General features: G+C 55.1%; 50 protein-coding genes (2 of these 50 cut by a window edge). 20 read left to right on the top strand and 30 right to left on the bottom strand.

The window, feature by feature from the left end; translation table 11 throughout:
- Together AC07ED_RS06910 and hemB are read right to left on the bottom strand one after the other, a co-directional pair.
- Positions 1-19 carry the beginning of a lipid-binding SYLF domain-containing protein gene (locus tag AC07ED_RS06910; RefSeq protein ID WP_067544918.1) on the bottom strand. 536 nt of this gene lie to the left of the window's left edge, so only the first 19 of its 555 coding nucleotides appear in the window; its start codon is at positions 17-19; its stop codon lies off the left edge, out of view.
- A gap of 101 nt (positions 20-120) precedes the next feature.
- Positions 121-1,119: a porphobilinogen synthase gene (hemB, locus tag AC07ED_RS06905; RefSeq protein WP_105235117.1), complete on the bottom strand. Its 999-nt coding sequence runs from the start codon at positions 1,117-1,119 to the stop codon at positions 121-123.
- Between the two features lie 113 nt (positions 1,120-1,232).
- Between hemB and AC07ED_RS06900 the strand changes: the two genes are divergently transcribed.
- Positions 1,233-1,757, top strand: a complete 525-nt coding sequence (locus AC07ED_RS06900; RefSeq protein ID WP_067544924.1) for a component of SufBCD complex — start codon at positions 1,233-1,235, stop codon at positions 1,755-1,757.
- Positions 1,758-1,792: 35 nt separating this feature from the next.
- On the top strand, positions 1,793-5,245 hold the full coding sequence (mfd, locus tag AC07ED_RS06895) for a transcription-repair coupling factor (RefSeq protein ID WP_105235116.1): 3,453 nt from the start codon (positions 1,793-1,795) through the stop codon (positions 5,243-5,245).
- A gap of 18 nt (positions 5,246-5,263) precedes the next feature.
- Here mfd and AC07ED_RS06890 read toward each other — a convergent pair whose 3' ends face one another.
- Both AC07ED_RS06890 and AC07ED_RS06885 read right to left on the bottom strand, forming a co-directional pair.
- Complete coding sequence (locus AC07ED_RS06890) at positions 5,264-5,908, bottom strand: DsbA family oxidoreductase (RefSeq protein WP_105235115.1); 645 nt, start codon at positions 5,906-5,908, stop codon at positions 5,264-5,266.
- Positions 5,895-7,418, bottom strand: coding sequence for a class I adenylate-forming enzyme family protein (locus tag AC07ED_RS06885; protein ID WP_105235114.1), 1,524 nt, complete (start codon positions 7,416-7,418; stop codon positions 5,895-5,897). Before AC07ED_RS06885 ends, AC07ED_RS06890 begins: the two co-directional genes overlap by 14 nt.
- Positions 7,419-7,483: 65 nt before the next feature.
- Between AC07ED_RS06885 and AC07ED_RS06880 the strand changes: the two genes are divergently transcribed.
- Positions 7,484-8,107: a helix-turn-helix domain-containing protein gene (locus tag AC07ED_RS06880; RefSeq protein WP_067544937.1), complete on the top strand. Its 624-nt coding sequence runs from the start codon at positions 7,484-7,486 to the stop codon at positions 8,105-8,107.
- A gap of 143 nt (positions 8,108-8,250) precedes the next feature.
- Here the strand turns inward: AC07ED_RS06880 and AC07ED_RS06875 are convergent, their stop codons facing one another.
- On the bottom strand, positions 8,251-10,068 hold the full coding sequence (locus AC07ED_RS06875) for an extracellular solute-binding protein (RefSeq protein WP_105235113.1): 1,818 nt from the start codon (positions 10,066-10,068) through the stop codon (positions 8,251-8,253).
- Between the two features lie 343 nt (positions 10,069-10,411).
- Between AC07ED_RS06875 and AC07ED_RS06870 the strand changes: the two genes are divergently transcribed.
- The gene (locus AC07ED_RS06870; RefSeq protein ID WP_105235112.1) at positions 10,412-11,185 is read left to right on the top strand and encodes a 3-hydroxybutyrate dehydrogenase; all 774 of its coding nucleotides are present in this window, start codon (positions 10,412-10,414) and stop codon (positions 11,183-11,185) included.
- A gap of 115 nt (positions 11,186-11,300) precedes the next feature.
- A complete protein-coding gene (locus AC07ED_RS06865) occupies positions 11,301-12,335 on the top strand; it encodes a patatin-like phospholipase family protein (protein WP_105235111.1) in 1,035 nt (344 codons plus the stop codon).
- Here AC07ED_RS06865 and AC07ED_RS06860 read toward each other — a convergent pair.
- The 4 genes from AC07ED_RS06860 to AC07ED_RS06845 all read right to left on the bottom strand — a co-directional run bounded on the left by AC07ED_RS06860 (position 12,332) and on the right by AC07ED_RS06845 (position 15,793).
- The gene (locus AC07ED_RS06860) at positions 12,332-13,030 is read right to left on the bottom strand and encodes a DUF502 domain-containing protein (protein WP_105236352.1); all 699 of its coding nucleotides are present in this window, start codon (positions 13,028-13,030) and stop codon (positions 12,332-12,334) included. The two genes, AC07ED_RS06865 and AC07ED_RS06860, sit on opposite strands and share 4 nt — an antisense overlap.
- A 124-nt stretch (positions 13,031-13,154) precedes the next feature.
- The gene (locus AC07ED_RS06855) at positions 13,155-14,072 is read right to left on the bottom strand and encodes a pseudouridine-5'-phosphate glycosidase (RefSeq protein WP_105235110.1); all 918 of its coding nucleotides are present in this window, start codon (positions 14,070-14,072) and stop codon (positions 13,155-13,157) included.
- A complete protein-coding gene (locus tag AC07ED_RS06850) occupies positions 14,069-14,962 on the bottom strand; it encodes a PfkB family carbohydrate kinase (protein WP_105235109.1) in 894 nt (297 codons plus the stop codon). Before AC07ED_RS06850 ends, AC07ED_RS06855 begins: the two co-directional genes overlap by 4 nt.
- Before the next feature lie 36 nt (positions 14,963-14,998).
- Positions 14,999-15,793, bottom strand: a complete 795-nt coding sequence (locus AC07ED_RS06845; protein WP_105235108.1) for a DUF4198 domain-containing protein — start codon at positions 15,791-15,793, stop codon at positions 14,999-15,001.
- Between AC07ED_RS06845 and AC07ED_RS06840 the strand changes: the two genes are divergently transcribed.
- The 3 genes from AC07ED_RS06840 to tsf all read left to right on the top strand — a co-directional run bounded on the left by AC07ED_RS06840 (position 15,792) and on the right by tsf (position 18,838).
- Positions 15,792-16,943 carry a HupE/UreJ family protein gene (locus tag AC07ED_RS06840; protein WP_105235107.1) on the top strand — a complete coding sequence of 384 codons (1,152 nt, stop codon included), beginning with the start codon at positions 15,792-15,794 and terminating at the stop codon, positions 16,941-16,943. The genes AC07ED_RS06845 and AC07ED_RS06840 overlap by 2 nt on opposite strands.
- A 161-nt stretch (positions 16,944-17,104) precedes the next feature.
- Positions 17,105-17,887, top strand: coding sequence for a 30S ribosomal protein S2 (gene rpsB, locus AC07ED_RS06835; protein WP_067544959.1), 783 nt, complete (start codon positions 17,105-17,107; stop codon positions 17,885-17,887).
- 78 nt (positions 17,888-17,965) lie between these two features.
- Positions 17,966-18,838 carry a translation elongation factor Ts gene (tsf, locus tag AC07ED_RS06830; RefSeq protein ID WP_105235106.1) on the top strand — a complete coding sequence of 291 codons (873 nt, stop codon included), beginning with the start codon at positions 17,966-17,968 and terminating at the stop codon, positions 18,836-18,838.
- A gap of 383 nt (positions 18,839-19,221) precedes the next feature.
- Here the strand turns inward: tsf and AC07ED_RS06825 are convergent, their stop codons facing one another.
- Entirely contained in the window at positions 19,222-19,974 is a 753-nt protein-coding gene (locus AC07ED_RS06825) for a LuxR family transcriptional regulator (protein WP_105235105.1), read from the bottom strand.
- A 318-nt stretch (positions 19,975-20,292) separates the two neighbouring features.
- Between AC07ED_RS06825 and AC07ED_RS06820 the strand changes: the two genes are divergently transcribed.
- Both AC07ED_RS06820 and AC07ED_RS06815 read left to right on the top strand, forming a co-directional pair.
- The gene (locus tag AC07ED_RS06820; protein WP_105235104.1) at positions 20,293-21,957 is read left to right on the top strand and encodes a GMC family oxidoreductase; all 1,665 of its coding nucleotides are present in this window, start codon (positions 20,293-20,295) and stop codon (positions 21,955-21,957) included.
- Between the two features lie 24 nt (positions 21,958-21,981).
- Positions 21,982-24,495, top strand: a complete 2,514-nt coding sequence (locus AC07ED_RS06815) for a CoA transferase (protein WP_105235103.1) — start codon at positions 21,982-21,984, stop codon at positions 24,493-24,495.
- On the opposite strand, the gene AC07ED_RS06810 is transcribed toward AC07ED_RS06815, so the two are convergent.
- The 9 genes from AC07ED_RS06810 to AC07ED_RS06770 all read right to left on the bottom strand — a co-directional run bounded on the left by AC07ED_RS06810 (position 24,492) and on the right by AC07ED_RS06770 (position 34,022).
- Positions 24,492-25,409 (bottom strand): LysR family transcriptional regulator, encoded by a 918-nt coding sequence (locus AC07ED_RS06810; RefSeq protein ID WP_105235102.1) that lies wholly within the window; start codon positions 25,407-25,409, stop codon positions 24,492-24,494. The genes AC07ED_RS06815 and AC07ED_RS06810 overlap by 4 nt on opposite strands.
- Before the next feature lie 26 nt (positions 25,410-25,435).
- Positions 25,436-26,623 (bottom strand): ectoine hydrolase DoeA, encoded by a 1,188-nt coding sequence (doeA, locus tag AC07ED_RS06805; protein ID WP_105235101.1) that lies wholly within the window; start codon positions 26,621-26,623, stop codon positions 25,436-25,438.
- A gap of 68 nt (positions 26,624-26,691) precedes the next feature.
- Entirely contained in the window at positions 26,692-27,378 is a 687-nt protein-coding gene (gene phoB / locus AC07ED_RS06800) for a phosphate regulon transcriptional regulator PhoB (RefSeq protein WP_067544982.1), read from the bottom strand.
- Entirely contained in the window at positions 27,378-28,088 is a 711-nt protein-coding gene (phoU, locus tag AC07ED_RS06795) for a phosphate signaling complex protein PhoU (RefSeq protein ID WP_067544985.1), read from the bottom strand. Before phoU ends, phoB begins: the two co-directional genes overlap by 1 nt.
- 12 nt (positions 28,089-28,100) lie before the next feature.
- On the bottom strand, positions 28,101-28,862 hold the full coding sequence (gene pstB, locus AC07ED_RS06790; protein ID WP_435404538.1) for a phosphate ABC transporter ATP-binding protein PstB: 762 nt from the start codon (positions 28,860-28,862) through the stop codon (positions 28,101-28,103).
- Between the two features lie 50 nt (positions 28,863-28,912).
- Positions 28,913-30,241, bottom strand: coding sequence for a phosphate ABC transporter permease PstA (gene pstA, locus AC07ED_RS06785; protein WP_105235100.1), 1,329 nt, complete (start codon positions 30,239-30,241; stop codon positions 28,913-28,915).
- Positions 30,238-31,710, bottom strand: coding sequence for a phosphate ABC transporter permease subunit PstC (gene pstC, locus AC07ED_RS06780; protein WP_105235099.1), 1,473 nt, complete (start codon positions 31,708-31,710; stop codon positions 30,238-30,240). Before pstC ends, pstA begins: the two co-directional genes overlap by 4 nt.
- A 90-nt stretch (positions 31,711-31,800) precedes the next feature.
- Complete coding sequence (locus tag AC07ED_RS06775; protein WP_105235098.1) at positions 31,801-32,838, bottom strand: substrate-binding domain-containing protein; 1,038 nt, start codon at positions 32,836-32,838, stop codon at positions 31,801-31,803.
- 137 nt (positions 32,839-32,975) lie between these two features.
- Positions 32,976-34,022: an ATP-binding protein gene (locus AC07ED_RS06770; protein WP_105235097.1), complete on the bottom strand. Its 1,047-nt coding sequence runs from the start codon at positions 34,020-34,022 to the stop codon at positions 32,976-32,978.
- Between the two features lie 150 nt (positions 34,023-34,172).
- On the opposite strand from AC07ED_RS06770, the gene AC07ED_RS06765 reads away from it, so the two are divergent.
- Complete coding sequence (locus AC07ED_RS06765) at positions 34,173-34,553, top strand: hypothetical protein (RefSeq protein WP_105235096.1); 381 nt, start codon at positions 34,173-34,175, stop codon at positions 34,551-34,553.
- Here the strand turns inward: AC07ED_RS06765 and AC07ED_RS06760 are convergent.
- The 3 genes from AC07ED_RS06760 to AC07ED_RS06750 are packed head-to-tail and all read right to left on the bottom strand — an operon-like array spanning position 34,540 to position 36,590.
- The gene (locus tag AC07ED_RS06760; protein WP_105235095.1) at positions 34,540-35,067 is read right to left on the bottom strand and encodes a gamma carbonic anhydrase family protein; all 528 of its coding nucleotides are present in this window, start codon (positions 35,065-35,067) and stop codon (positions 34,540-34,542) included. The genes AC07ED_RS06765 and AC07ED_RS06760 overlap by 14 nt on opposite strands.
- Positions 35,064-35,699, bottom strand: a complete 636-nt coding sequence (gene gmk / locus AC07ED_RS06755) for a guanylate kinase (RefSeq protein ID WP_167668783.1) — start codon at positions 35,697-35,699, stop codon at positions 35,064-35,066. The genes AC07ED_RS06760 and gmk overlap by 4 nt, the downstream gene beginning before the upstream one ends.
- 12 nt (positions 35,700-35,711) lie before the next feature.
- The gene (locus AC07ED_RS06750) at positions 35,712-36,590 is read right to left on the bottom strand and encodes a YicC/YloC family endoribonuclease (RefSeq protein WP_105235093.1); all 879 of its coding nucleotides are present in this window, start codon (positions 36,588-36,590) and stop codon (positions 35,712-35,714) included.
- A gap of 163 nt (positions 36,591-36,753) precedes the next feature.
- On the opposite strand from AC07ED_RS06750, the gene AC07ED_RS06745 reads away from it, so the two are divergent.
- Complete coding sequence (locus AC07ED_RS06745; RefSeq protein ID WP_158664510.1) at positions 36,754-37,368, top strand: PAS domain-containing protein; 615 nt, start codon at positions 36,754-36,756, stop codon at positions 37,366-37,368.
- Here AC07ED_RS06745 and AC07ED_RS06740 read toward each other — a convergent pair.
- The gene (locus tag AC07ED_RS06740; protein WP_105235091.1) at positions 37,365-38,735 is read right to left on the bottom strand and encodes a class II 3-deoxy-7-phosphoheptulonate synthase; all 1,371 of its coding nucleotides are present in this window, start codon (positions 38,733-38,735) and stop codon (positions 37,365-37,367) included. The genes AC07ED_RS06745 and AC07ED_RS06740 overlap by 4 nt on opposite strands.
- A 219-nt stretch (positions 38,736-38,954) precedes the next feature.
- On the opposite strand from AC07ED_RS06740, the gene AC07ED_RS06735 reads away from it, so the two are divergent.
- The 7 genes from AC07ED_RS06735 (at position 38,955) to AC07ED_RS06705 (ending at position 47,795) form a co-directional block, all read left to right on the top strand.
- Entirely contained in the window at positions 38,955-39,950 is a 996-nt protein-coding gene (locus AC07ED_RS06735; protein ID WP_105236351.1) for a GlxA family transcriptional regulator, read from the top strand.
- 160 nt (positions 39,951-40,110) lie between these two features.
- On the top strand, positions 40,111-41,286 hold the full coding sequence (locus tag AC07ED_RS06730; protein WP_105235090.1) for an ABC transporter substrate-binding protein: 1,176 nt from the start codon (positions 40,111-40,113) through the stop codon (positions 41,284-41,286).
- Between the two features lie 92 nt (positions 41,287-41,378).
- On the top strand, positions 41,379-42,161 hold the full coding sequence (locus AC07ED_RS06725) for an ABC transporter ATP-binding protein (protein ID WP_105235089.1): 783 nt from the start codon (positions 41,379-41,381) through the stop codon (positions 42,159-42,161).
- On the top strand, positions 42,158-42,871 hold the full coding sequence (locus tag AC07ED_RS06720; protein WP_105235088.1) for an ABC transporter ATP-binding protein: 714 nt from the start codon (positions 42,158-42,160) through the stop codon (positions 42,869-42,871). Before AC07ED_RS06725 ends, AC07ED_RS06720 begins: the two co-directional genes overlap by 4 nt.
- Position 42,872: 1 nt before the next feature.
- The gene (locus tag AC07ED_RS06715) at positions 42,873-43,883 is read left to right on the top strand and encodes a branched-chain amino acid ABC transporter permease (protein ID WP_105235087.1); all 1,011 of its coding nucleotides are present in this window, start codon (positions 42,873-42,875) and stop codon (positions 43,881-43,883) included.
- Entirely contained in the window at positions 43,880-45,202 is a 1,323-nt protein-coding gene (locus tag AC07ED_RS06710; RefSeq protein WP_105235086.1) for a branched-chain amino acid ABC transporter permease, read from the top strand. The genes AC07ED_RS06715 and AC07ED_RS06710 overlap by 4 nt, the downstream gene beginning before the upstream one ends.
- Before the next feature lie 136 nt (positions 45,203-45,338).
- Positions 45,339-47,795: a penicillin acylase family protein gene (locus AC07ED_RS06705; protein ID WP_105236350.1), complete on the top strand. Its 2,457-nt coding sequence runs from the start codon at positions 45,339-45,341 to the stop codon at positions 47,793-47,795.
- Here the strand turns inward: AC07ED_RS06705 and hflX are convergent, their stop codons facing one another.
- From hflX to trkA, 4 genes are all read right to left on the bottom strand, one after another.
- On the bottom strand, positions 47,796-49,094 hold the full coding sequence (gene hflX, locus AC07ED_RS06700; RefSeq protein WP_245918152.1) for a GTPase HflX: 1,299 nt from the start codon (positions 49,092-49,094) through the stop codon (positions 47,796-47,798). It lies immediately after the preceding gene.
- Positions 49,078-49,311 carry an RNA chaperone Hfq gene (gene hfq, locus AC07ED_RS06695; RefSeq protein ID WP_067545032.1) on the bottom strand — a complete coding sequence of 78 codons (234 nt, stop codon included), beginning with the start codon at positions 49,309-49,311 and terminating at the stop codon, positions 49,078-49,080. Before hfq ends, hflX begins: the two co-directional genes overlap by 17 nt.
- Before the next feature lie 110 nt (positions 49,312-49,421).
- Positions 49,422-50,942 (bottom strand): TrkH family potassium uptake protein, encoded by a 1,521-nt coding sequence (locus AC07ED_RS06690; protein WP_105235084.1) that lies wholly within the window; start codon positions 50,940-50,942, stop codon positions 49,422-49,424.
- Positions 50,942-52,318 carry a Trk system potassium transporter TrkA gene (gene trkA, locus AC07ED_RS06685; RefSeq protein ID WP_105235083.1) on the bottom strand — a complete coding sequence of 459 codons (1,377 nt, stop codon included), beginning with the start codon at positions 52,316-52,318 and terminating at the stop codon, positions 50,942-50,944. Before trkA ends, AC07ED_RS06690 begins: the two co-directional genes overlap by 1 nt.
- 192 nt (positions 52,319-52,510) lie before the next feature.
- Here trkA and AC07ED_RS06680 point away from each other — a divergent pair, with 192 nt between their 5' ends.
- Entirely contained in the window at positions 52,511-53,140 is a 630-nt protein-coding gene (locus tag AC07ED_RS06680; protein ID WP_105235082.1) for a TetR/AcrR family transcriptional regulator, read from the top strand.
- Positions 53,141-53,146: 6 nt separating this feature from the next.
- Here AC07ED_RS06680 and ntrX read toward each other — a convergent pair whose 3' ends face one another.
- The 3 genes from ntrX to AC07ED_RS06665 form a co-directional block, all read right to left on the bottom strand.
- Positions 53,147-54,544 carry a nitrogen assimilation response regulator NtrX gene (ntrX, locus tag AC07ED_RS06675; protein WP_105235081.1) on the bottom strand — a complete coding sequence of 466 codons (1,398 nt, stop codon included), beginning with the start codon at positions 54,542-54,544 and terminating at the stop codon, positions 53,147-53,149.
- Between the two features lie 15 nt (positions 54,545-54,559).
- Positions 54,560-56,815 (bottom strand): sensor histidine kinase NtrY-like, encoded by a 2,256-nt coding sequence (locus AC07ED_RS06670; RefSeq protein ID WP_105235080.1) that lies wholly within the window; start codon positions 56,813-56,815, stop codon positions 54,560-54,562.
- 93 nt (positions 56,816-56,908) lie between these two features.
- A protein-coding gene (locus tag AC07ED_RS06665; protein ID WP_105235079.1) for a response regulator crosses the window boundary here: on the bottom strand, positions 56,909-57,671 show its 3' portion. Its footprint extends 602 nt past the window's final position; 763 of the gene's 1,365 nt are visible here — the last part of the coding sequence; its start codon lies beyond the right edge, outside the window — the gene reads right to left on this strand; the stop codon is at positions 56,909-56,911.

Below are 57,671 nucleotides of genomic sequence, written 5' to 3'. Positions count from 1 at the left end.
GGCGGGTAAGAAGGGTCATTGCTCGTGCCTCTATCTGGGGGCGGCTTTTGCCGCTCTATCACGCGAACTATAGGCGCGATTTTCGCGCCTGTCATCCACTACATAAGGTGTGCGCGGGTGTTAGCCGTTTAAGAGCCGCGCCGCTTCGGGGGCGAAATACGTCAGGATGCCGTCGCAGCCCGCGCGTTTGAAGCACAAGAGGCTTTCGAGCATGACTTTTTCCCCGTCGAGCCAACCGTTTTGAACGGCTGCTTGGATCATCGCGTATTCGCCTGAAACTTGATAGGCATAGGTCGGCACGCCAAAGCTGTCTTTCACGCGACGACAGATATCGAGGTAGGGCATTCCCGGTTTCACCATGACCATATCCGCGCCTTCCATCAGGTCGCGTTCGACAAGGCGAAGCGCTTCATCGCTGTTGCCCGGATCCATCTGATAGGTCTTTTTATCGCCCTTTAGCGCGCCCGATGCACCAACGGCGTCACGGAACGGACCATAGAAACCCGACGCGTATTTGGCGGTGTAGGACAGGATCGCAACGTTCTGATGGCCCTCGCTCTCTAGCGCTGATCGCATAGCGCCGATACGGCCATCCATCATGTCGGAGGGGCCGAGGATATCTGCACCAGCTTCAGCCTGAGCCAATGCCATTTTCACCAATGCCTCGACCGTTTCGTCATTGATGATTTCGCCATCCACCACATAACCGTCGTGCCCATTGATGTTATAGGGGTCGAGCGCGATGTCCGTCATGATTGCCATTTCGGGAACGGCATCTTTGATCGCGCGGATTGCTGTGTTTGTCAGGTTGTCGGGTGACCACGCCATCGCGCAATCTTCGGTCCGATGTTCCATCGAGGTGTAGGGAAACAGGCACATCGCGGGGATACCCAAGTCGTGCGCTTCTTTGGCGGCTCTGACCACACGGTCGATCGTTTTACGGGTCACACCTGGCATCGACGCGATTGAGGTTTCATCGTCGCGGCCTTCCATGAGGAAGACGGGCCAGATGAAATCGTCAGTTGTCAGCGTGTTTTCGCGAACCAAAGCGCGAATGGCAGGGGATTTACGAACGCGGCGCAAACGAGCGGCAGGGTATTGGGCGACGGTGGGTTTCATAGCGGGCCTTTCATGTCACACACGATGGGTGCCACGGAAATTTCATGACGACAAGTCTAGGCTTTGCCGCAGGTGAAGTTTAGGTTGGCGGAAAACAAAGATCAGGCACGACAGTGAACTGGACCCAGACGGTATTTGAAGTCATCGATTTGCGCTCTTTCTCGAACCTTTGGTTCTGGATTGCGCTCGCTGTGCTGTGGTCGACGACCAGTCATTGGGTGATTGGTGTTCCCTTTGACCTCATTCAACGTGCCGCCCGCGAGGGTGGAGAGCCGTTTGCAGACCTTCAAGCGATTGTTCGGGTCAATGTGAACCGTCTTCTCTATATCTCTCATCAATCCGGATTATGGCTTACGGGCTTTATGTGCTTTGTGCTGACGGGGCTGTTTTTGTTGGCGTTCGTTTACCATATCGAATTCGCGGAGGCGCTGTTCCTCCTCGGGTTTCCGTTGTCATTGGTTGGACTTTTGTCGATTAATACGGCGATGCTGATTAGGTCCGAAGGGATGGAGCCTGAGGTGCTGTTTCGCCGTTTGCGGCGTCACCGCACCTATGTGCAATTCATCGGTATGTTCTCGATCTTTGTGACTGCGACCTACGGGATGTACCAGAACCTTGGCGGTGCTTACGGGTTCTGAGTTGACTTTACCCCGTGGCGGGGTAGGTCTCGCGCATGAAATCACAATCCCACATTACCGTTTGCGGCGCCCCCGAAGGGTTTGACGCGAAATTGATCCTTGATGAAGTCGGAAAATCTGGCGCTCCCGTGCTCCACATCGCGCGGGACGATCGGCGATTGACCGAAATGCAAGCGGCCTTGGCGTTTTACGCGCCCGAGATGCCTGTAGTCGTGTTTCCTGCGTGGGATTGTTTGCCATACGACCGTGTATCTCCGAACGCTGATATTTGTGCGGCCCGTATGGCGACCTTGGCGGCATTGGCCCATGGGATGCCAAAGCAGTTCGTTCTGCTGACGACGCTCAATGCAGCGACACAACGTGTCCCTGCGCGGGGGCTGCTAAAAGAGGCGTCCTTTACGGCGCGGGTGAATAGCCGCATCGATGAGGCTGCGTTAAAACAGTATTTGGTCCGCATGGGGTTTACCCAATCACCGACTGTGATGGAGCCTGGCGATTATGCGGTTCGGGGCGGGATCATCGATATCTTCCCTCCGGGTGAAGCGGGGCCAGTGCGACTGGACCTCTTTGGTGACGTTCTCGACAGTGCGCGGCGGTTTGATCCAGCGAGCCAGAGGACAACGGAAAAGCTCGATGTGGTGGAACTCGCGCCCGTTTCCGAGGTGATCCTCGATGAGGCGGCGATCACGCGTTTTCGTCAGAACTATCGTATCGAATTTGGCGCGGCTGGCACTGACGATCCGCTGTATGAGGCGATCAGTGCGGGGCGCAAACATGCGGGCGCGGAACATTGGCTCGGGTTCTTCCATGACCACCTTGAGACGTTGTTTGACTACGTCCCAACCGCAACGGTGACGATTGACGATCAGGTCACGCCAACGCGGCTCGCCCGATGGACGATGATCGAAGACGCCTATGACACGCGGATGTTTGCCCTGAAACAAAAGGGGCGGATGGACAGCGTTTATAAGCCAGCGCCGCCCGCCTTGATGTATATGGACGATCCCACATGGGAGGCCGTCATCGCGGATCGTCGCGTGCTGCAATTTACGCCGCTCAAACAATCGACTGGTCTGGGTGTGATCGACGCAGGCGGTCGCATTGGTCGCGATTTCGCACCTGAGCGCCAGCAGGAAAACGTAAACCTTTTCAAAGCTCTGATGCTGCACGTTAAGGCACGGGCGTCTGAAGGGCCTGTAGTTGTAGCATCCTATTCCGAGGGTGCGCGTGAACGTCTGATGGGGCTCTTGGAGGATGAGGGCGCTGGTGAAGTGATCCCCGTGCAGAACTTCTCTCGCGTTGGGAAATCAGGTCTACACCTCGCCATATGGCCCCTTGAAAAAGGATTTGAAACCAAAGGCCTTACGGTCATTTCTGAACAGGATGTTCTAGGCGATCGTCTTATTCGGCAGACCAAGAAAAAGCGTAAAGCCGAGAATTTCCTGACCGAAACGCAGAGCCTCACACCCGGTGATCTTGTCGTACACGTTGATCACGGTGTCGGACGATACAAGGGCCTTGAGGTCGTTCAAGCTTTGGGCGCCGCGCATGAGTGTATTCTTCTGGAATATGCCGAAGGATCGAAGCTGTACCTGCCTGTTGAGAATATCGAACTGCTGTCCAAATTCGGGCACGAAGATGGTCTTTTAGATCGTCTGGGCGGTGGTGCATGGCAGGCGAAGAAAGCCCGCATGAAAGAGCGTATTCGCCAGATGGCGGAACGTTTGATCCGCGTAGCGGCCGAACGTGAGTTGCGCAAAGCGCCTGTTCTGTCACCACCCGATGGCATGTGGGATCAGTTCCTTGCACGTTTCCCCTATGCGGAAACCGAGGATCAGCTTCAGGCAATTTCCGACGTACTTGAGGATCTAGATTCAGGTCGTCCGATGGATCGTCTCATCTGTGGCGACGTGGGCTTTGGCAAGACCGAGGTTGCAATCCGCGCCGCCTTTGTTGCGGCGATGTCGGGTGTTCAGGTGGCGGTGATTGCGCCGACGACATTGCTTGCGCGTCAGCACTATAAGAACTTCGCCGAACGGTTCCGTGGCTTCCCAATCAACGTAGCGCCTCTGTCGCGGTTTGTCAGTGCTGGGAATGCGGCGAAAACTCGTGAGGGCATGGCGAACGGGCAGGTCGATATTGTTGTCGGAACCCATGCGCTGCTGGCGAAAGGCGTGAAATTCAACAACATTGGCTTGCTGATCATCGACGAAGAGCAGCACTTTGGTGTGCAGCATAAAGAACGTCTGAAACAATTGCGCTCTGATATTCACGTTCTCACGCTGACCGCGACGCCGATCCCACGGACGCTGCAATTGTCGCTCTCTGGGGTGCGCGATTTGTCGATCATCGGCACGCCACCCATCGACCGTTTGGCGATCCGAACCTATGTCAGCGAATTCGACACCATTACGATCCGCGAGGCGCTCTTGCGCGAGCATTATCGTGGTGGCCAGTCGTTCTTTGTTGTGCCGCGTTTGTCTGATCTGCCCGAGATGGAGGATTGGCTCAAACGCGAGGTGCCCGAAGTGTCGTTCGTTGTGGCACATGGTCAGATGGCGGCAGGTGAGCTCGATGATCGTATGAACGCGTTCTACGACGGGAAATACGACGTGCTTTTGGCAACAACGATTGTCGAGAGCGGTTTGGATATTCCGACGGCGAACACGATGATTGTGCACCGTGCTGATATGTTTGGTCTTGCGCAGCTCTATCAAATCCGAGGGCGTGTCGGTCGATCGAAGACCCGCGCCTATGCCTATCTGACGACTAAGCCGCGTGCGAAACTGACGCCTCAGGCCGAAAAGCGTCTTCGAGTGTTGGGGAGCCTTGATACCCTTGGGGCTGGATTTACCCTTGCGTCTCAAGACCTTGATATCCGTGGTGCAGGTAACCTCCTCGGTGAGGAGCAGTCGGGCCACATCAATGAGGTCGGGTACGAGTTGTACCAGCAAATGCTGGAAGACGAGATTGCGCGGATCAAGTCTGGCGCGATTGGTCTGTCGGACGACAACGGACAGTGGGCACCGCAGATCAACCTTGGCGTTTCTGTATTGATCCCAGAGACTTATGTGGCTGATCTTGATGTGCGTTTGGGCCTCTATCGTCGCTTGTCTGCCTTGACGAAAAAGGTCGAACTCGAAGGGTTCGCGGCTGAACTGATCGACCGTTTCGGTCCGTTGCCGAAAGAGGTGAACACCCTGATGCTCATCGTGCGGATCAAGGCGATGTGTAAACGCGCGGGTATCAGCCAGCTTGACGGTGGACCTAAGGGTGCTACCATTCGGTTCCACAACGATAAATTCGCATCACCTAAAGGGTTGGTCGAATTTATTCAGGCGCAAAAAGGCATGGCGAAGGTCAAAGACAACAAGATCGTCGTTGGCCGCGAGTGGAAAACTGAAGCAGACAAGATCAAAGGGGCCTTTGCGATTGCCAAAGACCTTGCTGAAAAAGTTGCTGAAGAGAAGAAAAGCAAGCAGGCGTAAACCGTTACGCCTGCCATTTTATGCGTCTGTTGCGATCATCTCTTTGATGTCAGTGATGACTTTCGACCATAGTTCAGTGGGTTGTGCGCCCGCGATAGCGTGTTGGCCGCCGACGATATAGGTCGGCACCGAACGCACACCCATTTCGCGGCTGTGAGCCTCGCGTTTAAGAATGCTTTCCACATCTGAGTCCGACTTCAAAAGTCGTGCAATAACAGCCGCATCTAGCCCGATGCTATCAGCGATATCGCACAAGACTTCGGCGCTACCAATGTCACGACCTTCGGTCCAGTAGGCCTTCAGTAGGGCAGACATAGCTGCCGTTTGGCGGCCTTCGATCCCTGCCCAGAACACGAGACGATGTGCGTCCAAGGTGTTCGGCGTAGTTTTCATGTCATCGAAATTGAACGTCACGCCAGCTTGATCCGCGTGTTTCTGCAGTTCGACATGAGCCGCGACTGCAGCGTCCTTGCTGCCAAAGATCCCTTCGAGGTAAGCGGCGCGATCGACGCCAGCCTTCGGCAAAGCAGGGTTCAGCTGGAACGGATGCCATTCGACGGTAAAGGGATGGTCTGGTGCTTGTTCTAGGGCACGGTCCAGATAGGCCTTGCCAATATAGCACCACGGGCAGGACGGATCGGCGAAAATATCAAGCTTGACCATGAGTGGCCTCCCAGTCGGCGCGCAAGTTGCGGCGCAGTAGTTTGTTGTTTGCGCCACGCGGTAACACAGGGACACGCACAAAGATACGAGGGCACTTATAGCGAGCAATTCGCGAGGCCGCAAAAGCCGCGAGCGCGTCAGTGTCGATTTCTTTGGCGCTGGTGTAAAAAGCGGCGATCACGGTTGTGTCGGCTTTGACGGTGACTTCGCTCGCAGCGACCTCGTGGATGTCGGGGTGCGTGGCGAGGGCTTCTTCGACTTCGACAGGCGAGACGCGATAGCCGCCAGCGTTCATCATGTCGTCCACGCGGCCCTCGTATGTGATGGCGCCATCCTCTGACATTCGACCAACATCGCCCGTGAGGAACCAATCGTCGACAAATCGCGCAGCGGTTTCTTCGGGTTGATCGAGGTAGCCGATCATCAGCCCGAGATCGGATTTGTGAACTGCGATGGTGCCTGCTGTGCCAATAGGAACAGGGCCGTTTTCATCGATCAAAGCGATCCGTCGTCCTGTCTGAGGGAAACCAAGCGTTCCAGTTGGCGCAGGGCGTGACGGGGAACTCGATAGGAAGGTCGAACATTCGGACATGCCGTAGGCTTCGTAGAGTTTGGTGCCTGTTGCTGTGGTCCACGCCTCACGAAGGCTTTCGGGCAGTTTTTCGCCCGCGGAAAACCCGTGCCTGAGGGTCGACATGGCAGGAATCTCAGAGCGCAACATTTGACGATACACACCCGGTGCGGCGGCGATTAGGGTTGCCTGATGTGCTGAGATGAGCGCGGGGAGGTCCGTAGGTTTCGTCCCGTTTGCCGGGATGAGGGCCGTTGCGCCAGCGGCCCAAGGGTCCATGAGCCCCGTACCTAGCGTATAGGTCCAATTGAACGCGCCTGCATGCATCAGGCGGTCTGCCGGACGCAAATCATACCAGCCCGTCCACATCATTTGACGCGCCCAGACTGCGCGGTGGGCGTGAACGACGGCACGAGGTTTTCCAGAGGTGCCAGAGGTGTAGATGATATAGGCGGGGCGATCAGACGGCCCAAAATCAACCGGCGCGGGGGCGAGGCTGTGAAACGCCTCTAGTTCTGACGCCATCAGGACAGGGGCGGTGTGATCGGGGAGGGCGATCCCTTCATCGGCAACGATGAGGGCTGGGTCAATCTCTTTTGCGATCTTGCTGATCTCTGTCGCGGTGAGCTGCGACGAGGTCGGGACGGGAATGAGCCCGACGGCAATGGACGCCAGATAGCAAATCGGGAACTCGGGCGTATTGCCCAAGCGCATCAAAACGCGGTCGCCAACGGTCAATCCTTTGGCCAGAAGTCCAGCCGCGACGCCACGGATTGCGGTTTCTAGGTCGGCAAAGGTCCATTCCTCGGATGTGTTTTCGCTGATCACAGAGAGGGCGACCTTGTCGGGCGTTGCACGGCCAGCCTGCAGGACGTGGTCGGCCATATTGAACGGCTCAGGACAGGCAGTGAAAGGGCTGGTGTCGATTTCGCTAATCATGTGACATCGCTAGAAGGGCTTTGAGGTCATTGCAAGCATATCAATCAAAGCCGTATACAGACGCCATGACAAAAAACGACAATACGAGCCTCATCCGCATTGCCCGCGAAAGCGGCGAAACTGAATCGGCACTGCCTCTCGATTTAGGGGTGCGAGTTCGTGAGTTGCGCAAAGAACGGGATTGGACGCTTGAGCAAGCGGCCCAACAGGCGGGACTTGCGCGGTCGACCTTGTCAAAGATTGAAAACGGGCAAATGTCACCGACCTATGACGCGCTCAAAAAGCTCGCTGTCGGGTTGGGAATTTCCGTGCCTCAGTTGTTCACGCCGCCCAGTCGGACTCAGGTCAATGGCCGCATGGTTATGACCCGTGGTGGCGAAGGTGGTGCGCATATCACAGCGACATATGAACATGAGATGCTGGCGGATCAGCTGACCAAAAAGCAAATGCTGCCGTATCGCGCTCGTGTCCGAGCACGCAGCATGGATGAGTTCGACGGTTGGGTGCGCCACGATGGCGAAGAGTTTTTGTATGTGCTGACGGGCACGGTCAAACTATTCACCGAATTTTACGAGCCTGTTGAGATGAAACGCGGTGATAGCGCCTACTACGATGCGTCAATGGGGCACAACGTTGTGTCTACCAGCCCCGAAGATGCATTGATCCTTTGGGTTACATCGCTCGCCTAATGAAAAGGGCCGGCGAACCGGCCCGAATTTCAGCTTAGAACCACGTTTGAACTGTGCGCGCGCCGCCTGCGATATCTTCGCCGACACCCGCGACCGTGTTGCAGCCAGCGAGAGCCAGAAGCGTCGCAGCGACTAGGACGGCCTTAGTCTTCATGCCACCAGACATCCGGTTGCCAGCCTGGCCAGTCGCCAAAGATGGGCATTTCTGCGGGGTAGTGGAGGTCTTTGTCATGCGCAATCCGTGTGATGTTCCATTGGTATATCGGTAGGACGTATCGCCCCGAAGTGAGGACGCGGTCAAGCGCCCGTACAGCCGCTACAAAATCGTCTTGGCTCTCTGAGGTCAAGAGATGCCCGATTAAGGCGTCTACAGCTTCGGACTTTACCCCCATGAGGTTACGCCCGCCTTGGGTGTCGGCATATTCAGAGCCGTAGTAGGCGTATTGTTCGTTGCCGGGTGAGAGCGACAGACCGCGGCGATAGTAGGTCACGTCGAAATCATAGGTGCCGTTGCGTTCTGCAAACTGGGCGCTGTCGACATTTGTCACTTTGGCCTGAACCCCGACCCGCTGGAGGGCTTGGACATACATATCGGCGATGGCTTCGATTTCGCTGGCGCCTGTTTGGATCAGGATTTCGAATTCAAAGGCCTGACCGTTAGCATCGCGTAGAACACCGTCAGCACCAGGTGTCCAACCAGCTTCGTCGAACATGGCGAGAGCAGCGCGCACCCCACGACGGTTCAACTCACTGCCATCACTTACGGGCAGTTCGTATCCGTCAATCGCACCAGGCAGGAGGCTATCTGCGAATGGTTCTAGGAGCTCACGTACGCGGCCCTCAGCGGGACCATTTTTCATCCCGAGCGGTGAATTCGAGTAGTAGGAGGTAATGCGCGGCTGGCTGCCACCTGTCATCGCCTCGTTGATGAATTCAAAGTTGAACACCTGCAGCATCGCATCACGCACGCGCCAATCGTCGAACGGGGCGCGGCGGGTGTTCATCACAAAGCCTGTCATCCCAGAAGGACGTTCGTGTGTCAGGACGGCCTTTACCACGTCGCCGTCTTGAACGCGGGGGAAGTCGTATTGGGTGTCCCAGCGGGCTTCGTTGAATTCACGGGTGAAGTTGACTTCGCCTGTTTTGAACGCCTCAAACGCTGGGGTTTCGTCGCCGAAGAATTCAATCCGCAGAGTGTCAAAGTTTGCCGTTCCACGGCGGAACGGGACATCCTTGCCCCAATAATCAGGGTTGCGGGTCAATTCGACGTAACGGCCCATCTCATAATCGGTGATCACGTAAGGCGATGATGTGATCGGGATCATGTCTGGCCCATCGTTGGCGAAATCGACGCCTTCGAACTGGGCCTTCTGCAAGATCGGACGCAGACCCGCGAGTAGGGCGAGTTCGCGGTCTTCGGTATTGAAGGTCAGGCGGACGGTGCGGTCACCCGTTGCTTCAATGCTCTCGACCTTTGACCAGAAGCCACGGTAGCGACCGTTGCCGACCGTGCCGAGCGTTTCAAAGGACCATATCACATCCTCAACAGTCACAGGGCTACCGTCCGAGAATGCAGCCTCTGGACGCAAGGTGAATTCGACCCATTCGCGGTTCGGGCCCGTCTCAATACTTTCGGCCAGAAGTCCGTAAAGAGAGAAAGGTTCATCCAAAGACCGCCCCATCAGGCTTTCACCTGCGAGGTAGCTGATCTGCCAAGGCACCTTGCCGCTGTCGGTATAGGGATTGAGGCTGTCAAAGCTGCCGACCTCGGCAGTGATCATAGCGCCACCCTTTGGCGCATCTGGATTGGCATAGGGAAGGGAGATGAAGTCATCCGCCAATGCGGGCTCCCCATACATCGAAATGCCATGCATTGGTTCTGCGAACGCAAAGGTGGAGGCGAACAAAAGCGGAAGCGCGGTCAGCGACTGGCGCAAATTCCTGAAAAACACTGGTCTCATTTCGATAACAATCCCCCGTTGGCCTGTATTGTTTGAATCAAACCGTATCTAGGGTTCTGATCCTTTTCAAACTTTTAGCTTGGATAGTGGCAATGGATTGCTTATAAAGAGGGCACTGCTCGATAGGTTTCTTGCCTGTATGAAACCTGCCTCAATGACTTAACGCCGGCCTTGTGCCGGCGTTTTTTTCTTGGGCTTTCCCGCAAATGTGATCCTGCGTGACCCTCTTGGGAATCGGTTCCCATTTGGGGCGATTCTTTTGCGTTTGGCTGGAAGATTCGTTGAATTATTTTGCAGTTGCAGCATTATGATGCCCAACGAGTAATCGAATAGGGGACTATCTATGTCACTCAAAGGTAAGACCGCCGTCGTCACAGGTTCAAACTCTGGTATCGGTCTGGGCGTTGCGCGCGAACTCGCGAAGGCGGGTGCGGACATTGTTTTGAACTCCTTTACGGACCGTCCGGAGGATCACGACCTTGCGGCCTCTCTGGCGGCGGAGTTCGGGGTGTCCGTGCGATACATACAGGCGGACATGTCCAAAGGCGACGATTGTCGTGCCCTGATCGAAAAAGCAGGCGTCTGCGATATCCTCGTGAACAATGCTGGTATTCAATATGTGTCGCCGATTGATGAGTTCCCAGTTGAAAAATGGGATGCGATCATTGCGATCAATATGAACTCTGCGTTCCACACAACGGCTGCTGCTTTGCCGATGATGCGTCAGGCGGGCTGGGGGCGCGTGGTCAATATCGCTTCTGCGCACGGTTTGACCGCATCACCGTTTAAATCGGCCTATGTTGCTGCGAAACACGGTGTTGTCGGTATGACCAAGGTGATCGCTCTCGAGACCGCGCAAGAAGACATCACATGTAATGCCATTTGCCCAGGCTACGTACTGACGCCGTTGGTCGAACAGCAAATCCCAGCGACGGCGAAGGAATACAACCTGACCGAAGAAGAAGCGGTGGCTCAGGTCATTCTTTCGCGCCAGCCATCTAAACAGTTTGCGACCACGGAACAAATTGGCGGGACGGCTGTGTTCCTGTGTTCGGATGCTGCGGCCCAAATCACTGGCACGACAATTAGCGTCGATGGCGGCTGGACTGCGCTGTAAGTAAACGATTGGCGCCCATCGGGGCGCCAGTTGACCCTCCGACGGGACATTTGTCGGGAAAGTTTCTGTACTAGAGCGGCTTATTTTTTGCTGCTTGCTGCATCATTGGGGAATTATGACCTATAACATCAATCTTGCCCTTCAGGGCGGGGGCGCTCATGGCGCTTTTACGTGGGGTGTGTTGGATCGTTTGCTCGACGAGAGCGACGTTGAGGTCGCGGCAATTTCAGGCACTTCCGCGGGCGCATTAAACGGGGCTGCGTTCAAAGCTGGCTTTGTGAATGGTGGCCGAGAAGGCGCTCGTGAGAGCCTAAATTGGGTGTGGCGTCAGGTTGGGGCCGTCACGGACACAAACCTTGCTAAATGGATTGCGCCCTTTGCGCCTGCGACTGAACTTTATACCCAAGCGTTGACCTATTCCCCTGCTTATTTCTGGTGGGATACTGCGGCGCGGGCATTGTCGCCATATGCCTTTGGCGGTGTGATCAAGAACCCGCTTGACCGCGTTATTCGTGAATTGGAATGGGATGCAGTTTGTGCATCCGACGGCCCCGAACTTCATGTGTGTGCGACGAACGTGAGGACGGGCAAGATCAGAGTGTTCAAGGACGATGAGGTGACGACGAAGGCAATCCTCGCGTCGGCATGTTTGCCCACCTTGTTCGAGGCCGTTGAAATCGATGATCCAAAAACAGGCAAGACAGAAGCCTATTGGGATGGCGGATACACGGGAAACCCCGCTCTTTTCCCACTATTTCCCAATCACTTGCCAGACGACATTGTGATTGTGAACATAAACCCATTGTATCGCGATACGGTGCCGCAAGACAGCCAATCTATTCAGAACCGTATCAATGAGATCAGCTTTAACACCTCGCTCTTGCGCGAGCTGCGGGCGATCAATTTTGTAAAACGGTTGATTGCGGACGGCTCGGTCAAAAAGGGTCGAATGAAAGACGTGAACGTTCATCTGATCGAAGACGATGCCTTGATGACGGAACTTAGCGTTGCGACCAAGATGATCGCGATGCCAATTATACTGTCACGTCTCAAAGAGGCAGGACGTCTGGCGATGGATGACTTTTTGCGCAACCACAAACACACCATCGGAAGGTCGAGCAGTTTCGACCTAGCGGGTATGTTTGATTAAGGTTTTTCCGCTGGCTTCGTGTCTGACGGGATCACTTTTTTATCGTTGGGATACACGAGGCCCGCAGAGATCACCAATTTGGCGGCATCTTCGACCGACATGTCGAGGTAGGTGATATCGGATTCAGGGACGAACAACAGGAACCCTGATGTGGGGTTTGGTGTGGTCGGCAAGAAGACCGTCATGATCTTGTCGTCGCTTTCCACTTTTGTTGCGATTTCACCTTTGGCTTTGATCGAGATGAAGCCGACAGCCCAAATGCCTTTGCGCGGGTATTCGATCATACAGGCGCGGTCAAAGCTGGTTTCAGTTTGGGCAAAAACGGTTTCAGCGAGCTGTTTCGCACCATTGTAGATCGAGCGTACGACGGGCATCCGCGATACAAGCCCTTCGCCCCAGCTGATAAAGCTGCGGCCAATCAAGCCTTTTGCGACCCAGCCGGTGAGGATCGTGACGATAAAGAAAAGCACCACACCGAGGCCACGGACGTTAATCGTGATGTGGTCAGGGCTTAGTGGATTTGGGTCACCGAACCAACGGTTGATCAGTGCTTCTGGATGGTAGGATCCAGGGACAAACGGCCAAACAAAACCATCAACCCAGCCCACGACGGTCCAGATGAGCCATGCGGTCAAACCGATCGGTGCGATCACAACGAGACCCGCAAGGAAATTGTTGCGTAGGCCGCTGATCATGGAGTGGCGACGCTTGGGTGGTTCGATGTGGGAGAATTCGTTCACGATTAAGCCGATCGGTTAAGTCAGTGTGATAAGTAGGGTCTGGGCGAATGCTCTGCAATCGCCCAAACACTCGAATACCTCACTTATGTGTCAGTTCGTGCAGAGCTGCTGCAATTTTGGCCGCCAAACGCGCATTATTTAGCACGAGTGCGATGTTAGCGGTCAGGCTGCGGCCTTCGGTCATTTGATACATCCGATCAAGGAGGAACGGCGTGACCTCTTTGGCGGTGATGCCTTGAGCCTCGGCTTCCTTCAGCGCAGCCTCGATCACTGGTGCGAGTTCGGAGGCAGCAATTTCAGCCTCAACTGGGATTGGGTTGGCGACGAGTTGTCCACCTGGCAGGTCGAGTAGGCCGCGCATTTGGTGGGCGCGGGCAATCTCTTCGGCGCTGTCCATACGAAGCGGAGCAGGAATGCCTGAGGCACGGGACCAAAATGCTGGAAGTTCGTCTTGACCATATGCGATCACGGGGACGCCATAGGTTTCCAAGACCTCAAAGGTTTTCGGCAGGTCGAGGATGGCTTTGGCACCAGCAGCCACGACAGTTACAGGCGTCTGTGCCAGTTCGGGCAAGTCAGCCGAGATGTCAAAGGTCTGATCGGCACCGCGGTGCACGCCACCGATCCCGCCCGTAGCGAAAACGCTGATACCTGCGTGATGCGCAGCGATCATCGTCGCGGCAACTGTCGTCGCACCCGTGCCACCAGACGCGAGGCATGCTGCAATGTCAGCGCGGCTGAGTTTGGCGACGCCGTCCGCTTGGCCAAACATCTCGAGCTGCGCGTCATCAAGGCCGATGCACAGAACCCCGTCGATCACCGCAATTGTAGCGGGCGCGGCGCCGTTCGCGCGGACCTCGGCCTCTACCAGTCGTGCGGTTTCGACGTTTTGTGGATAGGGCATGCCGTGGCTGATGATCGTGCTCTCGAGCGCCACAATCGGCGTGCCGAGCTTCATGGCCTCAGAGACTTCGGGGGAAAAGGACATGGGGATCATCGGGGGAGTTCTCCTGAAACGTAAGTTGCGGCGGCGGAAAGGGCGCGATGTAGCGCTTCTTCACGGTCTGCGCCAGCGTGTTCGGCAGCAATATGCGCGGCCATAAATGTATCGCCAGCCCCCGTCACACGGGTCACGAGCACTTGAGGCGGGGTCTGTGTAAGGACGCTATCGCCAGTGGCCTCGGATGCTGATTTTCCCCCATCAGTTACGAGAACCCGTTTCGCACCGCGTGCGATTAGACCTCTGGCGCCGTCTTCGGAGGTTTCAAAGGTTTGACGGCATAAGAGGCCAGCCTCTTCAAGGTTCACGTAAAGCGTGGCTGATGGATGGCCGAGGAGCGCCAAGAGGCGATCGGCCTTGCCGGGGCTTGCCGGAGCAACACGTAGGTCGGCAGCAGCAAAAAGCGGCGAGACCGCGATATCGCGCAGCAAGTCTACCGTCAGGTTGCCGTCGAGGGCGACAGGCCCAGCGTATGGGTCTTCCGCGGTTCCAAGTGCGCCGTTCGACAACGGTCGAAGAATTTTATCGCCTGCTTGTTCCAAGGAATGCGCATCAGCAATCGCAGCGATCAGGCCGTTCGCACCTTCGACAGCCATGTAGGTGTCGGTCGGCAAATCCTCGGAGCGATAGACGTGATCGGTCAGGATGCCCATCCGCTGACATTCGCCAACCAGTTCTTCGCCTTCGTTATCGCGGCCAATGGCGGTGAGTAGGGTGGGTGTCATCCCAAAACGGGTGAGCGTCATCGCGATATTCATCGCAACGCCGCCAGGAACACGAGTGATGCGGCCCGGCACGTCTGATCCGACGCGCATGACCACTGAGGACCGTCCGATCACGTCCCAGAGGACCGACCCGATGCATAAGATGTCAGCTTTGGTTTTCATACGCCTGTCATGACGCGGCTACGCTGCCGCTGCAAGCTATTCTGGAACCGCAAAGGTGAGGTTGGCCCAGAGCGTTTCGTAAACGGCTTCGGTCTGATCATCGCCGGACGGTTCTCGGATCACAACGGCATCCAGCATATAAGCGTGACCAGCAGTGACGGGCAGGGTTACAATCCCTTGGTCGTTAGTGCGGAGCCGCTCAACCGTCACAGTGCCATCTGGCGCTTTGTCAAAAACTTCAACCTGCTCGTTGGCGCGGACATCGTCGTGGTAGAACAGCTGAGCGGCAAAGCCGTTAGACAGATCATCAGTGTAGGGGTTCATGAGGGCGACGAGTTCGGTCTCTAGCCCTACACGTCTATCCGTTCCCGCTGCATCTGCGACGCCGACGAGTGACTTGGAAAACCGTATGTAGGTTTCTTTGAAGTTGGTGTCGGGGATACCGCGAGCATCATGATCGGCCCGTTCAATCCCCAGATCTTTGTGTTCGACAAAGCGGGCGAACTTTTCCCAGTTTTCGTAATTCAACAGCGTGGGCGTAGACTGATACACGAGAATTTGGAGCCCATCAGTTGGTGCATCCATGGCAAGGGCAGGGCGGTCGCCAGCGCGGCCAGCCACTTCGGTATCGAGGTCAACGCTAATCACGTCAAACCGTTCGAAACGTTGGGGAAGGTAAACCAAATTGGGGCCTTCAAAGTTTTGTCCGTTGACAATATTCGCTTCAATTCTACCCTGACTACTCACCTGATAGGCGAGCGGTTCGAGCCAAAGCTCGTGGGACAGCGCTGGAGTTGCCAGCAAGAGCAGAGCGAGTGAGGCAATACGCATGATCAAATCCTTTTTAGGCCTAGCAAAGGTGATCTTTGCTGGTGTTCTGTCAACTCTCGTTTCGGTGATGATCGTAGCGCCGACTGCCCAAGCGCATGAGGTTCAACCCGCTGTTGCGGACTTGGCCTACGTTGATGGGCGGATCGAACTGACTTTGGAGATGAACCTAGAGGGTGTTCTGGCGGGGATCGACCTCGGTTCCGTTCTTGATACGAACGAAGCGCCAGAGGCGGCACGGTATGATGCTCTGCATGCTTTGTCGGGGGCGGAGCTAGAGAGCGAGTTCACAACCGCGTGGCCAGCGTTTTCGGAAGGCATTGGTCTTTCCGTAGATGGGGCGTCTGTGCCTCTAGAGTTGGCCGCTGTAGTTGCCCCTGAGGTCGAAAATCCAGACGTTCCTCGTCTATCGACAGTGAAGATTTTTGCCGATGTTGGGGTAGGGGCGAATGAGGCCACTTTTGGATGGGCGTCGAATTACGGGACGATTGTTTTGCGTCAGATTGGGGTGGCCGAGCCCTACACGGGATACCTCGTTGGCGGCGAAAATTCTGGACCGATCCCTCTTGGCGGTGGTGGTGCTTTGCCGATTTGGCAAACCTTTGTCAGCTACATTCCAACAGGCTTTGCCCACATCGTGCCGATGGGCTTGGATCACATCCTATTCGTGCTCGGCCTGTTTTTCCTCTCGACCCGCATGAGGCCGCTTCTGTGGCAGGTGTCCGCATTTACAGCGGCACATACGATTACGCTTGCTTTGGCGTCGTTGGGTTATGTTGCTGTGCCCGGATCAATTGTTGAACCGCTGATCGCAGCTTCGATCGCGTATGTGGCGATTGAAAACATCTTTATGAACGGTCAGTTGACGCCGTGGCGACCGTTCTTGATCTTTGGGTTCGGTTTATTGCATGGCCTCGGCTTTGCGTCTGTGCTTGAGGAATTTGGTCTGCCACAGCATGGGTTCGTTGCGGCTCTCATCGGATTTAATATCGGTGTCGAACTGGGCCAGTTGTTCGTCATCGCCGTAGCCTTCCTCGCGGTCGGTCTGTGGTTCGGGAATAAGCCTTGGTATCGCCGTGTGATCGCAGTTCCTGCCTCGGCTGCGATTGCGATGATGGGGATTTGGTGGGTGATTGAGCGCACCATTCTATAACATTTGTAAAACGGGTTGCGTCTTGTGTGGGTGTAGTATAGACGCGCACCACTTCAACTCCGCAGGCGGGGGCGGGTGCTATGGGGAGAAATCCCATACCATCCTCCGGTTGGACGATTGTCTGATCCCCCGCTGAGGCTAAACCGGTAAGGAATAACGACATGGCTCTTCCAGAGTTCACCATGCGTCAGCTGCTTGAAGCTGGCGTTCACTTTGGCCACCAGAAACAGCGCTGGAACCCGAAGATGCAGAAATACATCTACGGTTCGCGCAACGGCATCCACATTTTCGACCTGACTCAGACTGTTCCGATGCTCGACCAAGCTCTGAACGTCATCCGTGACACCGTTGCTAAAGGCGGCCGCGTTCTCTTCGTTGGCACCAAGCGTCAGGCTCAGAAGCCTGTTGCTGAAGCTGCAGAGAAATGCGCTCAGTACTACATGAACCACCGTTGGCTCGGCGGCACTCTGACCAACTGGCAGACCGTTTCGCAGTCGATCAACCGTCTGAAGGCAATCGACGAATCCGCTGAGCGCGGCTTCGAAGGCCTGACCAAGAAAGAGCGTCTGAACGCTGAACGTGAGCAGGCAAAACTGCAAGCGTCGCTCGGCGGTATCCGCGAAATGGGCGGCATTCCGGACCTGATGGTCGTTATCGACGTAAACAAAGAAGACCTGGCTATCCTCGAAGCAAACAAACTGGGTATTCCGGTTGTTGGCATCGTTGACACCAACTCTTCGCCAGATGGCGTTGACTACGTTGTTCCGGGCAACGACGACGCTGCACGCGCTATCGCTCTCTACTGCGATCTGGCTGCACGCGCTGCTCTGGACGGCATGTCCGCTCAGATGGCTAAAGCTGGCTTTGACCTCGGCGCCGTTGAAGAAATGGCTGAAGAAGTTCTGGCTGACGAAGCTGCCGCAGCTGCGGCTGCTGCAAACTAATCGCGGCACTGTCGCAATATCGTTACCGGGCGCTTGCTATCTCGGCGCCCGGACACCCAAATTTGCAGGAGATGTGAAATGGCTATCACCGCAGCTATGGTGAAAGAACTGCGCGAGTCGACCGGCGCAGGCATGATGGACGCTAAAAAAGCGTTGACCGAAACTGATGGCGACATGGAAGCAGCTGTAGACTGGCTCCGTACCAAAGGCCTCGCGAAAGCCGCGAAAAAAGCTGACCGTACTGCTGCTGAAGGCCTCGTTGCTGTTGCAGTAGCTGGCGGCAAAGGCGTTGCGATCGAAGTTAACTCTGAGACCGACTTCGTTGCTAAAAACGCAGAATTCCAAGGCATGGTTACCGCAATCGCGGGTGCTGCTCTGACCGTTTCTGACGTTGATGCGCTCAAAGCAGCCGAAATCAATGGTAAATCCGTTGAGTCGACCGTAACTGACGCAATCGCGAAAATTGGTGAGAACTTGACCCTGCGCCGCATGGCTGTAATCGAAGGCGCTTCGGTTGTGACCTACGTGCACAACGCTGCTGCTGACGGCATGGGCAAAATCGGCGTTCTGGTTGCTCTTTCGGGCGAGAACGAAGCATTCGGTAAGCAAGTTGCAATGCACATCGCTGCTGCGTCGCCTGCTGCACTCAGTGAAGCGGACATGGATCCGGCTCTCGTTGAAAAAGAGCGCTCTGTTCAGATCGAGATCGCACGTGAATCCGGCAAGCCGGATGCAGTGATCGAGAAGATGATCGTTGGCCGTATGGCTAAATTTGTTGCTGAATCGACACTGCTGGGCCAAGCGTTCGTTGTGAACCCTGACCTGACCGTCGAAGCTGCTGCAAAAGAAGCTGGCGTTGAAGTTACTGGCTTCATCCGCATGGCTGTCGGCGAAGGCATCGAAAAAGAAGTTAGCGACTTCGCAGCTGAAGTTGCTGCAATGAACAAATAATTCTGCTTTCGCAGTTTTAGGGAAGGGGCCTGCCAATTTTGGCGGGCCTTTTTCGTTTTAGCGCCTAAGATTAAAACAAAAAGCGGCGCGACATCGGGAGAACGTCGCGCCGCAAAATCATGCAGATATCAGGATGGGATGGACACCCACATGCTTTTTATGGGCTGGACCATCAAGGCAAACCTTAACACCCCAGCAACCGGTTAGACCGGAACGATACGGTTATCCTGACAATTAACAGGGGTTCCGCATCGCTTTGTCCCAGGCCCAAGGCCACCACTCACGGACAATTGTAGGTAACCGTAAAAGTTTAGAGGCGAAAAGTACGGTAATCCTGACCTTTAACTTAGTATCAGTCGTATACTTTACGCGCCTAGGTTGCTTTATGGGTCTATCACAAACATTTGATTGAAAAATGCAGCCTTTAGAACGGCTTGTGCGGTGGTGTCGACGTCTAGGTTGTCGCGTGCAAGGCGCAAATGTTTCTCAACTGTTGCCGCCGTAAGGCCCATAATCTGTGCGATATCTTGGGTCGTTTTTCCGTCACCGACCCACTCGAGAACTTCACGCTGACGTTTTGTCAGAGGTCGCGCATGGGAGTAGGGTAGGGTCATTAACTTGAGATAAGCTACATTGTTAATGAGAATGATTTCGCGGCCATGTTCGGCCCAAATTCGATCCACATCAGCTTGGCTTAGGCCTTTGCGTCCAGTCAGCGCAATGGCGCCTTTGGTCCGAGCGGAAATCGAACTGAAACTGATCGTGTAACCAGCGACAACATCCATCGATCGATTAAACTCTAACGCTGCGATTTCTGCGGCACTCAGTTCGCCTGCAGCGATCCGATCTTGGAGCCAAGACCAGCTACAGGCGCCTTCATTTTCCAGCGCCCAGCGAACCATCGGAGCGTTGAAATACAAACCTTCATCGATGAAGTGCCGCATGTATTCAGGCGACTGATTGGTCAGCAGAACCCAGTCGAGTGGATCGCCCAAAGAATGTTCGGTCCGATACCGCGTGTACCCAAAAATCAAACGATCAAAGCCGTATCCCGCCATGGCTTCAGTCATCAAGCTCCAAAGAACGTCAACGCGCGGAGCGTTCGTGATTTCTTCGAGAAGACGAATAAAGTTCATTATATGGACGTTCTGATGTGATCTTTGTCGCTAAAATAGATACCATTGTAAGATGACCTGTCCAAGACTTACTTCCTGACACATATATGAACATAATACTGATTATGCATTATATATGCTGACGCAAATGACACTTCTAGATTTCGAAAATCATTGTCTCTTTTTCATGCCCTACAGCTCAGTCAAAGGCGCAAGTATCTGATCCTAAATATTTATAAGATTACTTGATATCCTCTCGTGCAAGATTTCATTGGGAGTTGATCCTCTGTTTAGCTACCTTCGTCCCGATCAATTACGCGACGGGAGGCGCTGAATTTCATGAGCACTACGACCTTTGACTATGTCGTTGTTGGCGCTGGGACAGCTGGATGTCTTCTTGCGAACCGTCTTTCTGCTAACCCAAAGAACCGTGTTCTACTCCTCGAAGCTGGTAAAAAAGACAATTACCCGTGGATCCATATTCCTGTTGGCTATCTGTATTGCATCGGTAACCCTCGGACCGATTGGCTGTTCAATACCGAAGCCGAAGCTGGTTTGAACGGTCGGTCGTTGCGGTATCCGCGTGGTAAGACACTCGGCGGATGTTCGTCGATCAACGGTATGATCTACATGCGCGGTCAAGCACGGGACTACGACAATTGGGCGGACCTTACGGGTGATGACGATTGGTCGTGGGAAAACACCCTGCCCGCATTTAAGGCTCATGAAAACCACTACAAATTGGACGACGACGCTGATCCTGCAGACGGCGACAATGGTCGTTTTTCCGATCTGCACGGCCATGGTGGTGAATGGCGTATCGAAAAACAGCGATTGAGATGGGATATCCTTGATAGTTTTGCTGAAGCTGCTGAACAATTTGGTGTGCGCCGCACCGAAGATTTTAACACCGGCGACAATGAAGGTGTTGGATATTTCGAAGTAAATCAACGCTCTGGATGGCGTTGGAATAGTTCCAAGGCGTTTCTGCGGCCAGCGTCTAAGCGACCAAATCTAACCATCTGGACTGAGGCTCAGGTCGAGAAAATCACCTTTGAGACCGATGCAAATGGTCAGTTGAAATGCACTGGTGCGATTGTGAACCGCAAAGGTGCTCAGGTGACTGTCGCTGCTAATAAAGAAGTCGTTTTGTCTGCAGGGGCAATCGGTTCGCCGCAAATTCTGATGTTGTCAGGTGTCGGCCCCGCCGAAGAACTAACCGCGAATGGCATACCTGTTGTTGCCAATGTTCAAGGTGTCGGTCGCAACCTCCAAGATCACCTGCAAATCCGTACCGTGTTCAAGATTGAAGGCGCTAAGACGCTGAATACGCTTGCGAATAGTTTGATTGGTAAGGCGATGTTCGGGCTGGAATATGCGCTAAAACGCACTGGCCCAATGAGCATGTCGCCGTCTCAACTTGGGGCGTTCACGCGATCCGATGCATCCCGTACCCACGCCAACTTGCAGTATCACGTTCAGCCGCTGAGCCTCGATGCGTTTGGTGATCCGTTGCACGATTTTCCAGCCTTCACGGCGAGTGTCTGTAACCTTAACCCGACCTCGACAGGCAGCGTTACGCTTCGATCTGCTAACCCGTTTGACGCGCCAAAGATTGCCCCCAACTACCTCTCAACTGAAGAGGACCGTTTGGTCGCCGCCGAGAGCATTCGTCAGGTCCGCAATATCGTGGCGCAGCCTGCTTTGGCTAAATACCAACCCGTCGAATGGAAACCGGGTCCTCATTTCCAAACGGACGAGGAATTGGCCCGTCTCGCTGGTGACATCGCCAGCACGATTTTCCATCCTGTTGGCACCACCAAAATGGGACGCGCGGACGATGATATGGCGGTTGTTGATAGCCGTTTGCGCGTCAAAGGTATCAAGGGCTTGCGCATTGCAGATGCGGGCGTGATGCCAAAGATCACGTCGGGCAATACGAATTCGCCAACGCTGATGATTGCTGAAAAAGCGGCGGGATATATCCTCGCCGATGCACATTAACACCCCCTTTTCAGGATTTCGGAAATGACCATCCCTTCCCGTGACACGCTCCCTCTCGCTGGAGTCAAAGTCATTGATTTTGGACAATATATTGCGGGCCCCGCGGTTGCGATGATCCTTGGCGATCTGGGGGCTACGGTGGTGCATATCGACCCGCCCGGTGGTCCGATGTGGCAGAGCCCCGCAAACGCGACCCTGAACCGCAACAAGATGATCGTAACGATCGATCTGAAGTCTGCCGAGGGTGTCGAACTGGCCAAAGCGCTGATCGCAGAAGCCGACATCGTGGTCGAAAATTTCCGTCCGGGGAAACTGGCTAAGCTCGGCATTGATTTCGCGGAATTGCGCCAGTCACAGCCTGACCTGATCACCGTCTCGATCCCCGGTTTTGCGTCAGCAGACGAAGAACGTCGTGAGTTGCGTGCTTACGAAAGCGTCATAGCGGCGAGTTCGGGTGTGTTCACGGACATGGGGCTGAACCGTGTTCTGATGGGCGTGAACCCGTCGTTCTCTCCCCTGCCCCTCGCCTCGTCCTACGGTGCGATGATGGCGGCCTCTGCTGCGGTTCTGGCGCTTCAGGCACGGGAACGTACGGGGTTGGGTGATCAGATTGAGGTGCCGTTGGCGAGCGCGGTTATGGAAGGCCTGTGCTACAACTCGATCAAGATCGACGGTTTGCCCGAACGCTATATCACCCAGCGTGAACAAGAGATCACCCGTCGTCGGACCGAGGGCCTGCCGATGAATGTGACCTATGAAGAGCTGCAGGAGCTCCTTGACCCATTCTATCGCAGCTACCTCTGCAAGGACGGTCGGATGTTCTATGTCGTTTGTCCGAGCCATAAAACCCACGCGAAACGGTGTCTGCAGACGCTCGGTATCTATGACGATCTTGTTGCCGAGGGCCTTCAGGAAGAAGACGATACCTACAAGCCCACCAGCGAATGGTCGTCCGACGTGTCGCTGGGTGTTTATCCGCTCCCGAAATTCTGGGCGGACAAGATCGCTGCAAAGATGAAAGAGGTTTTCATCACGCGAACTGCCAAAGAGTGGGAACGCATTTTTGGTCGCAACAAATTCCCTGGTGCACCACAGCGCTGGTTGCAAGAATGGATCAACGACGACCACGCGGAAACGTCGGGTCTCATGATCGACGTTGAGGATCCTGAATACGGAATGATGATCCAACCTGGACCTGTCGTCTGGTTAGAGGAAAGCGGTGAAGCCGCGCTCTATCCGATCCCACGTCGTTGGGTGGATGTAAGCAGTGCCCTTGCGCAGCTAAAGAAACAACGCACCAAACTGCCACGTGTGACCGATCCGAACGATCGGTCTGGCTGGCTCGAAGGTGTCCGAGTTCTCGACCTTTGCAACGTGATCGCGGGACCACATTCGGTGAGCTATCTGGCACGGTTTGGCGCTGAGGTGATCAAGCTTGATCCATCAAAGCCGATGTATGACGCGTGGAACACGGTGATCTTTGGCATGTCGCACATGCGCGGGAAGAAGTCAGTTCTGACAGACATCACGTCCGAACATGGTCGCAAGGTATTTGAGAACCTCGTGCGGTCCGTCGATGTGATCGTTTGGAACGCGCCAGACAACCAGATCAAAGCGATGGGATTGGACGCGGATAACCTCGCGCGGCTGAACCCCGATGCGATCTTCTGCAAGCTTGATTGTTTCAGCGGCGTGCGTCGTGGCCCTCGGACGGATTATGTAGGCTACGATGACCTCGTGCAGGCGACGACGGGTATTATGTTGCGCTTTGGTGGGCTGATGAGCGAACCAGAGGAACACGCGCACGTTGGTACGATTGACGTGATGTGTGGGTTTGGCGGCGCATTGGGCGTCGCGACAGCCCTGTATCAAAAACTGAAGACGGGCAAAACGGGTCGCGGTCGTACATCGCTTTCTGCGAACAGCGGTCTTCTGCAGGTGCCGTTCTGCTATGACTACACAGGACGCGGTTTGTTTGATGAACCCTCGGGGCGTTACGTGAACGGCTACGATGCCTTGTCGCGGTTCTACTACACCGCGTCAGGCGAATATCTGCTGCTTTCAACTTACGAGAAAGACATTGGACGCCTAGAAGCGATCGAGGCTTTCGCGGGGCTATCGGCCCTGCCCCATGAGGAACGCGAAGGGTTCCTTGCCGGGGTGTTTGCGAATGATACCTCAGCGGCGTGGCTAGAGGTCTTGCGGGCGAATGATATTGGCGCGGCGGTCTGTGACAACATCGACGCCTTGCGCGCGGCCTACGTTCGGACGCCTGATGGCACTCCGGGCATTGATCGCGGTAGCTATTCGTTCTCGGTCTATGAGGACCACCCGAGCGGCCATACCGTCACACAGCTCGATCCATTTGCCGTTCGCCCTACTCGTAGCGCTGTGAATATGATGGACCCTGCCGAAAAATACGGGGCCTCAACGCGGTCGGTCTTGATTGAGCTTGGCTATAACGACGCCGACATCGATGTGATGTTGCAAAACGGATCGATCAGCGAAACGTGGAGCAAAGAATATCTGCCGAGTTAAGTTGGCCAAACATCATCAATGGCTTCAAAGGCAAGTTGAACAACTGGATCATCGCGGCGCTGCGCAAGGCAGAGAAAGCTCAGCGATGTATCCAGTCGTTTGCCCGTCAGGATGGTGACGTTGCCGGACTGGGCCTCACGGAGTGCAATGGATTCACGTGCGAGGCTCAGGCCGACCCCCGTGCGCACCATAGCGAGCATGGACGATTCCTGATCGACCTGTGCGACTTGGTTTTGGCGCAGACCCATTCGGTCAAAAACCTTTGTCAGCAAACGGTTATGAACCGATGCGGGTGGTGTCCCGATCCACGGCAACGCAGCCAGTTCGCGCCAATCGTAGTCTTTGGCCGATCCTAAGAGTGCAGGTGGCGCCACCACACAATACGTCAGCGTAGATAGGTGACGCACGTGGAACTGTTCGGCGTCCGCTGGCTGATCCAAGTCACCGAGGTAAAATCCGACATCCAAGGTGTCGTTCCGCAGATAATCTAGAACTTCACCACTAATCCCGTGACGAAGTGAGGTCGAAACCCCTGGCCCAACCTGCAACATCTGCTGCAAAAACGCGCCCAAACGGGTGAATTCAGGGTCGATGATGGTGCCCACGCGCAAGGTGCCCTGTAGGTGGGTCCGCATCGTTTGAAGAAGACGGTTGAAGTCTTGGACAGAACCTAGAACCTGTTCGGCCTTCGTCGCCAATAAGGCTCCGTCTTTCGTGAGTTCTAGCCCCGTCGCGGTTCGTTTGAACAACACGAGGCCGCTCAATTGACCCAGCTTGCGCAGCTGGAAACTCACCGCAGGTTGGGAGAGGTTCAGAATGTCTGCGGCACGTGTGACGTTCCCCTCACGGGCCACGACGACAAGTGCGCGTAGCAGTTTCAGGTCATGGACGGCAAGTCGTTCAACATCGCTCATCGCCGCCCTCCTCTGTGTTGCACCGATTACGACTTGATAACGATACCGCTAGGGGTTTTGCAAAGCAGTTCGTGACCAGTTTCGGTGATAACAATCGGTTCGGTCGTTTCAATACCGCCGTCGTCCAGCCAAAGCGCAGGCATAAAGTGGAACGTCATCCCCGGACGTAGAACCGTTTTATCGCCCGCGCGGAACGACATCGTGCGTTCGCCCCAATCCGGCGGATAGCTAAGGCCGATGGCGTAGCCGCAACGACTGTCTTTGACAAAACCGAGCTTGTTGAGCGTCTGGTTAAAGGCGTTGGCAACGTCTTCGCAGCGGTTGCCCGGTTTCGCTTGTTCGAGGGCAGCTGCAGTGGCTTCAGTCACTGCATGTTCTGCATCGATGAACTTTTGCGGCATGGTGCCAAAGAACAGCGTACGGGATTGCGGGCAGTGATAGCGGCGGTGAACGCCAGCAATTTCAAAGAACGTCGTTTCACCTGTCCGCAGCGGTGTGTCATCCCACGTCAGGTGTGGTGCGGTGGCGTCAAGGCCAGACGGCGCCATGGGAACGATTGCTGGATAGTCACCCCAGTGGCCACCGACGCCCTTGATCGCAGTGTGATAAATCTCAGCAACCAGATGGTGTTTTGGCATCCCGGGTTCGGCGACCTCGGCGATACGTGCGTGCATGGCTTGAACGATGTCGGCGGCACGGCGCATGTAGGTCAGTTCCGTCGGGCTCTTGATCGCACGTTGCCAGTTCACGAGGCCTGTAGTATCGACGAAAGTCGCCTTTGGCAGACCTTTGATTAATGATCCATAGGCTGCAGCGCTGAAATAATAGTTGTCCATTTCGACGCCGACGCGACCTGCGTCCCAGCCATAACCTTCAATTACTCGCGATAGGTCTTCCATCGGATGTTTGTCAGGGTTCTGAACGTAGCTGTCTTCATAGCCAAAGATGTTGTCTTCGTGCATGAAAACAGTGCGCAACGCGCCTGCAGCGTCCATACCGCGACCCCACCAAATGGGTTCGCCCTCCATGCCGAGGATCACGGCCTGATGAACGTAGAACGACCAGCCATCGTACCCCGTGAGCCAAGCCATATTGGATGGGTCGGAGACGATGATCGTATCAACGCCAGCGGCTTCCATCGCCGCGCGGGTTTTCTCAATACGATCCCAGTATTCTGAATCTGCAAACGATGGGCTTGTGCGCGTACTTGGCATAGGGAAACCTTTCGAAGTGGTTTCCCTACGCTACGCGATTAATTAGCGTTTAAAAGCCCAAAAACGCCTTAGCCCAGGGCGTATCCGGCACCGCGAACGGTGCGTACTGGGTCATTACCACCATGGGCGGTAAGCGCTTTTCTTAGTCGCCCAACGTGCACGTCAACGGTGCGAGTATCGACGTAGATATCGCGTCCCCAAACACGGTCCAGAAGTTGATCACGCGACCAAACACGGCCCGGCTTTTCAATGAAGGTCGACAAGAGACGAAACTCTGTCGGGCCGAGTTTCAACTGTTCACCATCACGGGTGACGCGATGGGTTTCACTGTCGAGTTGGATATCTTCAAATACCATAACCTGCCCCGCCATTGTCGGACGGGAGCGGCGGAGCTGCGACCGAACGCGAGCCAGAAGTTCAGTCACTGAATAGGGTTTGGTCACATAGTCGTCGGCACCTGTTTCCAGACCGCGAACCTTGTCGCCTTCCTCTGACCGCGCAGAGAGCATGATGACAGGGATTTCACGTGTCTCAGGGCGTGTTTTCACCTGACGACATACCTCGATACCAGAGACATTCGGAAGCATCCAGTCCAGAACGATCACATCGGGAAGCTCTTCGCTGATCATCAGCAGCGCTTCTTCGCCATTTACTGCGAAAGACACCGTGTAACCTTCTGATTCGAGGTTGTATTTCAGAACCTCACGTTGCGCGGGTTCATCTTCGACGACGAGAACAAGGGGTTGCTGAGCCATTAATCAACCTTGGAAATATACGAGGTACTATCAGCTTTGGGGCGGCTATCTTCGGGCAGTTCGCCGGTCACCAAATAGATGACTTGTTCAGCCATATTGGTCACCAGATCGCCCATGCGTTCGATGTTCTTCGCGATGAAATGCAGGTGCATACATGCTGTGATGTTACGCGGGTCTTCCATCATGAATGTGAGAAATTCGCGGAACATGGCGTTATACATCTGGTCGACGTCGTGGTCGTGTTCACGGACCTGCTCAGCCAGTTTCGCGTCGCGTTGAATGTAGGCATCCAAAACGTCACGCAGCATGCCTTCGACTTCACGGGCCATACGACGTAGGGACGCGTCGGGGCCTGGGATTTCGCGCATCTCGACCAGAACATTGGTGCGTTTCGCCATGTTCTTTGCGTAGTCGCCGATACGCTCGAGGCTGCCTGCCAGTTTGAGCGTGGTCAAAACAGTGCGCAGGTCTTTGGACACGGGTGCACGAAGGGCAATACAACGTGCCGCTTCTTCGTTGATGCGAAGTTCCAGCTCGTCGATGGCCTTATCATTGGCGCGGACTTTCGCCGCCAATTCCACGTCGCGGGTTTCTAACGACTGTGCGCCGTCGAGAATAGCAGCCTCAACTAGGCCACCCATTTTCATAACCAAAGCCTGAATGGCTTCGAGGTCGCGGTCGTAGGCGGATAGGATGTGTTGATCACTCATTATGTGCGCTCCTTAGCCGATGCGGCCGGAAATGTAGCTCTCGGTGCGGGGATCAACCGGATTGGTAAAGATCTGACCCGTCTCGCCGTATTCGACGAGGTTACCGAGGTGGAAGAAGGCGGTCTTTTGGCTCACACGTGCAGCCTGCTGCATCGAGTGGGTCACGATCACGACCGAGAAGTTGGACCGCAGTTCATCTATCAATTCCTCAACCTGCGCTGTCGCAATCGGGTCGAGTGCCGAACAAGGTTCGTCCATTAACAAGACTTCAGGCTGTGTCGCTACAGCACGTGCAATACACAGACGCTGCTGTTGACCACCAGAAAGCCCAGTGCCCGGAGCATCAAGACGATCCTTGACCTCATTCCACAGCGCCGCACGCTTTAACGAACTTTCGACGATCTCATCGAGGTCGGTCTTGTTCTTAGCGAGGCCATGAATACGGGGGCCATAGGCGATATTGTCATAGATCGACTTGGGGAACGGGTTCGGCTTTTGGAACACCATGCCGACCTTTGCGCGCAGCTGCACAGGGTCCACGCGTTTGTCGTAGATGTCTTCGCCGTCCAAGAGGATGTCGCCTTCGACACGGCAAATATCGATGGTGTCGTTCATCCGGTTCAGCGAACGCAAGAACGTGGATTTACCGCAACCCGACGGGCCAATGAATGCAGTCACGGTTTTATCCGCGATATCAACATTCACGTCTTTGATGGCATGCGTGGTTCCGTAGTAGACCTGCACGTTGCGGGCCGAAAATTTGATGTCCTTCATGTCCACCGCTCTATCTATTAGTCGCATATCGTTCATGGTTTTAGACCTTCTTACCACCGGCGTTCAAAACGGCGGCGCAGGATGACCGCGATTACGTTCATGGCGAGAAGGAACACCAACAGAATGATGATACCTCCCCAAGCCCGTTCGTAATAGGCTGGATCAGCGCGTTTGGCCCATTCGTAGATTTGAGCAGGCATTGCGGAGTTCGGGGACAGGAAGCCGTCAATTGGACCTGTCGGGTAATTCGTCGCGATAAAGCCAACCATACCGATCAGCAGAAGCGGTGCAGTTTCACCCAAGGCTTGCGCCAAACCGATGATTGTGCCCGTTAGAATGCCAGGCATAGCGAGAGGCAGAACATGGTGGAATACTGACTGCATTTTCGAGGCCCCTACCCCAAGCGCGGCTTCGCGGATCGAGGGCGGAACAGCTTTGAGTGCTGCGCGGGTCGAGATGATGATTGTCGGCAGGGTCATCAGTGTCAGCACCAGACCGCCGACCAGAGGTGCGGATTTAGGCAGGTGGCCGATCTGGATGAATACGGCGACGCCCAAGATACCGAAAACGATCGACGGAACCGCAGCGAGGTTCGAGATGTTCACCTCGATCAAGTCGGTCCAGCGGCTCTTTGGTGCGAATTCTTCAAGGTAGATCGACGCTGCGACACCAATCGGGAGCGAAAGGAAAAGAACCACAAACATCATGAACAGTGAGCCTAGGATAGAAACGCCCATCCCCGCCTGTTCTGGACGTTCCTCGGACGCATCCGAGCCGATGATGAAATCGATATTGAACCGTTTTTCGACCATGCCAATGTCACGCATCTGATCAACCAGATCGAGGTGAGCGGCATCGAGGTTCTTATCGTTCGCGAGAGACTCGCGGGTCACGCGGCCTTTCAAATAGCCATCGACGCGCGAGGAGGTCAGGAAATCAAAGGAAACCGTATCGCCGATGCGGTCAGGGTTCGCCAAAACGAAATCACGCATTTGCGCAGGCGCCGAGGACGACAGCATGTCGCCAAGTTTGCCAGCGTCCATGTCGGTCTCGATGGTGGCCTCCGACACTTCGATCAAAAGCGCCGCTTCGATCATTTTGCGATACTGCGACGTTTTCATCATCGACGCTTCTGCAGCCTCAATAGCCGCGGCGTCGAGTGTCACAGGAACGGTCACAAACGTCTGGCGGAATGCGCGGCTACCGTTGAATGCAATCGCGGTCACGAGAAGGATCAGGAACGCGCAGCCGATGGCAATCGCCGTGATGCCATACCACTTGAACCGTGCCTCGACAGCATTGCGTTTGCGCGTGCGGGCATCCTGAACGAGCAGCGATGATTTACCCGATGCGGAGTTATTTGCGGACGCGTCGGTCATTCGTACTGCTCCCGATATTTACGGACAATGTAGAGGGCGAGAATGTTCAGCCCGAGGGTGACAACAAAGAGCGTCATCCCCAAAGCAAAGGCGACCAGCGCAGTGGCCGACGCAAAGTCGGTGTCACCTGTCAGCTGGGCAACGATGCGGGTCGTCACAGTAGTCATCGCGTCGAAGGGGTTCAACGACAATTGCGCCGCGGCCCCTGCCCCAAGAACAACAATCATCGTTTCACCGATGGCGCGCGAGGCCGCCAAAAGAACCGCACCTACGATACCAGGCAGAGCGGCAGGCAGGACAACTTGCTTTATCGTTTCCGACTTCGTCGCGCCGAGACCATAAGAGCCATCGCGCATCGCCTGAGGCACAGCGTTGATGATGTCGTCAGAAAGCGACGAAACAAATGGGATCAACATGATGCCCATAACAAGGCCAGCAGTCATTGCAGCGTCTGCGCTGCCCATCCACTGAACGCCCAGAACGCCACCGTCACCAAAGGCGGACTTCAGCAGCGGACCAACGGTCAAAAGAGCAAACAAACCGTAAACGATGGTCGGGATACCAGCCAGAACCTCTAGCGCGGGTTTTGCGACGGCACGAACCCCTTTGGACGCGTATTCAGATAGGTAGATCGCAGCGAAAAGTCCAATTGGGACAGCAACTAGGAGCGCGATGATCGAGATGTAGACGGTGCCCCACATCAGTGGCAGGATGCCGAGATCACTTTCGCCCTGGAAACGGGGGAGCCAGTTTAGACCAAAGAAGAAGTCGGTGGCTGAATACATGCCAAAGAACTTCACCGTGTTGAAGATCAGTGAGAGAACGATGCCGATTGTGGTCAGGATAGCGATCGATGCGGCCGTGATAAGAATGTAGCGCACAAAGGATTCGACCTGATTGCGAGCCCAGAGGTCGGGTCGAATTTTCGTTAGCGCAAAGGCGCCGCCAGCAATGGCCGAAGCTAGAACCACAATGGTTTTGAACAGGGTCCCCGTAGCGTTCATGTCACGCGATGCACGTGCCGCGTCGAGAATTTCAGGGGTGATATCAGAACCTACGACCTTGCCGACTTGGGACAGAAGACCTTTGATGTTGTCCGTCTCAGCATTCAAAGCTGCGACTTCGTTGTCCGTGATCGCGCCTGCGGCAATTGCGGCGTCCAAACCTTCGGAAACATTGGTCACGTTGGACAAAACGAGCCCAAGCGTCGCGCTGTCAGAAGCCTCTACCGATGTAATCATCGGGGCAATCGACATGTTAACGATAATGGGCTGGGCGATCATCCAAACGGCGAGGATTGCAATCGACGGAACCATTGCGCCAATTGCAGTGTTCCAGCCGTAAAATCCGGGGAGAGAATGAAGTTTGCGGGAGTCGCCGCCTGCACTCTGTACTGCACGCTGCCGACCCAAAACAAACGCAACCGATGCGATGATGATGAGGGCAATTAAAATCCAGAGAAACGGCATAGGGACCCCAAATGCGTAAATTCTTGTTTGTGCCTTTAGACACGAAAAAGCGGAGGGACGAAACCCGTCCCCCCGCCTATTTCAGGCCGATTAGTTCGAGCCCATGGTCTCTTCGTTAGCAACCATTGCTTGGGTTGCTGCTAGTTCCGGATCCGAAACCAGACCGTAAGCTGCGAGCGGGCCGTCAGGACCAGCGAGTTCGTCAGATACGAAGAACTGAGCGTATTCTTTCAGGCCCGGGATAGCGCCGATGTGAGCTGCTTTGATGTAGAAGTACAGCGGACGCGATACAGGGTATTCTGCTGCAGCGATCGATGCAGTCGAAGGAACAACGCCGTTCATGGTCGCAACCTGAAGTTTGTCAGTGTTGTTTTCGTAGAACGCCAGACCGAACACACCGATGCCGTTGGTGTCTGCAGCGATACGTGCGAGGGTCTCAGTGTAGTCGCCGTCGATGTCTACAGACAGACCGTCGCCACGGATGGTCATACATGCTTCTTCAGCAGCGTCTTCGTCACCACCGTTGATCTCGAGAATTGCAGCCATCGCGCCAGTGTCTTCACAACCCTGAAGGATTACTTTCTCGTCGAATACTTCGCGGGTGCCGTGCTTGGTGCCCGGGATGAAGGCTTGGATCGGCTGGTCAGCGAATTTTTCGTTTACTTCAGCCCAGTTGGTGTTCGGGTTTGCAACCATTGCACCGTCAACTGGCAGTTCAGCAGCCAGAGCAAGGTACCAGTCAGACGGTGTGAACTCGAAGGAGTTACCGTTGATGTCAGATGCGAACACGATGCCGTCATAGCCGATGCGAACTTGGATGATGTCGGTTACGCCGTTTGCAGCGCAGGTTTCAACTTCCGACGATTTGATAGCGCGCGAAGCGTTTGCGATGTCGATGGTGTTCTCGCCTACGCCTTCACAGAAAGCTTTGAGGCCAGCAGACGAACCGCCCGATTCTACAACGGGGGTCGGGAAATCGGTGTTTTCGCCGAATGCTTCTGCAACGATCGAGGCGTAAGGCAGAACGGTCGACGAACCAGCGATCTGGACGTTGTCACGTGCTACTGCAGCAGTTGCGGATACGGCGGCGATCGCCAGGGTCGAGGCGGTCAGTTTCATGAACGACATTAAATAAACTCCTGTCTGTCAGACATGGGTCACACGCGAGCCGCGTGACCTATGCGCTCCACCTAAGGGCGGCGTGACAACCTTTTGTGACACTTTTGTAAGAGTTTTATGACAGCCTAAGATTTTTGCAGAAAACTTCACTCAACAGGCAAAATAACTGCGAACTCAGTACCCTCATTTACTACGGAATTGATCCGAAGGCGCCCGCGATGTCGGCTGATGATATGTTTTACAATCGCAAGCCCAAGGCCTGTGCCGCCAACTTCGCGGCTACGATGGCTATCAACGCGGTAGAATCGTTCAGTCAGGCGAGCAATGTGATGCGCTGCGATCCCTTCGCCATAATCCCGAACGCGCACCGTGATGCCTTGGCCGCGCAAAAGTGCACTTTCTTGGGCCTCATCAATGATGACGTCGATTTTGCCGCCACGTGCGCCATATTTGATCGCGTTTTCGATGAGATTGCGAAATACCTGACGTAATTGATTTTCATCACCTGGAATGAGCGGAACCGTTGGCGGGAAATGTGTAGTGACTGCGACCGCAGCCTTTTCCGCGACAGGCGCAAGCGCAAGGATCGTCGAATTGAGGATCGCATCAAGGTTAACGGGTTGAACGGGGCGAATGCGTTCATTCTCCTCAACCTTACTCAGCGACAATAGGTCCGAAACAAGCTGTGACATCCGTGTGGCTTCTTGTTCCATGATGGACAGAAACCGATCTTGCGCCTTGGGATCATTCCGCGCTGGCCCACGCAGCGTTTCGATAAACCCCATCAGCGCAGTGAGTGGCGTTTTGAGTTCATGACTGACGTTCGCCACAAAATCGCGCCGCATTTTTCCCGCATCTTCAATATCGGTGAGGTCTTCGAAGGTGATCAGGACAGAGGTCCCCTTACCCGTTTCAATCGGAGCAATGTTCACCCTAAACGTCGTATCCCGCCCGCTGTCGCGCCCGAGGTAGCGTGATTCTTGTTTCGTCTTCGTGCGAAACACCGTCTCAATCGCGTCGAGGATATTGGGTTGCCGTAACCCCGTAATGCAGTGGCGCCCCACGATTTCCTGACCCAACAGGGATCGTGCATGCCCATTGGCAACGGTGATCCGTTCGTCTGGTCCAATGATCAAAGCCACCAGTGGCAGGGCTTGGACGATCTGGGCGGGGGTTGGGATATCTGGCGTCATGCCGCTATTCGTAGCGTTCGTTTGTTTCCCCGCAAGTCTTTTCAACTCCCCCTTAACGGTGATTGCGACATGAGAAATACTCCGTATAATTGTATACGCAGTCGGTGTATCTTACTGCGTGACGAACGACTAAGAGTGGGGAAATCGGGGATGGGAACCCTAAAAGCAACGCGCCTGCGCAGCACTGCGCAGCGATCTGTGATGCTTGTGATTGGACAGAAATCCGAGTGGGCTGATCCAGGTATTGCGGCAGAGGTTGCCGATTATCACTACGTTGATTTTTCCGACTTAGACCGTGTGCTTATGGCGCGTATTGAACCCGACACCGTTGTGTCGTCCCTCTTTGGTCGAGGGTTTGATGCGATTGATATCGCAAAGCAACTTCACCAACTTGGGTTTACGGGGCGCTACCGTGCGCTCACGGGGAACTTGCCCAACCCTGACATGATCCGTCGCGAAGTCGCACAAGTTGCACCGGGTTTGGATTTTGACGTTCTGAACTTCTTAGCGCCCAAAATCACTCTGCATTGATTGCTTTGAGTCCCTTACGATAACGCTCTGCGTTTTTCTGATAGCTCAACGCGGATCTGGTCAGCCCTTCGATCGCGTCGTCGGTCAAGGTTCGGATGATTTTACCCGGTGCGCCCATAACGAGCGAGCCATCGGGGATCACTTTGCCCTCGGTGATCAACGCCCCTGCCCCAATAAGGCAGTTTTTCCCGACGACAGCGCCATTCATCACCATCGCGCCCATCCCGATCAATGTGTTGTCGCCAATGGTGCAGCCGTGAAGCATAACCTTGTGACCGATAGTGCAGTTTTTACCGATGGTGAGCGGATACCCCATATCGGTATGCAGCACGCTGTTTTCTTGGATATTGCTCCCCTCGCCGAGTGTGAGCATTTCGTTGTCACCGCGCAACGTTGAACCAAACCAGACCGAAGATTTTGCGGCCAGCGTCACCTTGCCGATCAAGTTCACATCGTCGGCAACCCAAGCGCTTTCATCAATAATCGGGGCGATTCCGTCGAGTTCGTAAATCATCTGGCTTCAAACTCCTTGTTCAATCCGCGGACAAATTCATTGAGGCCCGGTTGACGATTAGCACGTGACCGTTCCGCCATGAGGATCGTTTTTAGTTCGGCTTCGGCTGCATCCACGTCGCGGTTCACGATCACATAGTCATATTCGGCCCAATGGCTGATTTCATCGCGGCTTTGGGCCATGCGGTTCGCGATCACCTCATCGCTGTCTTGTGCACGTCCACGTAGGCGCGATTCCAGATCAGCGATCGACGGAGGCAGAATGAAGATCGACACAACGTCATTGGCCAAGGCAGAGCGTCTGATTTGTTGACCGCCTTGCCAATCGATGTCGAAAATCGTGTCACGACCAGCCATCATAGCGGTTTCAACAGGACCTTTCGGTGTGCCGTAGTAGTTCCCGAAAACCTCCGCATGTTCGAGCATGTCGCCTGCGTCGACCATCGCTTCAAATTCGGGCTTGGATTTAAAGTAATATTCGACACCGTCGGTTTCACCGGGGCGCGGATTGCGCGTGGTGGCGGAAACCGAGAACGAAAGTGTCGGGTCCCACGCCATCAAACGTTTCGCCAATGTGGATTTCCCTGCCCCTGACGGCGAGGACAAGATGATCAATAGACCACGGCGTTGGATGGCAGACATCAATTACTCCACATTCTGAATTTGTTCGCGCATCTGTTCGATGAAGGCTTTTAACTCTAGCCCAACGGCCGTTAGCCCAACAGCCTGAGATTTCGAACACAGGGTATTGGCTTCACGGTTAAATTCCTGCGCGAGGAAGTCGAGCTTGCGTCCCGCAGGGGCCGGATCGCTGATCAATCCACGGGCCGCATCGACATGTGCGCGAAGACGATCCAATTCCTCAGTCACGTCTTGTTTTACCGCAAGAACAGCGAGCTCTTGGGCCAGCCGTTGATCATCGACCTCTGCAATATCGTCGAGCACACGTTTCATCGCCGAGGTAAGCGCAGTGCGCACATCGGTCTTGCGTTCCTGGGCGGTAATCGTTGCCTTTTCAATGAGTTCTTCGATCTTGTTCAGGTGGTCCGTCACAATCTCATGGAGCGCGCGCCCTTCGGTTGCCCGCATCGCGGCGAAATCGTCGAGCAAGGGGGCAAAGTCATCGATCAAGTGTTTCAGAAGGTCGTCGTCATCCTCGGACAGGTTCGTAGGAACAAAAACGCCTTTGATATTGAGGATTTCGGCCGAGGTCGGGGTGTTTACCTGCAGCCCCATTGCTACTGCACGTGCCTCGATGCGGCCAAGTGCCTCTAAAGCGCGGTCCAATGCTGCGGTGTCAACATCCAGTTTTTTATCGGTCTCGTCCCGCGTAAGCCGCAGGTTCAAGGTGATGTTCCCCCGCGAAAACCGTTTGGTCAGAGACGTGCGCACCGATTGTTCCAGCCCTTCAATGCCGTCTGGGAGGCGTAGGCGAAGGTCGAGTCCCCGCGCGTTCACGCTGCGAATGTCCCAACTCCATTGGGTTGCGCCATGTGCGCCCGTTCGGCTGGCGAATGCGGTCATTGATCTGATCACGATGGCCTCTCCTTTTGTTGCCAATGGCTTAATGCAAATTGGGGCACTGCGGCAAGTGGCGCGACGGCCTGTTAACCTTGATGCGCGAAGGGTCGTGTCAATTTGAATGAATTGTTTTATGAATTTGAAAGACCCGTTAAGGATGTGCGACATGGACAAGCCACACCAAACAAATAGCGAAACGCTCAAGGTGCTTGAGGCCTATTGGCATGAATTGCGCGGCCCTAAAACGTTGCCCGAACGTCGTGCCATTGATCCAACGCGAATTGACGCGGCTCTGCCCTATTCTTTTATCTTGGAACGTGTGGCCCCGGGTGTTGGGCGGTTGCGGGTCAGCGGTCAAAAAATCAACGATCTCATGATGATGGAGGCGCGCGGTATGCCTCTGTCCATGCTGTTTGAACCTGCCGAACGGGATCGTTTACAGACTTATGTTGAGGCGTGTTTTGCCGATCCAGCGATTGTCGAACTGTCACTGACCACTCAACGTGGCCTCTCTCGTCCAAAGTTTACAGGGCGGCTCCTCTTGATGCCGCTCGCGGGTGTGAACGGAATCCCGACGCGGGCACTTGGTGCAATTGTGACTGAGGGAATTCAGGGCCGCAGCGCACGTCGGTTCTCAATTAATGGCCCTGCTCCTATCCGCCACGAGAAGATCAATATGGCCCCCATGCAGGCCTTTGATCAGGCGCTCTATGCGGGCGAACGAAAAAGGCCGACCCAACGGCCGGCCCTTCGTTTGGTTGTCGACAACGACCGCGATTAAGCGTTTGCCGCTGCTGCCAGTTTTTCGCGACGCGCAGAGAGTTCTTCCGCAACAAGGAACGCAAGCTCCAGAGACTGCGACGCGTTCAGACGCGGGTCACAGGCGGTGTGATAACGATCGCTCAGATCCTCGTCAGTCACAGCGCGAACACCACCCGTGCATTCGGTGACGTCTTTGCCTGTCATCTCAAAGTGTACACCACCCGGGATCGAACCTTCGGCATTGTGAACTGCAAAGAATTCGCGGACTTCACGCAGTACGCTGTCGAACGGACGGGTCTTGTAACCGGTCGACGACTTGATCGTGTTGCCGTGCATCGGGTCACAAGTCCAAACAACGTTTGCGCCTTCTTCCTGAACAGCTTTGATCAGGCGTGGCAGATGTTCACCGACGCTGCCTGCACCGAAACGCGCGATCAGAGTCAGACGACCTGCTTCGTTCTGTGGGTTCAGCGACGCCATCAACGATTTCAGGTGACCAGAAGTCATCGAAGGACCGCATTTCAGGCCTATCGGGTTCTGAACGCCTTTGCAGAATTCAACGTGCGCGCCATCAGGCTGACGGGTACGGTCACCGATCCAGATCATGTGACCCGAACCTGCAAGCCATTTGCCCGAGGTCGAATCCAGACGGCAAAGAGCTTCTTCATATTCCAAGAGCAGCGCTTCGTGGCTGGTGAAGAAGTCGACGGTCTGCATCGCATGGTTCGCCTCATCACGAATGCCAGCAGCGTTCATGAAATCAAGCGTATCGCTGATGCGGTTTGCCAGTTCGCGGTAACGCTCTGCCTCAGGAGACGCGGTGAAACCAAGCGTCCAAGAGTGCACTTTGTGCAGGTCAGCATAACCGCCTGTAGAGAATGCGCGCAGAAGGTTCAGCGTTGCAGCGGCCTGCGTGTAGGCCTGCAGCATACGGTCTGGATCAGGAATACGAGCCTCAGGCGTGAAGTCGAAACCGTTGACGATATCACCACGGTAGCTCGGCAGTTCCGCGCCATTGATCACTTCGGTCGGTGCCGAACGCGGCTTTGCCATCTGGCCAGCCATACGACCTACTTTGACCACAGGAACCTTCGCACCGTAGGTCAGAACCATTGCCATCTGCAGCATCACCTTAAAGGTGTCGCGGATGTTATCAGCCGAAAATTCAGCAAAGCTTTCAGCGCAGTCACCGCCCTGAAGAAGGAAGGCCTCGCCACGGGAAACTGCACCTAGTTTCGCTTTGAGTTTGCGTGCCTCGCCAGCAAAGACCAAGGGCGGATAGCTTGCCAGCTTCGCTTCTACAGCGTTCAGCTTTGCCTCATCCGTATAGTCGGGCATCTGAACCCGCGGTTTTGCACGCCAGTCCGTTTTCTGCCACTCGGTCATTGTCTCGCTCCGTTTTGCGTTCAAATTCGACCCGCATAATCGATTTTAGCGGTATCAGGACGCGTTTATAGCTTCTGACTTTGACACGGCAACGTAAAAATCACTTTACTCAATTTGTGACCTGTCCTTTAGCGACACTGAGGTCGCAAACAAACAACTCTTGCCTTTGTCGAGAAAAAGATGTTGTGGTCGAAAATCACCACCGTTTTCGAGACCCAAATGGACACAGAAATTCAAATCGTCGAAGTCGAAGCGCCCAAGAAAGCAAAGCGTTTTGTCTTCGTGCTCTTGGAACAATTTACTATGCTGTCCTTTGCCAGCGCGGTGGAGTGTTTGCGCATTGCGAACCGCATGTCGAATGCTGAGCTGTATTCATGGGCTCTCGCGGGTGATGGCGGCGAAATGGTCGCCTGTTCGAACGGAACTGAATTTAAGCTGCAGATGGACCTCGATGAACTCACCCGCGACGATGTTGTTATCGTGTGCGGTGGAATCGATGTTCAAAAAGCCACGAACAAACGCGTGCTGAATTGGCTCCGTCGTGAGGCGCGTCGTGGCGTGGTCATGGGCGGTCTCTGCACGGCGAGCTATGCGCTGGCAAAAGCGGGTCTCCTTGATGGAAAACGTGCGACGATCCACTGGGAAAACCAAGACAGCTTTGCCGAAGAATTCGAAGAAGTTGACCTGACGAAATCGGTTTTCGTCGTCGACGGAAATCGCATTACGGCTGCGGGTGGCACGGCCTCCCTCGATCTTATGCTGAAAATCATCGCGGACGATCACGGTGAAGAGCTCGCCAGCGCAGTGGCAGATCAGCTGATTTATTCGTCGATCCGCACCGACCAAGACACACAACGTCTGTCTATCCCGACCCGCATCGGTGTTCGCCATCCAAAACTGAGCCGCGTGATTCAGATGATGGAACAGAACATCGAAGAGCCTATTAGCCCCGCGACCCTTGCCAAAGACGTGGGCATGTCGACCCGCCAGCTAGAGCGCCTCTTCCGTCGATATCTTACACGGTCGCCAAAGCGCTATTATATGGAACTGCGTCTTCAAAAGGCGCGGAACCTACTTATGCAAACCGACATGAGTGTGATCAACGTCGCTCTCGCCTGCGGCTTTGCCTCACCGTCGCATTTTTCGAAATGCTATCGTGCACATTACCAGACCACACCCTACCGCGAACGCGGTGCACATGGGCGTCGCGACTAGTCAAATCTCTGGTTTCTTAACCGTTTTAGGCGTCTCGCAGGCCAATTGACGGAGTTTACCCCTGTCTGCGGGAAAATTCACCTTGCGTCACCGCTTCACTTTTCCAAATGGTCCAATTAGCTTCGCTACAGGATAAGAACATCCGATAGGGAGTCTAAAAATGAAAAAACTGCTGCTGGCCACTGCGGCCACCGCTCTGGTTGCTGGTGCTGCTTCGGCAGACGAAGTGAAACTGGGCGTTATCCTTGGTTTCACTGGTCCGATCGAATCGCTGACACCTGACATGGCTGCTGGCGCCGAAATGGCGATGGCCGAAGTTTCTGCATCGGGCAACTTGCTCGGCGGTATGACTGTTACGCCGATCCGCAAGGACTCGACCTGCGTTGACGCTGCTGCTGCGACCGCTGCTGCCGAAGAACTGATCGCTGAAGGCGTTGCTGGTATCTTTGGTGCTGACTGCTCTGGTGTAACCGGCGCGATCCTCCAGAACGTTGCTGTGCCGAACGGCATGGTTATGGTTTCGCCGTCCGCGACTTCCCCGGGTCTGTCGACCGTCGAAGACAACGGCCTCTTCTTCCGCACCGCACCGTCTGACGCACGTCAGGGCGTTGTGATGGCTGAACTGCTCAAAGAGCAAGGCGTTGGCTCGGTTGCTCTGACCTACATCAACTCCGACTACGGCAAAGGCCTCGCTGACAGCTTCCAAGCTGCATACGAAGGCATGGGCGGCACCGTCACCATCTCTGCTGCGCACGACGTTGGCAAAGGTGACTACTCTGCAGAAGTTGCAGCGCTGTCCTCCGCTGGCGGTGAGCGTCTGGTTGTAGCTGGCTACGTTGACCAAGGTGGCGGCGATATTGTTCGCGCATCGATCGACGCTGGCGCATTTGACCTGTTCCACTTCCCTGATGGGATGATCGGTGACGCACTGCCGGCAACTTTCGGTGCTGACATCGACGGCTCCTACGGTCAGGCTCCTGGTTCGGACAACCCCGGCTACCAGACGTTTGTTAGCCTTGCAGAAGGCTTCAACGGCGAAGGCACCTATGCGTCGGAATCCTATGACGCTGCTGCTCTGATCCTGCTCGCTATGCAGGCTGCTGGTTCGACCGACCCGAACATCTACAAAGAATATGTAGAGTCGGTTGCGAACGCTCCGGGTGAGCCGATCATGCCGGGCGAACTGGGCAAAGCTCTCGAAATCCTCGCAGCTGGCGGCGACGTTGACCTGATTGGCGCGACTGGCGTTGAACTGGTAAACGGCGGCGAAGCTGCTGGTTCCTACCGCGTTGTCACCTTTGAGGGTGGCGAAATGGTAACCGCTGAATACCGCTAATCGTCAGAAATGACGTTCTTTGCGGCGCGGGGTTTGTCCCCGCGCCGTTTTCCATAAGATGAGCGCGATCAATCGCGCCGTTGGGGATCAAAATGATTGTCGTCGACAACCTCCATAAACACTTCGGCGGCTTTCATGCCGTAGACGGAGCTTCTCTGAGCATCGAAAAAGGCTCGATCACTGGCTTGATCGGTCCAAATGGTGCCGGAAAAACCACTCTTTTCAACGTGATAGCGGGCGTTCTTGAGCCGACTTCTGGACGTGTGATGATGGACGGTGAGGATATCACTGGCCTGCCGCCGCATGAACTGTTCGGTAAGGGCCTCCTGCGGACGTTCCAAATTGCGCATGAATTCCATTCGATGACCTGCCGTGAGAACCTGATGATGGTTCCCGCTGGTCAAACGGGCGAAACCCTCTGGAACACGTGGTTCGGCCGCAAGCGTATCGCGGACGAGGAACGCGCCCTGCGTGCCAAAGCGGATGAGGTTCTAGAGTTTCTCACCATCAGCCATTTGGCGGACGAAAAAGCGGGCAATCTCTCTGGCGGTCAGAAAAAGCTGTTGGAGCTTGGCCGCACGATGATGGTCGACGCAAAGATCGTGTTCCTCGACGAAGTCGGCGCAGGTGTGAACCGCACTCTCCTCATGACAATTGGTGATGCTATCCTCCAGCTCAACAAAGAGCGTGGCTACACCTTCGTCGTGATCGAACACGACATGGACTTTATCGGTAAGATCTGTGGCCCAGTCATTTGTATGGCAGAGGGCAAGGTTCTGGCCGAAGGAACACTCGCTGAAATCAAGGCAAACGAGCAGGTAATCGAAGCCTACCTCGGCACTGGCCTCAAGAACAAAGACAAGGTGGGCGCATGAGCGAACCATTCCTGATCGGGGACAATATGACGGGCGGCTATGGCCGTGGTCCTGACATCCTCCACAATTGCACAATCTCTGTGAACAAAGGCGAAATCGCCGTGATCGTTGGCCCGAACGGGGCTGGTAAATCGACCGCGATGAAGGCGACCTTTGGGATGCTGAACGTCCGCTCTGGTGCTGTGCGCCTTGATGGTGAGGACATCACCAAACTTTCGCCGCAAGAGCGGGTGATAAAAGGCATGGGCTTTGTCCCGCAGGTGCGCAACATCTTCCCATCGATGACGGTCGAAGAGAACCTCGAAATGGGCGCCTACATCCGCACCGACGATTTCCGCGAGACGATGGAACAGGTCTATGACCTTTTCCCGATCCTGCGTGACAAACGTTTTCAGGCCGCGGGCGAGTTGTCTGGTGGCCAACGTCAGCAGGTTGCCGTTGGCCGTGCCCTGATGACAAAGCCCAAAGTGCTCCTCCTTGACGAGCCAACCGCTGGCGTATCGCCCGTTGTGATGGACGAACTCTTCGACCGTATCATTGAGGTCAGCCGAACAGGTATTCCGATCCTGATGGTGGAACAGAACGCCAAACAGGCGCTCGAAATCGCCGACCGTGCTTATGTACTAGTTCAGGGCGCAAACGCCCACACTGGCACGGGCAAAGACCTACTGGCCGACCCTGAAGTCCGCCGTTCCTTCCTCGGGGGTTAATATGGATTTCCTCAACGCTGTGGTGGCGATCACCAACCTCCTTATCATTCCCGCAACGACCTATGGCGCTCAGCTTGCTCTGGGTGCGTTGGGTGTGACGCTGATCTATTCGATCCTGCGGTTCTCTAACTTTGCGCATGGCGACACGATGGCCTTTGGCACCGTCGTAACCATTGGCATTACGACGTTGTTCCAATCGTGGGGCATCAGCCTCGGGCCGCTTCCAACCGCCCTCCTCGCCCTGCCCTTTGCCATTGCGATTACGGCTGTTCTGCTCGTCGGCACCGACTTTGCGATCTACCGCTTTTATCGCAAGAAACGTGCTGTTCCGATCATCTTTGTGATGGCATCTTTAGGCGTTATGTTCGTGATGAACGGTCTTATTCGTTTTATGGCTGGCGTGAAGGACCAAACCTTTGACGACGGCACGCGGTTCATCATCAAGGCGCGAGATTTCAAAGAGTGGTCTGGTTTGGACGAAGCCCTCTCGTTGCGCACGACCCAAGTTCTGACCCTCGTTGTCGCAATCGCGATTGTGGCGTGGCTGTTCTGGTTCCTGAACAAGACCCGCACTGGTAAATCCATGCGCGCCTTCTCGGACAACGAAGATTTGGCGCTCCTGTCGGGTATCAACCCGAACCGCGTTGTGATGGTGACGTGGGTGATCGTGGCTATGCTCGCGACGACGGCTGGCGTTCTCTATGGTCTCGATAAAGCCTATTCGCCCTATACCTATTTCCAGCTGCTGCTGCCGACCTTTGCAGCCGCGATCGTTGGTGGCCTCGGCAACCCGCTTGGGGCGATTGTCGGTGGGTTCGTCGTGTCCTTCTCAGAGGTCATGGTCACCTACGTTTGGAAAAAGGTCGCGATCTATCTGCTGCCCGAAGCACTAGAGCCAAACGGCCTGCTGCAGTTGATGTCGACCGAATATAAATTTGCGGTCAGTTTCGCGATCCTCGTTGTCGTGCTTCTGTTTAAACCGACCGGCCTATTCAAGGGGCAATCCGTATGACCCAATCCATGCGTGCAATCCTATTCTTTGGTTTCATGGCTGCGCTCTTTATCATTGAGGGCAGCACGAACTTTTGGATTTTCTCGGGCTCGTGGAACACCTCTTTGGTGATCCTGAACATGGCGCTGGTTTCGGCTGTTATGGCGTTGGGGGTGAACCTCCAGTGGGGCTATGCAGGTCTGTTTAACACGGGCATCATGGGCTTTGTGGCCTTGGGTGGTCTGGCAGTTGTGATCACCTCGCTTCCGCCCGTGACAGAGAGCTGGTCGGCTGGTGGGTATCGGATCATCCTTGGTCTGATCCTTGGTGCGCTGACCATAGCTGGTACGATCCTTATGCGCATGAAACTGCCCCAAGGGCGTCTGCGTGGCGCATTGACCCTCGCGATCCTTATCGGTGGTTTCTTTCTCTACCGCGCTGTGTTCGATAGCGGCGTTCAAGCGGTTGAGGCAATCAACCCGTCTGTGACTGGTAACATTGGTGGCCTTGGCCTGCCTGTGTTGGTAGCTTGGCCTGTTGGTGGTCTCCTTGCGGCGGGTGCTGCGTGGATTATCGGCAAAACAGCGCTTGGTCTTCGGTCTGACTACCTCGCCATTGCGACACTCGGCATCGCCGAGATCATCGTTGCGATCCTTAAGAACGAAGAGTGGTTGTCTCGTGGTGCAAAGAACGTGAACGGCTTGCCTCGTCCTGTTCCTTACGAAGTCGACCTTCAGCAGAGTGCCGAGTTTGTGGCGAATGCGGCGAGCCTTGGCCTCGATCCTGTGACTGCCTCGACGCTCTATGTGAAAATCGGCTACGCGCTTTTGTTCACCGCCGTGCTCGTTACGATCCTCGTTCTGTCGCAGTTGGCGCGTCACAGCCCATGGGGCCGTATGATGCGCGCCATTCGGGATAACGAAACAGCTGCGCGTGCTATGGGTAAAAACGTCACCCGCCGTCACCTCGAGATCTTTATCCTCGGGTCTGCGGTTTGTGGTTTCGCAGGTGCGATGATGACAACGCTTGATGGGCAGTTGACGCCCGCGTCTTATCACCCGCTGCGTTTCACCTTCCTCATCTGGGTGATGGTGATCGTTGGTGGCTCTGGCAATAACCTCGGTTCTGTTCTCGGTGGCTTCCTGATCTGGTGGCTCTGGGTCAAGGTTGAACCGCTGGGTCAGTGGCTTGCTCAAGTGTTGACTTACGGATTGCCCGAAGGTCACTGGGTTGCCGTTCGCATCACAGAGGCCGCAGCGCACATGAGGCTCTTTACCATGGGCTTGGTCCTCCTCTTTGTCTTGCGGTTCAATCCCCGCGGCATGCTTCCAGAAAATTAACAAAGCGGGGCCTCTGGGCCCCGTTTTCATATTTGGCCGCGGGCTTGTTCCTTTTGCTTTTGCCGAATATGCACCATCACGATAAGTAGAGCCGTCGGCACCATAACGAACGCCGATGCTGTACGTTGGGGGCAGTATGATCACCGTGTTTCGTTTGATGTTTTGGCTTGCGTCGGGGCTCATTGGCTTGACCTTGGCGGCTTTCGTGCTGGCCTATTATTTCGCCTCACGGTCCCTGCCCGATTACAACGAAACGATCGCCGTGAATGGTTTGGGCGCAACGGTCGAGGTCGTGCGCGATAATTCTGACGTGCCGCATATTTTCGGCGAAACCGATCCCGATGTGTTCTTTGCCCTCGGCTTTGCTCATGCCCAAGACCGCATGTGGCAGATGATCACCGATCGCCGCACCGCTCAAGGACGCATGGCACAAGTGTTCGGGCAATCGATGCTGCCGTCCGATATCCTAATGCGGCGTCTGGATCTCTATAATCTGTCGTTATCGAGCGTTGAGGCGCAGGATGACCAAACCAAAGCCGCGCTTGAAGCCTACAGCGCTGGGGTGAACGCTTGGTTGACCGAGGTGAATAACGGCGTACGTGGTCGTGGCGCGCCAGAGATGTGGGTGTTCAATCAGCCCATCGCCCCTTGGCAGCCTGCCGATAGTATCGCGCTCTTTAAACTCTATGCCTTCCGTCAAAGCGGCCACCTTCAGGCCGAAGTTCTGCGCGCCAGCGTGTCGCAGCGCATCTCTAACGACCGTATCCATGATATATTGCCAGAGGTTCCGGGAACGAGCGTCACTGCGCTGCCATCCTATGCGTCGCTTATTCACGATCTGCCGACCGAAGTTGCGTTCGATTGGTCCGACGCTTCGCGCGCGGGTTTTCCTGCCGCTGATTTTTCGGGTGCTTCGAATGCTTGGGCTGCGGGTCCGTCACGATCGACGTCCGGATCGACCCTTCTCGCCAATGATCCGCATGGGATGCTGACCGCCCCGTCGCCGTGGTATTTGGCACGTTTGGAGCTATCAACTGGCGGCGTGATTGGCGCAACAATCCCCGGTGTACCTGTGGTGCTCACGGGACGCAGCGCGAGCCTCGGTTGGGGGATCACCAGCGCTTGGGCCGACGATATGGACCTCTACCTCGAGGAGGTCGATGAAAACCAATCCAATCGGTATCGCACCGCGGATGGCTGGGCCGACTTTGTAACTCGCGAAAGCATCATTGAAATCGTCGATGCGCCTGCCGTGACCCTTAAACTCTTATGGACCCAGAACGGACCTGTTCTGCCGCCCGATCAGTTTAACCTCGCAACCATTCGTCCAGCGGGTCATGTCGTCTCTCTGGCTTGGACGGGGCTAAGCGATCAGGACACGTCTTTATCGGCGGCCATGGGCATCATGCGCTCCCGCTCTGTTCGGTCCGCGATTGATGCGGGTCGGAGTTATATTGCACCCGCTCAGAACCTGATGCTGGCCGATCCGAATGGGATTGCTATGCAAACCATCGGTGCGATCCCGTCGCGCGACGAAGCCCACCAGAGCAAGGGCCGCATGCCGACGTATGGCTATCTTCCGCAGAACCAATGGCGCGGCACCCTGCCCTATGACAGCAATCCGTCGATCGTCGATCCCGAAGGCGGTATCATCGGCAACACCAACAACAAAACCAGCACCGCTGCGTTCCCGAACCATGTGTCCTATGTCTGGGGAGACAGTCAGCGTATCTATCGTTGGCAGCGCCTCATGCAGGCGCGAGGCGTTCACACGCGGGAAAGCTTTATCGAAGCGCAGTTGGATACAGTCAGCTACACTGCCCGTTCGCTCTTGCCTCTCGTTGGTGCGGACCTGTGGTTCACCGGCGATCCTGCACCCGATGGCACACCAGAACGTCGCCGTCAGCAGGCGCTCGATATGTTGGCCTCGTGGAATGGTGAAATGAACGAACACCTGCCCGAGCCGCTGATTTATGCGGCATGGATGCGTGCGTTACAGGATCGTTTGATCCGCGATGAACTGGGAGATGTGGCGGACGCCTTTACCCATGTTGATCCTATTTTCATTGAACGGGTTTATCGCGATATCGGTGGTGCCTCCGCTTGGTGCGACGTGATCCAATCTGCACCTGTTGAGACCTGCGTCGACATTGCGCGGCAGTCTTTGGATGAAGCGTTGATCTGGATTTCTGAGAACCAGAGCGGTTCGCTTGAGTCGCTTCGCTGGGGCGATGCTCATACCGCGGTTCACTTGCACAAGACGCTCGCAGATGCACCCATTTTGCGCTGGTTCGTGAATATTCACCAATCGACATCTGGCGGCGACAACACGCTCTTGCGCGGTTTGACTTCCGGCGTCGACCCTACCCCGTTCCGCAATGTTCACGCTGCTGGGTATCGTGGGGTTTATGATTTTGCGGACCCAGATAGTTCCGTCTTTATCATCTCCACAGGTCAGTCTGGCCACCCGCTCAGCCGCTATTACGATGACATGGGCGAATTGTGGCGACGCGGGGAATATATCCCCATGTCGCTCGATCCATCCCTTGCGCGTGCGGGTGCCGTGGGCGTTACCGTGCTGGTGCCGAACTGATCAGAGGCGGGCGTAGCGGTCTTTCTGGATTTGTGTCCATTTGACCGTCATCTGATAGCCTTCGTCGGTCTGAACATCCGCTTCGACCACACCCTGTGCAAACAGCCATGCCCGTGCTTTGCCTGCGCTAAATGGCAGGGTCAGAACCTCGATCATGTGGTCCGGACGCAGTTTCAATGAAATCGCGTCGAGCAGCGTATCTAGGCCTTCGCCCGTAATCGCCGAAATTGCAAAGATATCCTCGGTGCGCTCCGCCTGTGTCCGCACTGCGTCGGCTTGTTCGTCATCAAGGCGATCAACCTTGTTCCAGACCTCGATCATCGGCGCTGTTTCAGCAACGCCAAGTGACTGGAGGATGGTATGAACATCCTCGGACTGTTCTTCGGTCTGTTCGTGGCTGATGTCACGGACGTGAACGATCAAATCGGCGTCGAGAACTTCTTCGAGGGTCGCACGGAAGGATGCGACCAGCTCGGTCGGCAGGTCAGAGATAAAGCCCACCGTGTCGGAGAGGATGATCTCTTCACCGCTAGGCAAATTGAGACGACGCATCGTCGGATCGAGCGTCGCAAAGAGCATGTCTTTGGCAAACACCTCCGCACCGGTCACGCGGTTGAACAGCGTCGATTTCCCAGCGTTGGTGTAACCAACCAGCGCGACAATCGGGAACGGCACCTTAGCGCGCGCCTTGCGGTGCAGTTCGCGCGTCTTAACCACTTTGTCCAACTGGCGACGCAGACGAACGAGCTGTTCGTCGATGGCACGGCGGTCGGCCTCGATTTGCGTCTCACCCGGACCACCCACAAAGCCCAAACCACCACGCTGACGCTCAAGGTGGGTCCAAGCCCGCACTAGCCGTGTGCGTTGATAGGACAAGGCAGCCATTTCGACCTGCAGCACACCTTCGCGGGTACGTGCACGATCCGAGAAAATTTCGAGGATCAGGCCCGTACGGTCGAGGATCTTAACACCCCAGTCCTTTTCAAGGTTCCGCTGCTGAACGGGACTCAGGTGGCCATCGACCAAGACGAGTTCGATCTCTTCGGCTTTGAACTGCTGGTTCAATTCCTCGATCTTGCCCGAGCCGAACAAATAACCCGGCTGAACTTTGGGCAGCGATACGACCGTGGCACCAAAGACCTCCAACGATGGAAGGGCCGCCGCAAGTGCGACAGCCTCCTCTAGCGCCGGAGCAGCAGCACGGCGGTTACGATCTGATTTAATGTCTGGGTGGAGCACCCAGGCCCGCGTTGCAGGCCTGTCCGTTTCCTCCATGATGGTCTTACTCTTCGCCGTCATAAAGGCTGACAGGGGCAGCCGGCATTATCGTGGAGATCGCGCTCTTATACACCAGTTGCGATTTACCATCGCGGCGCAGGAGCACACAGAAATTGTCGAACCACGTGATGTCGCCCTGCAGTTTTACACCGTTCACTAAAAAGATAGTGACCGAGATTTTAGCTTTGCGAACATGGTTAAGAAAAGCATCCTGAAGGTTCTGCTTGTCGGCCGCCATTGATATTATCCTTTGTTCTTGTGGCCGCGGACCGGCCTCCGTCTTTGGTGTGAGTATGTCTAACCCGCGAAAGAGATTCCAGCCCCAAAATCAACCATCTATCGTAGGGTCTATTTGCGCCAAAAATCGGGGTTGAAAAGAGCAATAATCGCCAGCGCCTCAAGCCGCCCTAGAACCATCGCAAGCGCCAGCACCATCTTGGCCTCATTGGTCACGCCAGAGATTGAAATCGGTGCCTCAGCTGCGATTTCGACCAAGGGACCCGTGGTCGACAGCGCGGCAACGGCGAGCACCATTGCGTTCTCAAACTGCACGCCAGTTAGCGAAAGTGCTGTAAGTACGCCGACGATAGATAGCGCGAAGAGCATGAAGAACACCCATGCGATCTGCGCCCCCTGCCGACGAATGCGACGCGCCTCTTGGCCCGATCCACCGACGGAACTAGGGTGAACCAGCCGTTCCAATTCGCGTTCGGAATGGCGGAACAGTGCATATACCCGCAAGAGCTTCACCCCGCCCGCGGTCGTCGCAATCCCGCCGCCTGTGATCGACAGGCCAAGCAAAACCAACCCCGGCGTTGAGAGTTCGGACCAATCCGCGACTATCGACCAGTAACGTGATTCAAATCCTGTCGTGGTCAGGAACGACATCACAGTGAACACGCTGCCCCAGAGTGCCTTAAGGCCTGTGAAAAGTCCGTGGATGCGATGTTCCTCAAGGACGCCAACGTAGTGGCGCAGATACAAGAGCGTCGGCACAATCGTGATCAATAAGAGCGCCATTTGTATCTCTGGGTCTTTGCGCAAACGGCCCTTTTCTTGGGCGAGGATGTCGCTGCTGAAGGTCAGACGAGAGACCGCAAAGAACATAAAGGCAAAGATCAGTATTTCGCCAAGAACGCCACCATTGGCCCAATACAAACCGCCCGTCGCGGAAATCCCTGAGGTCGACATGGTGGACATCGCGTGGATGAGAGCGACAAAGGGACGTTCACCGACCGCCGACAGGCCAACCCAAAGTGCGAATGTCAGCCCGATATAAAGCGGCGCAAGTTGCAGGGTGTAGCGCGTCAAACGCTCGGACGTATTTGCGACCCGCGTGATTTGAACAAAGCTCTGCACAGTGCCCTGAGGTGCACCCGCGTTCCGAACCTCGAACCCACCTAGGTTCATTGGGGCGAGGATCGCGACAGCGGTGATCCAAATAAACAGGCCACCCATCCAACCCACGATCGCGCGCCAAAGGTGCAGCGCTGCATTCATCCGCCAAGGGCTGTCATAGAGAGTAGAACCCGTCGTGGTGAAATCCGACACCATTTCGAACCACGCATCGAAAAAGGTCGTTCGACCGTGGGCTTCGTGAAATGGAACGGCGAGCAGGATCGGTAGGATCAGGTAGGCGCCGACCAAAGTGATCAGGTGGCTACGCGCCACACGGCGCGGTTGCTGGCCATGTGTTGCGAACCCGATCAGGGTCGTCAGCAACATAAACAGGATCATCGAATAAAAGAACGGACGCGCAATCGCGTGGTGCCCATGCGACAATGCAAAAGCCGCAGGCGCAATCATCGCCAGAGACGAGATCCCCATAAGGAGGACAAAAAACGGAAGGTCTGTGATCCGCTTAAGCATCAGAAGAAATCGATCGAAACCTGAAGCAACTGTTCCACTGCAGGAACATCAGAGGTCATCGCAAAGATCGCAACGATGTCCCCTTCTTCGACTCGCAAGTCGCCAGTGGGTTTGAGGTATTTCCGATCACGGAAAATCCCACCGACCAGCACGCCCTCTGGGAAATCAATCTCTCTGATACGCTGCCCAGAAATCGGCGAAGTACCGAGGACATAGGCTTCGATCATCTCTGCTTCGGCATCACCAATCGAATAAACCGCCCGTACGCGACCGTGGCGAATATGTCGTAGGATCGACGAAACCGTTGTGGCGCGCGGATTAATATAAGCGTCGATGTCGAGCGGCCCCATCAACGGCACCAAAGTCGGATCGTTGGTCAAACAGATCGACATACCAGCGCCAAGAGATTTCGCACGCACCGCTGCCAGCATGTTCGTTTTATCGTCGTCCGTAATCGCCAAGACTGCATCCGCGCTGCTTACGTTGGCCTCCTCAAGGAGCGCCGCGTTCAAGCCGTCACCATGCAGAACAATCGTCCGTTCAAGGGCGTCAGCCGCAATCTCAGCTCGCGCACGGTTCTTCTCGATTACCTTCACACGAACGCGGTCCGTACTGGTTTCCAGTGCCCGCGCTACAGCGAGGCCTACATTGCCTCCACCGATGATCACCACGCGCTCCTGTTTGACGTTGGTTTTGCCAAACACCTCTAACGTTCGTGTCATGTCATCGGTGCTGGTAAAAACGTACACGTCATCGCCCGGGAAAATCTGATCACCTGGAGCAGGCGCGAACAGTGTTCCCTCGCGGCGAATACCGACAACAATAGCGCGTAAGGTGGAAAACAGGTCGGTCAACTGGCGCAGAGGCGTGTTGATAACGGGACAATCCTCGCGGACGGTGATCCCCAAAAGCTGTGCCTTCCCCTCAAAGAAGTTCTCTGTGTCAAAGGCCGCTGGCGATGACAACCGCTGCAGTACGGCCTCTGCCACTTCGCGTTCAGGGCTAATCACCACATCGATGGGCAAATGATCGCGACGATACAAATCGGAATAGATCGCGTCCAAATAGCTTTGAGCCCGCAAGCGCGCGATTTTGCGCTGAACGGCAAAAACGGAGTGCGCCACCTGACAGGTGACCATGTTCACTTCATCAGAATGCGTTGCGGCGATGATCATTTCGGCATCCCGCGCCCCTGCCCGTTCCAGCACGTCGGGATAGGATGCATGTCCAGTTACGCCGTTCACGTCCAAGGTCTCTGTCGCGCGGCGCACCAGCTCGGGGTTGTTATCAACAACGGTTACGTCGTTTCGTTCCGAAGACAGGTGGCGCGCAATCTGCCAACCAACCTGACCAGCGCCACAAATGATAACTTTCATGACCGAGCTTCCTAATATCTTGGTTGGGCTACAAGTGGCAGATGCACAGGAAAGGGTCAATGGAAGCCCTTTCTTTGACGCTCAGGTAAGGAATTCCTTACTAATCCATGGCGTGTATTGGATTAACTATCGTCATGCTTGAATTGTAAGAATAAAATTCGCAGCACATTATCCAGTAAGAAGAGTTTAGTGATGTCAAAACTACATCGTTCAATGGTTCAATCGACCGGTCGGATTGCTCAAAAGGCAAAAACTAGAAACCAACTTTTGAACGCCGCCCGAGAGTTGATGGCTGAACAAAGCGTGGTCACCGTTGCAACTGTCGCCGAACGTGCAGGGATTTCCACCGCGACGGCCTACCGTTATTTTCCAAACCCAGAGACGCTCCAACTCGAAGCCGTCACGAGCCAAGACATCGGAGCGCAGGCCGACTTCATCCAGCATTTTCAATCGAACTGCACTGAGGATTTGTCTGTCATTGATCGCGTCAATCTCGCCAATCGTATCGTGATTGATTTCGTGATGCGAAATGAGGCTGGATATCGGTTGTTTATCGCGAAAACGCAGGAAAAATTGGCATCTGCCGCAAATTCTGACGTGTCCGCTATTCCCTACGCAGCACGACGCTTGGCTCTGATCCGACTGGCGATGGACCCGCTGCGCCAGAAGCTCGGAACCTCTTTCTATCAGGCCTGCGATATGGTGTTTGTCGCATCTGGACCTGAGGTCTACTTCATGCTTCGCGATACCTGCCGCCACAGTGCGCAGGACGCAGCGCGCAGCATCGAAAACAACCTGCGCGCTATCATTTCATCGTTCTAACAGCAATTAATCCTGTTCGATTTGGGCGATCCGCGCGCCCGCCTTGCTGGTCGTCACAACGCCCAGTGATTTCAATTTGCGATGTAGCGCGGACCGTTCCATCCCGACAAAGGACGCGGTGCGGCTAATGTTGCCACCAAATCGGTTAATTTGGGTCAGCAGATATTCACGTTCGAACAGTTCACGGGCTTCGCGAAGCGGCAAAGTCGCAAGTGCCCCAGACAGAACGATCCGCCCTTCGGTCGCAGCACTCTCCTCAACATTTGGAAGCTCCTTAGCGCTGATCGGCTCGGAACTATCGCCAAGGATGAGAACGCGTTCGATCACGTTCTTCAACTGACGCACATTCCCTGGCCAAATCATGGTTTGGAGCATGGCGCGGGCATCTTCGGACAACGCCCGCATTGGCAGGCCCTGCGATTTGTTCAGTTCAGCGATAAAGTGTTCTGCCAAAAGCGGAATATCATCGCGCCGCTCTTCCAAGGTCGGGACCTCAATCGGAACAACGTTCAGACGGTGATAGAGTTCTTGGCGGAAATTACCCGCCTCAATCTCGGCATTCAGGTCACGGTTGGTAGATGAGATCACACGAAGATCGACTTCGATCACATCGGAACCGCCGACGCGAGAAAACTTTTGATCAACAAGGACACGTAGAATTTTTGTTTGTGTTCCCAACGGCATATCCGCGATTTCATCGAAATAGATGACGCCACCATTCGCCTGCTCCAGTAGCCCTTTCTCTAGGCCACGCTCGGTGCCTTCGCGCCCGAACAGAACTTCTTCCATTCGATCTGGATCAATCGACGCAGAGCTGACCACTACAAACGGAGCATCCGCGCGGTTCGAATTCGCATGGATGTACCGCGCTGCGATTTCTTTGCCCGCACCAGGACCACCCGTTAACATCACGCGGCCATTGGATTTTGTGACCTTATCCAGTTGCGATTTCATGATGCGGAATGTTGCGCTATCGCCTAGCATTTCCGCCGTCGGGCCATCAGACCGTTTCAGGGCGATGTTTTCGCGACGCAGGCGCGATGTTTCCATTGCTCGTTTAATAACGACCAGCAACTGATCAATATTAAAAGGCTTTTCGATGAAATCGTAGGCGCCTTGTTTGATCGCAGCGACTGCAATCTCAATGTTGCCGTGGCCAGAGATGATCACAATCGGAATTTCGGGATGGTCTTTTTTCACCTTCGACAAAATGTCGATCCCGTCCATGTGGCTGTCTTTGAGCCAAATATCGAGGATCATCAACGCAGGTTTTTCTGCCGCGATTGCCCCCATGCATTCATCTGCATTAGCAGCCATACGGGTCGAAAAACCCTCGTCTTTCAAAATGTCCGAGATGAGTTCGCGGATATCGCGTTCGTCATCGGTGATTAAAATATCGCCCATAAGTCCCTCATAAACTCACGTTTTCTGGTCTTGCGGTACCGCCGCCAGCACAGGTAGATCAATAACAGCCATCGCGCCAAAATGGCCGGTGCCGTCATAGGTTTCGGCGTCCTCAAGTGTGAGAGTGCCGCCATGTTCTTCGATAATTTTGCGCACAATCGGCAGGCCAAGGCCGGTGCCCTTGTCGCGGGTGGTGACATAGGGTTCAAACAGTCGCGCACGATCCTCAGGCAAACCGATGCCGTTGTCAGAAATCGTGATACGCGCCAATCCGCTATCAACGGCCATCGTCACGCGGATCTCTGGTGTGAAGTCGGCCCCCATTTTTTCCTGACGTGTTTCAATGGCTTCGCCAGCGTTCTTAATCAGGTTCGTAAGGGCCTGCCCAATCATTGTCTGATCAATTTCGGCATCTACGTGATCAGTTGGGACGTCACTTACAAACTTAACGGTCGGCTGGCCAACTTCTTGAAGTGAAACGGAATCCTTGAGTAGCTTCACCAAATCGAAGGTCGTTTTGACGGGCTCTGGCATCCTTGCGAATTTAGAGAACTCATCAACAATGCGCCGCAAATCGCCCGTCTGCCGAACAATGACGTCCGTCATTTGAGTCAGGCTGTCGCTCTCTTCACCAACTTTAGGCCCGAACTTGCGTTTGATCCGTTCCGCAGACAATTGGATCGGCGTCAGTGGGTTCTTAATCTCATGCGCAATCCGCTGGGCGACATCACCCCACGCCGCAGTACGCTGAGCGGTCACGAGGTCGGTCACGTCGTCAAACGCTACAACATACCCTTCGAGTGCGGCGTCGCCCTCGCCTTGGATTTGCGCACGCCGTGTCCCCATACGAACCAACAAAGTCTCTTGTTTACCGGACCTTATCAGGTTCAGCTGCTCTTGAACGACTTCACGTCCTTCGGTGCGCAGGGCGTCAAACACGGGGCCGAATTCTGGGACGGCGACTGACAGAGCCACATCTTTTTGCATGCTGTCTATGTCGAGCAATCGACGCGCCGAGCGGTTTACAAAACTGATATTGCCATTGGGGTCGAGGCCAATAACCCCCGACGTAATCGAGCCAAGCACAGAGTCGAACAACCTTCGGCGACCCTCAATCTGCTGCGTGTTCTCCAGCAACTCCGTTCGTTGCGCCTTAAGTTGCTCTGTCATCTTGTTGAAATCGCGACCCAATTGCGCGATTTCATCATCGCCTACGATCTCTGGAACACGAACATCTAGATCACCTTCACCAACGCGGTGCGAGGCGGTCACAAGACGCCCAACAGGCCGTGCGAGGCGTTCCGCGAACCAAAGGCCAAGCCAAATCGCGGCAAGGATCAGGATCGACGCGAACCCGAGGTAAACGAGGCCGAATTCAAAAAACAAACGTCCACGCTCTTTTTCTAACTGGTTGTAAAGGCCCACAGTTTGTTCAGTTTCGTCAAGAAGCGACAAGACGCTCCCGTCGACCGCGCGGCTCACATAGAGATAGCGATCAAGGTAGCTTTCCAGCGGAATTACGATCCGAAACTCGTTGTTATCCCAGTCCTCGATCAAAAGTTGGCCGTCCGCATCAGCAACGGCAATCTCTTCGGGTGTGAGGCGTTCGAGGTCAAACTCATAGGACCCCACGGCGCGGGCACGGAAATCACCTGCACTATCAATCACAAACGCCTCAGTGAGGGTGCGGTCGATTTGCGGTTGAACGGCGGCGAGTGCCTCGCGGATTTGGCCATCTGTCATGAATGGAGTCGCTTGGCGTTTGAGGTTGAGATACCCCGCCAATGCCTCCCCATCGCGGGTCAATTCACGACGGTGCTCGTCCTTATAAGCCTGCGCCGCGGAGAGTGAGTTGTTCAGAACATTCCCAACGCGTTCCGAAAACCACCCCTCAAGGCCCATGTTGATCGACAGAACCGCGAAAATAGCGACCATGACCGTCGGGATCAGCGCCAAGAGTGCGAAAACACCTGTCAAACGAAGGTGAAGGCGTGAGCCTGCAGATCGTGCGCGACGGGCTGCGACCATTTTCGCCACGCGCTGCATGACGAGCGATGCAACGACGAGAATGTAAACAAAGTCAGCAAGCAAGACGAGACGCAGCGAATTATCCGCAGCGCCTTGATCCAGGGGTCCCAAAACAACAAAGGTAAGCGCCACAAGAGTTGGCCCTAAAAGAACCAACCCGAGCGTTGCAGCGTTCTGAACTGAACGCTTTCGTCTCCACCAGCTGAACTGGCTGAGGATCTGACCCAAGAGGGAGTGTTGCACCCGCTCGTCCTGTAAAATGCGAGGTTTTCCCCGCTACCGCCTTATGTGGTCAAAAGGTCATTGCGACTCTTCCGCCACTGTTGTGTGGCCAATTTACATCAACTTACGGCGCCGTGTCACGCGGATATCGAGCTCAGTGATCTTCTTTCTGAGCGTATTTCGGTTGATCCCGAGAAGATCGGCGCATTTCGCCTGATTGCCGCCTGTCGCATCCAGTGCAATCTCGATCAACGGCGTCTCAACTTCGCGCAAGATACGTTGGTGAAGCCCTGAAGGCGGCAGCACGCCGCCATGTAAATCGAAATACCGACGCAAGTGTTTGGTCACCGAAGCCGAGAGTTTGTCACCAGAGTCGCCACTGCGCAGCGGCTCCATCGCAGGCTGGTTGCTGAGGATCATCTCCATTTCACTGCGCGTGATTTCTTCCTCGGCAGCAGTCGCAACCAATCGACGCATGGCGTTTTCCAACTGACGCACGTTGCCAGGCCAGCTGTAAGCACGGGCCAAATCCAGCGCCCCTTGGGACAGACGGCGTGCAGGCATGCCGTCACGCTCTGATTTCGATAGGAAGTGTTCAGCAAGGATGGCAACGTCATCAACCCGTTCGCGAAGCGATGGAACGGCGATCGTTACGCCCGATAGACGATAGAACAGGTCCTCGCGGAACTCACCAGACTCCATACGCGACATCAGGTCAATCTGGCTTGTCGCCATGATCCGCGGCGCGTTCTCGCCCAAGGCATCCAGCATCCGCACAATCCGCGCTTGAGCGTCGTGGCTAAGGTCCCCGACCTCATCAAAAAGGACCGAACCGCCTTTGGCACGTGCGATCACTGTGCTGGGGCCATCCATCCCT

The organism is Aestuarium zhoushanense (assembly GCF_056431045.1).
This window is presented reverse-complemented; position numbering and strand designations above follow the sequence as displayed.

Bases quoted from the DNA above. Each gene is read 5' to 3' on its own strand.
- hemB (WP_105235117.1), bottom strand. From the start codon at position 1,119: ATGAAACCCACCGTCGCCCAATACCCTGCCGCTCGTTTGCGCCGCGTT.
- mfd (WP_105235116.1), top strand. From the start codon at position 1,793: ATGAAATCACAATCCCACATTACCGTTTGCGGCGCCCCCGAAGGGTTT.
- AC07ED_RS06890 (WP_105235115.1), bottom strand. From the start codon at position 5,908: ATGGTCAAGCTTGATATTTTCGCCGATCCGTCCTGCCCGTGGTGCTAT.
- AC07ED_RS06885 (WP_105235114.1), bottom strand. From the start codon at position 7,418: ATGATTAGCGAAATCGACACCAGCCCTTTCACTGCCTGTCCTGAGCCG.
- AC07ED_RS06880 (WP_067544937.1), top strand. From the start codon at position 7,484: ATGACAAAAAACGACAATACGAGCCTCATCCGCATTGCCCGCGAAAGC.
- AC07ED_RS06875 (WP_105235113.1), bottom strand. From the start codon at position 10,068: ATGAGACCAGTGTTTTTCAGGAATTTGCGCCAGTCGCTGACCGCGCTT.
- AC07ED_RS06870 (WP_105235112.1), top strand. From the start codon at position 10,412: ATGTCACTCAAAGGTAAGACCGCCGTCGTCACAGGTTCAAACTCTGGT.
- AC07ED_RS06865 (WP_105235111.1), top strand. From the start codon at position 11,301: ATGACCTATAACATCAATCTTGCCCTTCAGGGCGGGGGCGCTCATGGC.
- AC07ED_RS06860 (WP_105236352.1), bottom strand. From the start codon at position 13,030: ATGATCAGCGGCCTACGCAACAATTTCCTTGCGGGTCTCGTTGTGATC.
- AC07ED_RS06855 (WP_105235110.1), bottom strand. From the start codon at position 14,072: ATGATCCCCATGTCCTTTTCCCCCGAAGTCTCTGAGGCCATGAAGCTC.
- AC07ED_RS06850 (WP_105235109.1), bottom strand. From the start codon at position 14,962: ATGAAAACCAAAGCTGACATCTTATGCATCGGGTCGGTCCTCTGGGAC.
- AC07ED_RS06840 (WP_105235107.1), top strand. From the start codon at position 15,792: ATGATCAAATCCTTTTTAGGCCTAGCAAAGGTGATCTTTGCTGGTGTT.
- AC07ED_RS06845 (WP_105235108.1), bottom strand. From the start codon at position 15,793: ATGCGTATTGCCTCACTCGCTCTGCTCTTGCTGGCAACTCCAGCGCTG.
- rpsB (WP_067544959.1), top strand. From the start codon at position 17,105: ATGGCTCTTCCAGAGTTCACCATGCGTCAGCTGCTTGAAGCTGGCGTT.
- tsf (WP_105235106.1), top strand. From the start codon at position 17,966: ATGGCTATCACCGCAGCTATGGTGAAAGAACTGCGCGAGTCGACCGGC.
- AC07ED_RS06825 (WP_105235105.1), bottom strand. From the start codon at position 19,974: ATGAACTTTATTCGTCTTCTCGAAGAAATCACGAACGCTCCGCGCGTT.
- AC07ED_RS06820 (WP_105235104.1), top strand. From the start codon at position 20,293: ATGAGCACTACGACCTTTGACTATGTCGTTGTTGGCGCTGGGACAGCT.
- AC07ED_RS06815 (WP_105235103.1), top strand. From the start codon at position 21,982: ATGACCATCCCTTCCCGTGACACGCTCCCTCTCGCTGGAGTCAAAGTC.
- AC07ED_RS06810 (WP_105235102.1), bottom strand. From the start codon at position 25,409: ATGAGCGATGTTGAACGACTTGCCGTCCATGACCTGAAACTGCTACGC.
- doeA (WP_105235101.1), bottom strand. From the start codon at position 26,623: ATGCCAAGTACGCGCACAAGCCCATCGTTTGCAGATTCAGAATACTGG.
- phoB (WP_067544982.1), bottom strand. From the start codon at position 27,378: ATGGCTCAGCAACCCCTTGTTCTCGTCGTCGAAGATGAACCCGCGCAA.
- phoU (WP_067544985.1), bottom strand. From the start codon at position 28,088: ATGAGTGATCAACACATCCTATCCGCCTACGACCGCGACCTCGAAGCC.
- pstB (WP_435404538.1), bottom strand. From the start codon at position 28,862: ATGAAGGACATCAAATTTTCGGCCCGCAACGTGCAGGTCTACTACGGA.
- pstA (WP_105235100.1), bottom strand. From the start codon at position 30,241: ATGACCGACGCGTCCGCAAATAACTCCGCATCGGGTAAATCATCGCTG.
- pstC (WP_105235099.1), bottom strand. From the start codon at position 31,710: ATGCCGTTTCTCTGGATTTTAATTGCCCTCATCATCATCGCATCGGTT.
- AC07ED_RS06775 (WP_105235098.1), bottom strand. From the start codon at position 32,838: ATGTCGTTCATGAAACTGACCGCCTCGACCCTGGCGATCGCCGCCGTA.
- AC07ED_RS06770 (WP_105235097.1), bottom strand. From the start codon at position 34,022: ATGACGCCAGATATCCCAACCCCCGCCCAGATCGTCCAAGCCCTGCCA.
- AC07ED_RS06765 (WP_105235096.1), top strand. From the start codon at position 34,173: ATGGGAACCCTAAAAGCAACGCGCCTGCGCAGCACTGCGCAGCGATCT.
- AC07ED_RS06760 (WP_105235095.1), bottom strand. From the start codon at position 35,067: ATGATTTACGAACTCGACGGAATCGCCCCGATTATTGATGAAAGCGCT.
- AC07ED_RS06750 (WP_105235093.1), bottom strand. From the start codon at position 36,590: ATGACCGCATTCGCCAGCCGAACGGGCGCACATGGCGCAACCCAATGG.
- AC07ED_RS06745 (WP_158664510.1), top strand. From the start codon at position 36,754: ATGGACAAGCCACACCAAACAAATAGCGAAACGCTCAAGGTGCTTGAG.
- AC07ED_RS06740 (WP_105235091.1), bottom strand. From the start codon at position 38,735: ATGACCGAGTGGCAGAAAACGGACTGGCGTGCAAAACCGCGGGTTCAG.
- AC07ED_RS06735 (WP_105236351.1), top strand. From the start codon at position 38,955: ATGGACACAGAAATTCAAATCGTCGAAGTCGAAGCGCCCAAGAAAGCA.
- AC07ED_RS06730 (WP_105235090.1), top strand. From the start codon at position 40,111: ATGAAAAAACTGCTGCTGGCCACTGCGGCCACCGCTCTGGTTGCTGGT.
- AC07ED_RS06725 (WP_105235089.1), top strand. From the start codon at position 41,379: ATGATTGTCGTCGACAACCTCCATAAACACTTCGGCGGCTTTCATGCC.
- AC07ED_RS06720 (WP_105235088.1), top strand. From the start codon at position 42,158: ATGAGCGAACCATTCCTGATCGGGGACAATATGACGGGCGGCTATGGC.
- AC07ED_RS06715 (WP_105235087.1), top strand. From the start codon at position 42,873: ATGGATTTCCTCAACGCTGTGGTGGCGATCACCAACCTCCTTATCATT.
- AC07ED_RS06710 (WP_105235086.1), top strand. From the start codon at position 43,880: ATGACCCAATCCATGCGTGCAATCCTATTCTTTGGTTTCATGGCTGCG.
- AC07ED_RS06705 (WP_105236350.1), top strand. From the start codon at position 45,339: ATGATCACCGTGTTTCGTTTGATGTTTTGGCTTGCGTCGGGGCTCATT.
- hflX (WP_245918152.1), bottom strand. From the start codon at position 49,094: ATGACGGCGAAGAGTAAGACCATCATGGAGGAAACGGACAGGCCTGCA.
- hfq (WP_067545032.1), bottom strand. From the start codon at position 49,311: ATGGCGGCCGACAAGCAGAACCTTCAGGATGCTTTTCTTAACCATGTT.
- AC07ED_RS06690 (WP_105235084.1), bottom strand. From the start codon at position 50,942: ATGCTTAAGCGGATCACAGACCTTCCGTTTTTTGTCCTCCTTATGGGG.
- trkA (WP_105235083.1), bottom strand. From the start codon at position 52,318: ATGAAAGTTATCATTTGTGGCGCTGGTCAGGTTGGTTGGCAGATTGCG.
- AC07ED_RS06680 (WP_105235082.1), top strand. From the start codon at position 52,511: ATGTCAAAACTACATCGTTCAATGGTTCAATCGACCGGTCGGATTGCT.
- ntrX (WP_105235081.1), bottom strand. From the start codon at position 54,544: ATGGGCGATATTTTAATCACCGATGACGAACGCGATATCCGCGAACTC.